The sequence below is a fragment of the Microbispora catharanthi genome, from assembly GCF_006334915.2.
Taxonomy (GTDB): Bacteria; Actinomycetota; Actinomycetes; order Streptosporangiales; family Streptosporangiaceae; genus Microbispora; species Microbispora catharanthi.
In genome coordinates this window covers 168,204-213,586 of sequence record NZ_VDMA02000017.1, presented here as the reverse complement: position 1 = coordinate 213,586, position 45,383 = coordinate 168,204, and the positions used below count along the sequence as shown (strand labels likewise).

At 72.3% G+C, this 45,383-nt stretch carries 43 protein-coding genes, 1 pseudogene and 1 riboswitch (1 of these 45 only partly in view); of the genes and pseudogenes, 18 read left to right on the top strand and 26 right to left on the bottom strand.

What is annotated here, in order from left to right:
* Positions 1–246: 246 nt before the first annotated feature.
* The 3 genes and pseudogenes from FH610_RS29250 to FH610_RS44720 all read right to left on the bottom strand — a co-directional run.
* Positions 247–1,329, bottom strand: coding sequence for an alkaline phosphatase PhoX (locus FH610_RS29250; protein WP_240809262.1), 1,083 nt, complete (start codon positions 1,327–1,329; stop codon positions 247–249).
* 335 nt (positions 1,330–1,664) lie between these two features.
* Positions 1,665–2,381, bottom strand: coding sequence for an RNA-guided endonuclease InsQ/TnpB family protein (locus FH610_RS44725; RefSeq protein ID WP_240809261.1), 717 nt, complete (start codon positions 2,379–2,381; stop codon positions 1,665–1,667).
* A 400-nt stretch (positions 2,382–2,781) separates the two neighbouring features.
* A pseudogene (locus tag FH610_RS44720) lies at positions 2,782–2,850 on the bottom strand (hypothetical protein); the annotation flags it as partial.
* A 367-nt stretch (positions 2,851–3,217) separates the two neighbouring features.
* Between FH610_RS44720 and FH610_RS44715 the strand changes: the two are divergent.
* The 4 genes from FH610_RS44715 to mmuM all read left to right on the top strand — a co-directional run bounded on the left by FH610_RS44715 (position 3,218) and on the right by mmuM (position 9,089).
* Positions 3,218–4,165 carry a MerR family transcriptional regulator gene (locus FH610_RS44715; protein ID WP_240809260.1) on the top strand — a complete coding sequence of 316 codons (948 nt, stop codon included), beginning with the start codon at positions 3,218–3,220 and terminating at the stop codon, positions 4,163–4,165.
* A gap of 4 nt (positions 4,166–4,169) precedes the next feature.
* Entirely contained in the window at positions 4,170–6,809 is a 2,640-nt protein-coding gene (locus FH610_RS29230) for a VIT domain-containing protein (RefSeq protein ID WP_139578231.1), read from the top strand.
* 804 nt (positions 6,810–7,613) lie between these two features.
* Positions 7,614–8,081 (top strand): MerR family transcriptional regulator, encoded by a 468-nt coding sequence (locus FH610_RS29225; RefSeq protein WP_139578230.1) that lies wholly within the window; start codon positions 7,614–7,616, stop codon positions 8,079–8,081.
* A gap of 153 nt (positions 8,082–8,234) precedes the next feature.
* A complete protein-coding gene (mmuM, locus tag FH610_RS29220; RefSeq protein WP_139578229.1) occupies positions 8,235–9,089 on the top strand; it encodes a homocysteine S-methyltransferase in 855 nt (284 codons plus the stop codon).
* Positions 9,090–9,241: 152 nt separating this feature from the next.
* Here mmuM and FH610_RS29215 read toward each other — a convergent pair whose 3' ends face one another.
* The gene (locus FH610_RS29215; RefSeq protein ID WP_205826150.1) at positions 9,242–10,780 is read right to left on the bottom strand and encodes an MDR family MFS transporter; all 1,539 of its coding nucleotides are present in this window, start codon (positions 10,778–10,780) and stop codon (positions 9,242–9,244) included.
* Positions 10,781–11,018: 238 nt separating this feature from the next.
* On the bottom strand, positions 11,019–11,717 hold the full coding sequence (locus FH610_RS29210; protein WP_139578227.1) for a lysophospholipid acyltransferase family protein: 699 nt from the start codon (positions 11,715–11,717) through the stop codon (positions 11,019–11,021).
* A gap of 118 nt (positions 11,718–11,835) precedes the next feature.
* On the opposite strand from FH610_RS29210, the gene FH610_RS29205 reads away from it, so the two are divergent.
* Together FH610_RS29205 and FH610_RS29200 are read left to right on the top strand one after the other, a co-directional pair.
* Entirely contained in the window at positions 11,836–12,600 is a 765-nt protein-coding gene (locus FH610_RS29205) for an alpha/beta hydrolase (RefSeq protein WP_139578226.1), read from the top strand.
* A 12-nt stretch (positions 12,601–12,612) separates the two neighbouring features.
* A complete protein-coding gene (locus tag FH610_RS29200; RefSeq protein ID WP_139578225.1) occupies positions 12,613–13,086 on the top strand; it encodes a hypothetical protein in 474 nt (157 codons plus the stop codon).
* 45 nt (positions 13,087–13,131) lie between these two features.
* Here the strand turns inward: FH610_RS29200 and FH610_RS29195 are convergent, their stop codons facing one another.
* From FH610_RS29195 to FH610_RS29165, 7 genes are all read right to left on the bottom strand, one after another.
* On the bottom strand, positions 13,132–14,331 hold the full coding sequence (locus FH610_RS29195; RefSeq protein ID WP_139578224.1) for a hypothetical protein: 1,200 nt from the start codon (positions 14,329–14,331) through the stop codon (positions 13,132–13,134).
* Positions 14,332–14,481: 150 nt separating this feature from the next.
* Positions 14,482–15,222: an endonuclease/exonuclease/phosphatase family protein gene (locus FH610_RS29190; RefSeq protein WP_139578223.1), complete on the bottom strand. Its 741-nt coding sequence runs from the start codon at positions 15,220–15,222 to the stop codon at positions 14,482–14,484.
* A gap of 4 nt (positions 15,223–15,226) precedes the next feature.
* On the bottom strand, positions 15,227–16,171 hold the full coding sequence (locus FH610_RS29185; RefSeq protein WP_139578222.1) for an ROK family glucokinase: 945 nt from the start codon (positions 16,169–16,171) through the stop codon (positions 15,227–15,229).
* 198 nt (positions 16,172–16,369) lie between these two features.
* The gene (locus FH610_RS29180) at positions 16,370–16,822 is read right to left on the bottom strand and encodes a hypothetical protein (protein ID WP_139578221.1); all 453 of its coding nucleotides are present in this window, start codon (positions 16,820–16,822) and stop codon (positions 16,370–16,372) included.
* Positions 16,819–17,979, bottom strand: a complete 1,161-nt coding sequence (locus FH610_RS29175; protein WP_139578220.1) for an ArsA family ATPase — start codon at positions 17,977–17,979, stop codon at positions 16,819–16,821. The genes FH610_RS29180 and FH610_RS29175 overlap by 4 nt, the downstream gene beginning before the upstream one ends.
* Positions 17,976–18,413, bottom strand: a complete 438-nt coding sequence (locus tag FH610_RS29170) for an SRPBCC family protein (RefSeq protein WP_139578219.1) — start codon at positions 18,411–18,413, stop codon at positions 17,976–17,978. Before FH610_RS29170 ends, FH610_RS29175 begins: the two co-directional genes overlap by 4 nt.
* Before the next feature lie 14 nt (positions 18,414–18,427).
* Entirely contained in the window at positions 18,428–19,195 is a 768-nt protein-coding gene (locus tag FH610_RS29165) for a metallophosphoesterase family protein (RefSeq protein ID WP_139578218.1), read from the bottom strand.
* A 238-nt stretch (positions 19,196–19,433) separates the two neighbouring features.
* Here FH610_RS29165 and FH610_RS29160 point away from each other — a divergent pair, with 238 nt between their 5' ends.
* Entirely contained in the window at positions 19,434–21,233 is a 1,800-nt protein-coding gene (locus tag FH610_RS29160) for an AMP-dependent synthetase/ligase (RefSeq protein WP_139578217.1), read from the top strand.
* A 123-nt stretch (positions 21,234–21,356) separates the two neighbouring features.
* On the opposite strand, the gene FH610_RS29155 is transcribed toward FH610_RS29160, so the two are convergent.
* Positions 21,357–21,566 (bottom strand): hypothetical protein, encoded by a 210-nt coding sequence (locus FH610_RS29155; RefSeq protein WP_139578216.1) that lies wholly within the window; start codon positions 21,564–21,566, stop codon positions 21,357–21,359.
* 149 nt (positions 21,567–21,715) lie between these two features.
* Between FH610_RS29155 and FH610_RS29150 the strand changes: the two genes are divergently transcribed.
* Together FH610_RS29150 and FH610_RS29145 are read left to right on the top strand one after the other, a co-directional pair.
* Entirely contained in the window at positions 21,716–22,012 is a 297-nt protein-coding gene (locus FH610_RS29150; protein ID WP_139578215.1) for a manganese catalase family protein, read from the top strand.
* 7 nt (positions 22,013–22,019) lie between these two features.
* On the top strand, positions 22,020–23,276 hold the full coding sequence (locus FH610_RS29145) for an Nramp family divalent metal transporter (protein WP_240809259.1): 1,257 nt from the start codon (positions 22,020–22,022) through the stop codon (positions 23,274–23,276).
* Positions 23,277–23,288: 12 nt separating this feature from the next.
* Here FH610_RS29145 and FH610_RS29140 read toward each other — a convergent pair whose 3' ends face one another.
* The 5 genes from FH610_RS29140 to FH610_RS29120 all read right to left on the bottom strand — a co-directional run bounded on the left by FH610_RS29140 (position 23,289) and on the right by FH610_RS29120 (position 29,068).
* Positions 23,289–24,398, bottom strand: coding sequence for a glycosyltransferase family 4 protein (locus tag FH610_RS29140; protein ID WP_139578214.1), 1,110 nt, complete (start codon positions 24,396–24,398; stop codon positions 23,289–23,291).
* An 84-nt stretch (positions 24,399–24,482) separates the two neighbouring features.
* Positions 24,483–25,424 (bottom strand): gluzincin family metallopeptidase, encoded by a 942-nt coding sequence (locus FH610_RS29135; RefSeq protein ID WP_139578213.1) that lies wholly within the window; start codon positions 25,422–25,424, stop codon positions 24,483–24,485.
* A gap of 102 nt (positions 25,425–25,526) precedes the next feature.
* Positions 25,527–26,096, bottom strand: coding sequence for a C40 family peptidase (locus FH610_RS29130; protein ID WP_240809258.1), 570 nt, complete (start codon positions 26,094–26,096; stop codon positions 25,527–25,529).
* A 74-nt stretch (positions 26,097–26,170) separates the two neighbouring features.
* Positions 26,171–26,325: riboswitch (cyclic di-AMP (ydaO/yuaA leader) on the bottom strand.
* A gap of 314 nt (positions 26,326–26,639) precedes the next feature.
* Positions 26,640–27,602, bottom strand: a complete 963-nt coding sequence (locus tag FH610_RS29125) for a C40 family peptidase (protein ID WP_139578212.1) — start codon at positions 27,600–27,602, stop codon at positions 26,640–26,642.
* A gap of 149 nt (positions 27,603–27,751) precedes the next feature.
* Complete coding sequence (locus tag FH610_RS29120; protein ID WP_139578211.1) at positions 27,752–29,068, bottom strand: NYN domain-containing protein; 1,317 nt, start codon at positions 29,066–29,068, stop codon at positions 27,752–27,754.
* 322 nt (positions 29,069–29,390) lie between these two features.
* Between FH610_RS29120 and FH610_RS29115 the strand changes: the two genes are divergently transcribed.
* From FH610_RS29115 to FH610_RS29105, 3 genes are all read left to right on the top strand, one after another.
* Entirely contained in the window at positions 29,391–29,972 is a 582-nt protein-coding gene (locus FH610_RS29115; RefSeq protein ID WP_139578210.1) for a GNAT family N-acetyltransferase, read from the top strand.
* A 66-nt stretch (positions 29,973–30,038) separates the two neighbouring features.
* A complete protein-coding gene (locus FH610_RS29110; protein WP_139578209.1) occupies positions 30,039–31,760 on the top strand; it encodes a DEDD exonuclease domain-containing protein in 1,722 nt (573 codons plus the stop codon).
* 67 nt (positions 31,761–31,827) lie between these two features.
* Positions 31,828–32,115 carry an Lrp/AsnC family transcriptional regulator gene (locus FH610_RS29105; protein WP_079313341.1) on the top strand — a complete coding sequence of 96 codons (288 nt, stop codon included), beginning with the start codon at positions 31,828–31,830 and terminating at the stop codon, positions 32,113–32,115.
* A 112-nt stretch (positions 32,116–32,227) separates the two neighbouring features.
* On the opposite strand, the gene FH610_RS29100 is transcribed toward FH610_RS29105, so the two are convergent.
* The 3 genes from FH610_RS29100 to FH610_RS29090 all read right to left on the bottom strand — a co-directional run bounded on the left by FH610_RS29100 (position 32,228) and on the right by FH610_RS29090 (position 34,860).
* Positions 32,228–33,031 carry a sensor histidine kinase gene (locus tag FH610_RS29100; protein WP_139578208.1) on the bottom strand — a complete coding sequence of 268 codons (804 nt, stop codon included), beginning with the start codon at positions 33,029–33,031 and terminating at the stop codon, positions 32,228–32,230.
* Between the two features lie 98 nt (positions 33,032–33,129).
* The gene (trpD, locus tag FH610_RS29095; RefSeq protein WP_139578207.1) at positions 33,130–34,179 is read right to left on the bottom strand and encodes an anthranilate phosphoribosyltransferase; all 1,050 of its coding nucleotides are present in this window, start codon (positions 34,177–34,179) and stop codon (positions 33,130–33,132) included.
* A 285-nt stretch (positions 34,180–34,464) separates the two neighbouring features.
* The gene (locus FH610_RS29090; RefSeq protein ID WP_030508905.1) at positions 34,465–34,860 is read right to left on the bottom strand and encodes a response regulator transcription factor; all 396 of its coding nucleotides are present in this window, start codon (positions 34,858–34,860) and stop codon (positions 34,465–34,467) included.
* A 111-nt stretch (positions 34,861–34,971) separates the two neighbouring features.
* Between FH610_RS29090 and ctaE the strand changes: the two genes are divergently transcribed.
* Genes ctaE through qcrB form a run of 4 tightly spaced genes read left to right on the top strand, consistent with a single transcriptional unit; the run spans position 34,972 to position 39,171 of the window.
* Positions 34,972–35,640, top strand: coding sequence for an aa3-type cytochrome oxidase subunit III (gene ctaE, locus FH610_RS29085; protein ID WP_432871498.1), 669 nt, complete (start codon positions 34,972–34,974; stop codon positions 35,638–35,640).
* A gap of 17 nt (positions 35,641–35,657) precedes the next feature.
* Positions 35,658–36,467, top strand: coding sequence for a cytochrome bc1 complex diheme cytochrome c subunit (gene qcrC / locus FH610_RS29080; RefSeq protein WP_139578206.1), 810 nt, complete (start codon positions 35,658–35,660; stop codon positions 36,465–36,467).
* Complete coding sequence (gene qcrA / locus FH610_RS29075) at positions 36,464–37,543, top strand: cytochrome bc1 complex Rieske iron-sulfur subunit (RefSeq protein ID WP_139578205.1); 1,080 nt, start codon at positions 36,464–36,466, stop codon at positions 37,541–37,543. The genes qcrC and qcrA overlap by 4 nt, the downstream gene beginning before the upstream one ends.
* Positions 37,540–39,171: a cytochrome bc1 complex cytochrome b subunit gene (gene qcrB / locus FH610_RS29070; RefSeq protein WP_139578204.1), complete on the top strand. Its 1,632-nt coding sequence runs from the start codon at positions 37,540–37,542 to the stop codon at positions 39,169–39,171. The genes qcrA and qcrB overlap by 4 nt, the downstream gene beginning before the upstream one ends.
* Before the next feature lie 186 nt (positions 39,172–39,357).
* Here the strand turns inward: qcrB and FH610_RS29065 are convergent, their stop codons facing one another.
* Positions 39,358–40,011: a response regulator gene (locus tag FH610_RS29065; protein WP_139578203.1), complete on the bottom strand. Its 654-nt coding sequence runs from the start codon at positions 40,009–40,011 to the stop codon at positions 39,358–39,360.
* Positions 40,008–41,234 (bottom strand): sensor histidine kinase, encoded by a 1,227-nt coding sequence (locus FH610_RS29060; protein ID WP_139578202.1) that lies wholly within the window; start codon positions 41,232–41,234, stop codon positions 40,008–40,010. Before FH610_RS29060 ends, FH610_RS29065 begins: the two co-directional genes overlap by 4 nt.
* 134 nt (positions 41,235–41,368) lie before the next feature.
* Here FH610_RS29060 and FH610_RS29055 point away from each other — a divergent pair, with 134 nt between their 5' ends.
* A complete protein-coding gene (locus tag FH610_RS29055; protein ID WP_240809257.1) occupies positions 41,369–42,439 on the top strand; it encodes an alpha/beta hydrolase in 1,071 nt (356 codons plus the stop codon).
* Positions 42,429–43,622, top strand: a complete 1,194-nt coding sequence (locus FH610_RS29050) for an acyltransferase family protein (protein ID WP_205826148.1) — start codon at positions 42,429–42,431, stop codon at positions 43,620–43,622. Before FH610_RS29055 ends, FH610_RS29050 begins: the two co-directional genes overlap by 11 nt.
* On the opposite strand, the gene FH610_RS29045 is transcribed toward FH610_RS29050, so the two are convergent.
* The 3 genes from FH610_RS29045 to ctaD form a co-directional block, all read right to left on the bottom strand.
* Positions 43,576–44,748, bottom strand: coding sequence for a L,D-transpeptidase (locus FH610_RS29045; RefSeq protein ID WP_139578200.1), 1,173 nt, complete (start codon positions 44,746–44,748; stop codon positions 43,576–43,578). The genes FH610_RS29050 and FH610_RS29045 overlap by 47 nt on opposite strands.
* A gap of 142 nt (positions 44,749–44,890) precedes the next feature.
* Positions 44,891–45,286, bottom strand: a complete 396-nt coding sequence (locus FH610_RS29040) for a cytochrome c oxidase subunit 4 (protein WP_139578199.1) — start codon at positions 45,284–45,286, stop codon at positions 44,891–44,893.
* On the bottom strand, positions 45,283–45,383 hold the end of the coding sequence (gene ctaD / locus FH610_RS29035) for an aa3-type cytochrome oxidase subunit I (protein ID WP_240809256.1). Its footprint extends 1,564 nt past the window's final position; 101 of the gene's 1,665 nt are visible here — the last part of the coding sequence; its start codon lies off the right edge, out of view; its stop codon occupies positions 45,283–45,285. The genes FH610_RS29040 and ctaD overlap by 4 nt, the downstream gene beginning before the upstream one ends.

Here is a 45,383-nt window from a genome sequence, read left to right as displayed (position 1 = left end):
GGCTTGATGAACTCCCACTCTTCGTCCGTCAACTGGGCCCGCGTCACACACGAGGACCTACCGGATCAGACCCGGCCACAACGGCAAATCCCAAGGATTGATCACAACCCGATACGCGCCCTAGATCTGACATGCGCGCAAGCTAACAACCCTGCAGGACGACGTTCAACGTGGGCGTCAACGCGTGGCTCACCGGCCGAGCCATGGCTGCGGCCCATCGGCTCGCGGAGTCGCGTCCGCACCGGTTCAGTCGCGGACGAGATCGCGGAACGGCCCGTGGACCTCGACGGTCACGGGGGCTGGGGCGGGCCGGACATCCTGCGACGGACGGCAGGAGAAGTAGAGCCTGTCGCCGGCCGGGGACATCGAGGAGCCCGCGACGGTCCAGCCGCCCGTGAGGCGCAGGAACGGCGCCGACCGATCCCCGGCGACGAGGGTGATCTCGCCGTCCGCACCGCCGCCTGGCCGGCCGGCCGTTTCGTGCAGCACGGTCAGGCACTCGCGGGCGGCGTCGTACGCCCACACCCGGCCGTCGCCCTCGGTGACGAACCGCACCAGGCCGTCGAAATAGCGACAGTCACCGCCGCCCGCGAACCTCCTGGCGCCTTTCACCTGCTCACGCAGGGGCACATGGTCAGGGAGAGCCGGGATCGGCACCCGTTCCCAGGCCACGGACTCCTCGCCGGGGTCGCCGACCATCACCTCGAGCGCGCCCGTCGTGAGGTCGCCCCAGTCGTCCGGGCGGAACCGGTACAGGCACCCGTCCGGCTCCCCTTCGGTGAGGTAGACGACGCCCCGGTCGGGATCGCAGGCCACGCCGCCGTGGGTGAACAGGCCCATCGCGAGCCGGGGCATGGGGGCGCGCAGGCCGTACGGGTCGCATTCGAAGACCCGGCCGTACGGCGTCCGCTCGCCCGACACCCAGGTGTGCCACGGTGTCGCGGCACCGGCCCCGCTGCGGTCGGCGCCGGACAGGATGCGATATCCGCTGCGCAGAGTCCCGTCCGGGGCGAAACGCAGCGCCGTCACGCCGCCGAGCAGCGGCAGCGCGCAGTTGGACACGTATATCCAGCCGTCCCCGTCCGGGAAGCATCCGCCGCCGTCCGGGGCCGCGTGCCAGACGACGCCCCCGGCCCGCTCTCCCGACCGCGCCACGATCCGGCCGGCGAAGCCCGGCGGCAGGGCCCGCAGCACGTCCATCGGGAACGGGCCGTCCGGATCCCCCTGCCCGCGCGGCTCGCATCCGCCGTCAGGCCGTGCGAACGTCGCGCGCCACAACGCTCCCGGCAGCGCCGAGAGCGCCGCCGATCGGACGGAAGTACCCTGCACCGCTGACCGCCTCCTCCACCTGCCCCTGGTCATGCCGGTCCGCCCCTGACGGGCCGTTCGTGTTCGTTCCCGCGCGGCCGTCGGGCCCGGACCGGGCCGGGGCCGCCCCGCTCCCCTACCCACCCGGCGGGCACGCGACCGGGTGTTCCTGTCCCGCGTCTTTCTGTCCCGCGTCGTCCTGCCCGGCGTTTTTCGTGTCCCCCGGCGGCACGTCGCACACGTCGCGGCGCCCAGTCGACCCGTCTCGTGTGAACGGCGGGAGAAGCGGCGTCCCTCGCCGAGACGAACTCTTCGAAAACCGTGACTCCTCCGCTCCCGAAGGGAGCGGCTTCTCGCTAGGCCGCTTCCGCAGCGTCGCGAAGGGCAAGCCCTGCCCTGAGGATGTTGACCGCCGCATTCACGTCGGCGTGCGCGGAATGCCCGCACGCCTGGCATCGGAACCCGGCTTGGTTGAGGCGGTTCTCCTTCGCGCAGTGCCCGCACCGCGAGCAGGCGCGGGAGGTGTTGGCGGGGTTCACCGCGATCAGCTGTCGACCGGCGCTTTCAGCCTTGTGCGCGAGCACTCGCAGGAACACCCCCCAACCCGCGTCCAGGATGCTCCGGTTCAGCCCGGACTTCTGGGCGACGTTCCGGCCGGGCTTGTCGATTGTGCCGGACGCCGACCGGGTCATGTTCGCGATCCGCAGGTCCTCGTGCACGATCACGTCATACGCGCGGACCAGGGCCAGTGCGGCCTTGTGCGCGCCGTCGAGGCGCTGCCGCCGCACCCCGGCGTGCAGCGCGGCCACTCGCGCTACGGCCTTGCGGCGGCGCTTGGAGCCGCGTTTCTTGCGGGCCAGGTCCCGCTGAGCAGAGGCCAGACGCCCGGCGGACGCTTTAAGGTGGCGCGGGTTGGTCAGGGGATCGCCGTCGCTGGTCGTGACGAGCGAGGCGACGCCCATGTCGATTCCGGCCGCCGCGCCGGCCACGGGCAGCGGCTCGGCGGGGACGTCGTCGCACGACAGCACCGCATACCAGCGGGAGCCCTCCCGCTTGATACCGATCGTCTTCACCCGGCCCTGGACTGGGCGGTGCTGAATGTACCCGCACGTGGCCGACGCCCTGCAAGCGGACGTGGGTCGCACGTGGGTGCTCGGGCTGGGAATCCCACCGGCAGCCGTCGCCGTCCTTGGGCCACTCGACCGCGTCGAACCACCCGCGCCCCTTAAAACGCGGGAAGCCGGGCTTCGCGCCTGCCTTGACCCGGCGGAAGAACGCCGCGAACGCCTTGTCCAGCCGTCGCAGGGTGGCCTGCTGGGAGGAGAACGACCACCGGCCCTGCCCGTCCGGGTCATCGGCGCGGATGTGCTTCAGCTCCCCGGACTGGTCGCCGTAGCGAACCGTCACCCCGGCCTTGCGGTAGGCCGTACGGCGGTGCTCCAACGCTGCGTTGTACAACCGCCGGTGATCCTCCAGGCATGCGGCGAGCGCCGTCTCCTGGTGGCGGGTCGGGCGCAGCAGGAACTTGAAGGACCTACGCACGGCCGCTCCCCTTCGGAGCGCGCTCGTACTGCGTCTCGGTGTAACGCTGCACCATCTCAGCCGACACCGCGCCGACCGTGGCCACGAAGTACGACAGAACCGGGCGGCGATACCTCGCACACCACGTGGTACCCGAGGTCACATGCCGCGCCGGGGATGTGCGCACCTGACGAGTCACCCGATCATCATCAGCACCGTCCATCTAACCGCGCAGGTGAAAGGCATCCGTGATGAGCCCGGGAGAAAACCAGTCAGGGACGGCACTCCCCCGTCGCCCGAAGGCGACGGTCCCCTGTCGAGGTTCTGATGGTGACGCATGACGAATGCGACGTTGACAGTGTCATTGTGACAGTGTCATCGTGGAGGCATGAGCGACACGTGGACGATCGGCGAACTGGCGGAGCGGGCGGCGGACCTGCTCGGCCCGGATCGGCACGCCCACGGTCAGGAGCCTCGCGACGACGGTCCGGAGTCACGCGTCAACGGCAGAATCCGCGAGGTGCCGAACGAACGTCTCATCCGCTGGTACACGACGATCGGGCTGCTCGACCCCCCGCTGGGCCGACGCGGCCGGGTGGCCCTCTACGGCCGCCGCCACCTGCTCCAGCTCGTGGCCGTGAAGCGCCGTCAGGCGGACGGCCTGTCCATCGCCGCGATCCAGGCGGAGCTGGCGGGCGCGACCGACGCCATGCTCCAGCGCGTGGCCGGGCTCACCGGGCCGCCGTCCGGACCGGCGCCCCGGCCGCTCGTCCCGCCTCCTCCCCGCAGCCCGGGGGCCCCGGCCACGGCGAACGCCGCGAACCACCTTCCGGACGCGCCCGACACCGCGACACCGCCGTCGCCCGGTTGGTGCGGGACGAGACCGGAGACCGGCACCGCACCCGCCATACCGGACGTCGCGCGGCCGGCGGCGCGTGACCGCTTCTGGGCACATCCGGCGTCATCCGCCGCCACGGCGGACTCCGGCCACTTCTCGACCGCGAACAGCGACACCGCGCACGGCGACATCACCCGCAGGGACACCATGCCCGCGAACACCATGCCCGCGAACGCCGTACCCGCGGACGCCGTACCCGTGAACGCCGTGGTCCCGGACGTCGTACACGGGGTACGGCTCGCACCCGGGGTGACGGTCCTGCTCGATCCGGCCCACCGGGTGCCTGACGGTCACGAGGTGGCCGCGCTGCGCCGGGCCGCGGCACCGCTCCTCACGGCCCTCGCCATGCTCGGTCTGGCCGGGCCGTTCGACGGCGCCCATGACACCCACGACGCCTCGGCACTCGATCCACACGCTTCCGACCCGCTGGAGAGATGACGCCATGACCGTTCCCATCACACCTCTACGGCCGGAGGAGTGCCGGCCCGTGCCGGACGCCGGGCTCGGAGCCTTGGAGACCGAGAAGGGCAACCTTCCGCTGGAGAGCGTGGACGTCGCCGCCCACGTCACCGGACTGGTGGCAGGCGTCGAGGTCGTCCAGACCTTCCGCAATGCCTTCGACGTGTCGCTGGAGGCGACGTATGTCTTCCCGCTGCCGCCGCGGGCCGCGGTCACCGCCTTCCGGATGAAGGCGGACGACCGGGTGGTCGACGGCGTGCTCAAGGAGCGCGGGCAGGCACGGGCCGACTACGACCGGGCGCTCGCCGAGGGCAGGCGCGCGGCGATCGCCGAGGAGGACCGGCCCGACGTGTTCACGATCAGGGTCGGCAACATCGTCCCCGGGGAGCGGGTGGTCGTCCGCCTCACGCTGAGCCAGCCGCTCCCCTACGAGGACGGCGCGGCCGAGTTCCGCTTCCCGCTGGTCGTGGCGCCCCGCTACATCCCCGGGGCTCCGCTGCCCGGGCCTCCGGCCGGTGGCGGCGTGGCGCCCGACACCGACGCCGCGCCCGACGCCTCCCGGATCACGCCGCCCGTCCTGCTTCCCGGCTTCCCCTATCCCGTACGGCTGTCGCTCGCGGCGACGATCGACCCCGCCGGGCTCGGTCTGCGGGAGGTCCGCTCCAGCCTGCACGAGGTCGACCGGGAGGGCGACACGATCAGGCTGCGGCCCGGCGAGCGGCTCGACCGTGACTTCATCCTGCGTCTGGCGTTCGACGCCTCCTCGTCGCTCGCGCTCGTCCCGGACGACGCCGCGGACGCCGGTTCACCCGGCGAAGGCACGGCCGACAGCAGCGGCAGCGGCAGCGGCCCTGCGGAGGGCACGGCGCAGGGCACGGTGAAGGACGTGGCGGGCGCCGAGGGAACCTTCGTGCTGACCCTGCTGCCGCCGCAGGAGGACGCCACCCGGACCGCGCCCCGCGACGTCGTCCTGCTGCTCGACCGCTCGGGCAGCATGACGGGCTGGAAGATGGTCGCCGCACGGCGCGCCGCCGCCCGGATCGTCGACACGCTGACCCGGCATGACCGGTTCGCCGTGCTCTCGTTCGATTCGGTGGTGGAGCGGGCCTTCTCCGGCGGCCTGGTGGACGCGGGCGACCGCAACCGATATCGCGCCGTCGAGCACCTGTCCCGGCTCGACGCCCGCGGGGGGACGGAGATGCTCGCTCCCCTGCAGGAGGCCCTGCGACTGCTCGACGGCCACGACGTGCCAGCCCCGGGGGCGGCCACCGGCACGGTCTCCGGCCGGTGGCGTGAGGACGACCGGCCCGGCGAGTCCGGTCTGTCCCGCGAGCAGGCACGCGATCGGGTGCTCGTCCTGGTGACCGACGGCCAGGTGGGCAACGAGGATGAGATCCTCGAACGCATCGGCGCCCGGTTGCACGGCGTCCGGGTGCACACCGTGGGCATCGACAGAGCGGTGAACGCCGGCTTCCTCGGACGGCTGGCCCTGCTCGGCTCGGGCCGGTGCGAACTGGTCGAGTCGGAGGACCGGCTCGACGCGGCGATGGAGCACATTCACCGTCGCATCGGCTCGCCGCTGGTCACGGACGTCGCGCTGAAGGCGGAAGGCATGGACCTCGTGGCGGACACCGTCACGCATGCCGGTTCGCTCTACCCGGGCGTCCCTCTGGTCGTGAGCGGGCGTTACCGGGGACGGCGCCCCGCCGTAGCCCTCACCGTGCAGGGCCGCACGGCCGACGGCCGCCCCTGGGAGGAGCGGATCGAGGGCCGTCCCGCCCACGGCCCGGCCGCCCGGGCCGTGTGGGCGCGGGCGCATCTGCGCGGTCTGGAAGACCGGTACGCCATGGGCGACCACTCCCTCGAACAGCGGATCGTCGACACCTCGCTGCGTTTCGGCGTGCTGTGCCGGTTCACCGCCTTCGTGGCCGTCGACACCCGCGTGACGGGCGAGGGCGGCCCGGAGCATCGGGTGATCCAGCCGGTCGAGCCACCGAGCGGCTGGGAGATGCCGACCGCGATGCCGATGATGGCGGCGGGCGCTCCGATGATGGCGAAGATGGCCGCCTTCACCACGACCGGACCGGAGGCACCTTCCGGTTCCGCGGCGGACCGGCCCATCGCAGCGGCCCCGCCACCCGGCGCACCCCCTGCCATGCCTCCTGCTCCGCCTTACGCCGCCGCGCCCGCACCGGCTCCGAGACGGGCCTCCCGCGGGTTCTCCATCGGTCGCTTCCTTCCACATCCCGGCGCGGGGACCGCACCGGCCACGGGCTTCGAGGGCGTCAAGCCCCTGCTGGCCGAGGAGCTCATGAAACTGGTCCAGGCGGAGTCGCTGCCCGAGCGGGAGCGGCGGCGCTATCTGGCGGATCTCGCCAGTCGCCTGCGCGTCGTCGCCCAGATGGTGGGCGGTCACCCGGACCTCGCCGCGCTCGCGGCCGACCTGGAGAGGGCAGAGTGGGCCGAGGTCTCACTCGACGACCTCTGGCGGCGGACGGCCGACCTGCTGACCGCCCTGACCGGCTCCTCCGGCTCCGCATCCGCGGGCTCCACGTCCCCGGGTTCCCCGGGCTCCGCGCCCGGTGCGGAGGAAGGCCGGCGTCCCTTCTGGAAGCGATCGTGACCCGGCACGCGAGAGGTCGGCACGCGGCGGGGCCGGAGCAGGGCTGAGGCCGGGCGGCGGGGTATCGGCGAGGAGAGCCTGCCCCGCCGGGCGGCACCACCCACGTCCACGACCGCGACCAGTCGGCCGCCCACTCGTCAGGCGGCGCCGGGCGAGGTGACAGTCTGCCGAGAGAAAACCAGCGCGGCCGGGACACCGGCGGGGATGACGGGCCCGGCCGCGCCGGTTCGGGTTCCGCTGTGGGCGAAGCCCCTACGAGGGTTCGGGTAGGCGAATGACATCGGACGGCGGGGTGGGTGCGGGACGCCGCGGCTCCCTCACCCCTCCCGTGTCGGGCCGATCGTCGCGTCCACCTGCGGGGACGGGAGACCGGCGGCGCAGCAACCGATTGATGAGCCCTTTAAGCCCCATGTGCCGCCAACGCGTGGGACCGCCGATCGGTTCCTCGCCCGGGGAGGGCCGAGGCCTCTCCCCCGGGAGAGCCACGGTCTCACCGCCGGGAAGAGCCGCGGCCTCGCCGCCGGGAAGAGCCACGGTCTCACCGCTTCGGAAGAGCTGTCGCCTCGCCGCCGGGCCGAGGCCGTTCCCGGGGTCGCTCCGGCGATCGCGACTCGAGGTGCTGCCGGTCCGCCGGGCGGCGGTGGCCGGCGAGGCCGCCACACCGGCCGTCGAGCGGACCATTCCGGTGACCGCCGTCTTGGTGATCGGCGGACTGCCGGTTCGGGAATGAGGTCCAATCCGCAGGCGCTGCCGGTGACCGGCAGTGCCGGCTTTGGCAGCGGCCACGAGACTAGGATTTCGAGCATGCTCGAAGTCGATTCGCGGGCAGTGCCCGAACCCGCTCCCCCGGATCCGCAGGAGGGCCTGAGCATCGCCGAGGCCGCCCGCCGCACCGGGGTCAGCGTGCACACGTTGCGCTACTACGAGCGCGCCGGCCTGGTCGTCACCCCTGTCGGCCGCACCGCCGGCGGACGGCGGCGTTACCGCCTGCTCGACCTCAAATGGATCGTCATCTGCACGAAGATGCGAGCCACCGGCATGCCCATCAAGGCCATCCGGCGCTACGCCCAGCTCGTCGCCGCCGGGGCCGGCAACGAACAGGAACGGCTTGCCCTCCTCGAAGCCCACCGCGCCGAGGTGGCCGCCAAGCTCGCCGAAGTGCAGGAGAACCTCAGGCTCATCGACCACAAGATCGACGTTTACCGAGGCCGGCTCGCCGCCGGCGACGCCGACCGGCTGTGGGCGCCCAGCCGACCGGCGGGTGCCCACTGAGCGACGGGTGCCCACTGAGCGGTTCCCCCGCATATGGCGGCCCCCGCCTCCATCAGCTCGGCCGCGAGCCGGCCAGAGGCGCCCGGGCACTGGTCCCGCCGAGGACGATGCCACCACGCCCGCACTGCGCGTGAGCACGTAGTGTTGCCCGGTATGAACCCAATCGTCCTCGACGGCGGCCTCGCCACGCACCTGGAGACACTCGGCTGCGACCTGAGCGACGACCTGTGGTCGGCGCGGCTGCTCGCCGACGATCCCGGCGTCATCCGTCAGGCGCACCTCGACTACTTCAGGGCCGGGGCCGACGTCGCCACCACGGCGAGCTATCAGGCGAGCGTCCCCGGGTTCGTACGGCACGGCCTCACCTCTCAGAAGGCCCGCGACCTCATCCGGCTGTCGGTGACGCTTGCCGTACAGGCGAGGGACGAGGCCGGGCACGGGCTCGTCGCCGCGAGCGTGGGGCCGTACGGCGCCTACCTGGCCAACGGCGCGGAGTACACCGGTGACTACGACCTCGACGAGGACGGCCTGACCGAGTGGCATCGGGAGCGGTTCGAGATCCTCGCCGACGCAGGGGCCGACCTGCTGGCGTGCGAGACGATCCCCTCGCAGGCCGAGGCGCGGGCGCTCGCGAGGCTCCTGCGCGAGACGCCGCCCGTACGGGCGTGGGTAACCTTCTCCTGCCGCGACGGCGAGCACGTCAGCGATGGGACGCCGTTCGAGGAGTGCGCGGCGATCTTCGCGGACCTCCCCCAGGTGGTCGCCGTGGGCGTCAACTGCACCGCGCCGCGGTTCATACCCGAGCTGATCAAGCACGGAGCCTCGATCGTCTACCCGAACTCGGGCGAGACCTGGGACGCCGCGAACCGGCGCTGGCTGGGTCTCGCCGATCCCGTCGAGTTCGGCAGGGCGGCGGCCGGGTGGGCCTCGCTCGGCGCCCGTTACGTGGGCGGCTGCTGCCGCACCACCCCGGCCCACATCCGCGAGATCCGCTCCCACCTCGGCTGAGCCCGCTTCGGGAGAGCGGCAAGGCCGGCGCCGCCGGGCTCGTCACCACCGGTCGCGAGAGCCGGGCCGCGCGCAGGACACTGCCGCGACTCCGCCCGCCGGGCCGGCGGCGAACCGCCCCCCGGGCCCTACGCGGCCGACTACGCGCGGGGTCAGCCCATGGCGGCCGGGCCCTCGGTGCTCCGCGCGGCGAGCGGGATCTCCTTGAGGAAGAAAGCCACGACCAGGGCGAGGGCGACGAAGGGCAGGCTGGCGAGGAACACGTCGTCGATCGCACTGGTGAACGCGACCAGCACGTGATTCTTGAACGGCTGCGGCAGTTGCTGGATCGCCTGCACGTTGTTGGCGTCCACACGCCCCGGCGGCATCCTGCCGCCGAACTCGGCGGTCAGGTGGTGGGCGAGCCGGTTGGTGAGGACCGCACCCATGATCGCCGTGCCGATGGCGGCGCCCATCATCCGGAAGAACGTCGCCGAGCTCGTCGCCACGCCCATGTCGGCGCGCTCCACCGCGTTCTGGATCGCCGTGACGATCGTCTGCATGGTGAACCCGAGCCCTGCGCCGAAGAGGTAGGCGTAGACCGCCACCTGCCAGTACGGCGTGTCCACCTTGATCGTGGACAGCAGCCACATGGCCACCAGGAGGACCGCCCCGCCCAGGATCGGGAAGATCTTGTATCGGCCGGTCCGGCTCATGATCTGGCCGGAGGTGATCGACGTGGAGAAGATGCCGAAGACCGCCGGCAGCAGCGCCAGGCCCGACACGGTCGGCGACATGCCCTGGACCGCCTGGAGATAGACCGGCAGGAAGATCATGCCGCCGAACATCGCCAGGCCCGCGAGGAAGCTGAAGCCGTTGCCCACGCTGAAGATCTTGTTGCGGAACAACCGCATCGGCAGGATCGGCTCGGCCGCCCGCAGTTCGACGAACACGAACAGGGCCGCGAGCGCCACGAATCCGGTCAGCAGGGCCAGCGAGCCGGGAGCGGTCCAGCCGATGTCGCCGCCCGCCCAGTCGAGGTAGAGAAGGAAGCACGACACCCCGGCCACGATCAGCGTCGCGCCCAGGTAGTCGATGCGGTGACTGCGGCGGGTGAAGGGGATCCGCAGCGCCACCGAGGTCACAACGAGCGAGATCAGCCCGATCGGCAGGTTGATCCAGAAGATCCACCGCCAGCCGGGCCCGTCGGTGAAGAAGCCGCCGAGCAGCGGCCCGGCGACGCTGGAGGTGCCCCAGACGGCGCCGAAGTATCCCTGGTATCGGCCGCGCTCGCGCGGCGGGATGACGTCGCCGATGATGCTGAACGCCAGCGCCATCAGGCCGCCGCCGCCCAGGCCCTGGATCGCTCTGAACCCGATGAGCTGGCCGATGTTCTGGCTCAGCCCGGCCAGCACCGAGCCGAGCAGGAAGATGCCGATGGCGGTCTGGAAGATCGCCCGCCTGCCGTACAGGTCGGAGATCTTGCCCCACAGCGGGGTCGCCGCGGTCGAGGTGAGCAGGTAGGCGGTGACCACCCACGACAGCTTGTCGAGGCCGCCGAGTTCGCTGACGATGCGCGGCAGGGCCGTGCCGACGATGCTCTGGTCGAGGGCTGCCAGCAGCATTCCGGCCGCCACTCCGGAGAGCACGACCAGGATCTGGCGGTGCGGGAGATATCCGGTGTCGGCCTGCTGTTCCTCCCGGACGCTCATGCGGGGCATCCACGAGCGGCGTCTCGGGCGGCGGCCCCGCCGGACGCGGCGGACCTGCTCGCCGGGGTCGTGGGCGGGCCGTCCGGTCCGTCGTCCGCTCCGTGCCTCGTGGCGCCGGGCTGGGCCCATGTGCGGTGCCTGCGTGCTGGCATGCTCCTACGCCTTCCGATCCGAACGTGTCTGAACGTCCCAACGTGCGCGGCGGACACCGCCACGTTACCCGTCCGGTCCGGAAGTATTAGGAATTCTCGCGAGCTGCCCTGGTCGTTTCCGTCTTGGCCGCCGCGGCGTACTTGTCGACGTACTCCTGACCCGACAGCTCCATCAGCGCGTACATGATCTCGTCGGTCACCGCGCGCAGCACGAGGCGGTCGTTTTCCATGCCGTAATAGCGGGAGAAGTCGAGCGGCTTGCCATACCGGACGCCGGGGCGGATGCCGAACTTGGGGAGCGGCCGGCCGGGGGGCATCATCTCGAACGTGTTGACCATGGCCCACGGGATCACCGGCGCCCGGGACTCCAGCGCGAGCCGGGCCACGCCCGTCTTGCCCTTGTAGAGGCGGCCGTCGGGCGAGCGGGTTCCCTCGGGGTAGATGCCGAGGACCTGGTTCTCCCTGAGGATGCGCAGGCCGGTGCGGAGCGCCGCCTCGCTCGCCTTGCCGCCGGAACGGTCGATCGGGACGGTGCCGACGCCGGAGAAGAAAGCGCGGCTCACCACTCCTTTGAGCCCGCGGCCGGTGAAATACTCGGCCTTGCCCAGGGAAATCACCTTGCGCGGCAGGAATCCGGCCCCGAAGAAGTGGTCGGCGAACGACAGGTGGTTGCCGGCCAGGATGGCCGGGCCCTCCTTCGGCACGTTCTCCACCCCCTCGGCCCAGGGGCGGAACACGAAGCGGAGGATCGGCCAGAGGATGGCCTTCACCACCCAATAAAACACGCGGGCACCCCCTCGGCTCGGATGTGCAGTCATCTTCGCACGCCCAGCCCTCTCGCACTAACGCTGACCAACGTGCGAGTATCGGGCGGAACACGCCGCCGTTTCACGGAGGTCACCCATGCCAGTGCTGCCCGGCGCGGAGCCGTACCACCACGAGGGCGGCGACATCGGCGTCCTGCTCTGTCACGGATTCACCGGCTCGCCGCAGTCCCTGCGGCCCTGGGGTGAACACCTGGCCGGGGCGGGGATGACGGTGTCCCTGCCGCGCCTGCCCGGACACGGAACGACGTGGCAGGAGATGAGCCGCACGCGCTGGGAGGACTGGTACGCCGAGCTGGACAAGGCGTTCGCCGACCTGCGCGGACGGTGCGCGGAGGCGTTCGTGATGGGCCTGTCGCTCGGCGGCTGCATGGCGCTGCGCCTGGCCGAGGTCCACGGTGACGCCGTCGCGGGCGTCGTGGTGGTCAACCCGTCCGTGATCAACGACGTGCCGCTGCTGGCGCTGGCCCCGGCGCTCAAGTACGTCGTACGCTCGATCCCAGGGGTGGCGGGCGACATCAAGAAGGAGGGCGTGAGCGAGCTCGGCTATCCGCGCACACCCGTCCGGGCCGCCGCCACGCTGCCCCGGCTGTGGAGGCTCGTCCAGTCCGACATCGCCAAGGTGACCCAGCCGGTGCTGGTGTTCCACAGCAGGAACGACCACGTGGTAAAGCCGGGGAGCGTCGCGTTCCTGCAGGCGAGAATGGGAAACAATCTGGAGGTCAGAGAGCTGGCGGACAGCTACCACGTCGCCACCCTCGACAACGACGCGCCTGTGATCTTCGAAGGGAGTCTGGATTTCATCCGCTCCCACGCCTCGGTACCCTTGACGAAGGACTTGTGACCCGGGATCGACGTGACGCCGCAAAGTGACGAGGACGAGGTCTGGCGCCAGATCGTCGCCTCGTTCAACGAGACAGCCGAGGACGCCTCGGCCGAACAGCCATGGCCTGACCGGGAGAACGTCACCGAGGAGACCGGCGCGGGCGACGGTGACGACGCCCCCGGCGACGCGGCTCCCGGCGACGCGGCCCGGGACGACGACCGCACCGGCGAGGAGCAGGCTCCCGCCCCGGCCGACGACGACCACTACATCCCACCGGCCCCTCCGCCGCTTCCGCACGGCGACGCCCTCAGCAGGCTCTCCTGGCTGGCGCTGTTCGGCGGCCCCGCCTACCTGCTCCTGGCCGCCTTGCTGCAATGGCCCATGGACGGCTGGATCGTGTTCGCCGCGGTGTCGGCGTTCATCGCGGGATTCGTGATCCTCGTCGTGCGTATGGGCGACGGGCCGCCTGCCGACTCCGGCTGGGACGACGGCGCGGTCGTCTGACTCCGGCGCGCGGCCCGGCCGGTCCGGGCCACGCCGCGCCGGTGTTCATTCGGCTTCGGAGGCCGCCTTCACCGTGCCGCCGTCGGCGGGAGGCGGGCCGAACCGCTCCACGAGGTCGGTGTAGCGGCCCTTGTCGTCCAGCGTGTGACCGACCGCCATGGTGAGGTCGCCTACGTGCGCGACCGCCTGGAGCCGCACCGTGCGCTCCTCGGCCGGCGCCGGGCCCCGCAGCGTGGTCCAGCGCGATCCGTCGTACCGGAGCAGGAAGCCCTCGGCCTCGTGCCTCGGGTCGTACCCGGAGATCCAGAACACGCCGTCGCCGTCCCCCGTGACGCCGTACAGTTCGGCGCGCCGCTCCGGCGGCGTCACCCGCTTCCAGTGCCTGCCGTCCCAGTCGAGGACCAGCGGGGCGATGCCGCCGTCACTCTGGTAGACGCCGCCGACCGCGACCGCGCGCTTGCGGCCGTCGGCGTACACGTCCCGCAGGAAGCCGCCCTTGATCTCCGGCAGGTCGGCCTGTTTCCACCCGCTGCCGGTCAGGCGCATGGCCAGGGGCCCGGAGCCGGAGTCGCCCACCGCCCAGCCGTCCGACCGGCCCGCGAGCGCCACGCCGTAGAGCGCGCCCGCGGGGCCCTGGCCGGTCTTCCAGGTCGTGCCCTTGGCGGAGCCGCCGCTGCTCAGCAGGAACGCCTTGCCGTCCCGGCTGCCGATCGCGACCACCCGCCCGGACGAGGCGGCGACCCCGCCGAGCCAGTCCCCGGAGCGCAGCTGCGGCACGCCGACGCGGTCGAAGCCGTCGCGCGAGCCCTTCGCGACGTACGGCAGGCCGTCGTGGCCGTCGCCGACGGCCCAGATCTCGGTGGCGGAGGCGGCGGCGACCGACCGCAAGTGGCCGGCGCCGGTGGCGTCGCCCCGGATCGGCACCTCGCTCCAGGAGGAGCCGTTCCAGTGGGTGATGATCCCCTGGTTCCGCCAGAAGTCCCAGGCGTTCTGCTGACCCACCGCCCAGATGTCCTTGGCCGACAGGCCGGCCACGTCGGACAGCGAGCCGTCGGGCTGGAGCCGTCCGGTGGAGGAGCCCGCGTCCTGGGCGACCTCGTCCTCCGACGGGCTGTGCTCCGCCTGGGCGCGGACGATCCCTGTGTGCGCGTGCGCGACCGATGTGGCGCGCGGGAGGAGTCCGGTCAGCAGGCCGGCGGACAGCACACACAACGGCACCGCACGCCGTATGAGGCGGCGGGTCATGAAACGATCGTACGGGGGACCGGGCACTCCCCGTCACACAGGCCGCGAATCCGATTACCTAGAGACGCGGGGACGCGAGCGTGCCGGCCGTCTCCGGCTGTCTCCGGCCGAGCGGAATCCACGGCCGTCCCCCGGCCCGTCAGCGGCCTGTCAGGCCCGGGCGGACGGCGTGAAGGCGATCTCGGCGACGACCGGCCGGTGGTCGCTCGCGGCGGGCAGGTCCTCGGCCGGGACGTCCGCGCCGCCGTACGACACGACGGTCAGGCCCGGGCCCGCGAAGATCGCGTCGATCCGCACCCGGGGATCGCGGGCCGGGAACGTCGCACCGGCCCGGCCGTCGTCCCCGTCCGCCCCGATCCGTGGCGCGGGGCCCCGCACGGCGGTGAAGCAGTCCGTGTAGCGGCCCCCGAGAAGCCGCCAGACCGGGGCACCGGGGACCTCGTTGAGATCCCCGGCGAGCACCGGCGCGGCGCCGAACTCCCGGGCCGCGCGCTCCAGGAGCGGGACGATCTGGGCGGCGTGGCTCAGGCGCGCCCCCGCCAGGAGGTCGAGGTGGGCCGAGCACACGGCGTACCTCTCGCGGTCCTTCTCCACCACGGCGAGCGCGATGGAGCGCCATTCGAGCCCGGGGAACCACCGCAGGCGGTGCCCGCGCCCGCGCAGGAGCCGTACGTCCGGGGCGGTGAGCACGGCGGTCCCGCCGACGCGGCCTCCGGCGGCCACGGACAGACCGGCCGTGCGGGCCAGCGCCCGCCGCTTCCGGCGCCAGCCGGGCAGGCGGGGCGCCTCCTGCAGGCACAGCACGTCGGGCCGCAGGGCCCGGATCACCCGGACCAGTGCCCTCCGGTCGTCCTTCAGTCCACGGACGTTGTAGGTCGCGACCCGCAGCACGCCGTCAGCGGAGCCGGGCGAGGTCGCCGGCTCCCACCAGCCCCGCCGCCGGGCCCATCTCGGCCACCCTGATCTCGGCGAGCGGGCGGTGGCCCCGGCCGGTCAGCCGCGCGGCGAACTCCTCGCGCACCCGGTCGACGAACAGGTCCGCCGCGCCGGAGACGCCGCCGCCGATGATGAAGCACCCGGGGTCGAGGACCGCGGCCATGTCGGCCAGCCCCTGGGCGAGCCATTGGGCGAGCGACTCGAAGGCGGCCAGCGCCGCCCGGTCGCCCTGGCGCGCCGCCTCGGTCACGTGCTCGCCCTGGATGCCCTCGGCCGAGCCGCCGCCGAGCCGCAGTAGGTGCGCGGCGCCCTCCGGGTCGGCCTGCGCGTTGTCCCTGGCGTCCATCAGCAGCGCGCTGCCGCTGGCGTACCGCTCCCAGCAGCCGCTGTTGCCGCAGCCGCAGGGACGGCCGCCCGGCACCGCCTGCATGTGCCCGAGCTCGGCGCCCATCCCCCACCGTCCGCGGTAGAGCTCGCCGCCGAGCACGATGCCGCCGCCGATGCCCGTGCCCACGGTCACGCACACGACGTGGCTCTCGCCCCGGCCCGCGCCGAAGCGGTACTCGCCCCAGGCCATGGCGTTGGCGTCGTTCTCGACCACGACCGGCAGGCCGACCAGCTCGCCCACCTTCTCGCGCAGCGGCTCCTCGCGCCAGGCCAGGTTGGGGGCGAAGCGGATGATCGAGCGGGTCTCGTCGACGAAGCCAGCCGCGCCGATGCCGACGGCCTCGACCGAGTGCCGTGCCGCGAGCTCGGTCACCGCGTCGGCGATCGTGAGCGCCATCTTCTCCGGGCTGCCCGCCGGGCTGTGCCGCAGGCCGCGCTCGATGATGGCGCCGTGTTCGTCGACGACACCATACGCGATCTTGGTACCGCCCACGTCCACGCCGATGGTCAGCGCCATGCCGTCTTCCTTCCGCCCGATCCGCTTCCGCCCGATCCGCTTCCGCCCCGGCCGTCACCCGCCCGAGGCATCACGCCGCGCCGATTGAAGCCGATCGAGCCGGGTTGTGGCAATCCCGCCGTCGCCCGCCCTTAACCGGCCCGTCAACCCTTGGCCGTGCCCGACAAATCAAGCCCTGCCGCGCGTGGGCAGACTTTGTCAGGCACTCCCCAGGTCGATGTGCTCGACCTTCGGCTCGCCGGATCGGCGCTCCCCGGCCGGTCGCGCCCTGCCGCTCGCCGGGGGGCGCTGCAGGGCGTCGACCGCCTCCCTGAACGCCGCGAACAGCTCTCCGCCCGCCGCGATCAGATGGCCGGTGACGTCGCCGCCGGACTCGCGGCGTGCCGCGATGACCCGGCACACCGGGCAGGCCCGGCAGACGTACTCGTCGTGGTCCTCCGCGACGGCCTCGCTCCACACGTCGCCGCCCCGGCCGCTCGCGCCGGCGCCGCCGAAGGCGGATCCGAAGCCGCTCACGCCGCCCTTCACGAGCCCCTTGCCGAACTCCCGGCCCATCCGCCGCTGTACGGCGTCCAGCAGCTTCATCGCCTCCTCCGCCGCCGACCCGAGCGGGTCCTGGCTGCGCGGAGTGGTGTCATTGGAATCCGTCATTTCGCCCCTCCTGCCTCGAACCGTACCCGGAGCCGGCCGTCCCGGAGCGCGGCCGAGGAGATCTCACGCCGGGCGAGGGCGGCGGGCAGGGCGATGACGCGCCGATAGGACCCCGCGGTGACGATGATGTCGTCCCCCTTGCGGGCGAGGTCGAGATCGTCGCGGTCCGCGAGCGGCAGGGACAGCGCCAGCTCGTCGGTGGTGAATCTCAGCGGCGGCTCGACGTCGGGGCGCGCGAAGGGATCCCGGTCTCCGTACATCCGCGCGGCGAGGCCCGAGAGGGCGGCGGTCCCGACCGGCTCCGCCGGAAGGTAGGGGACGGTGAGGACGGGCAGCGGCGCGAACGACTCGTGCACCGTGGCGAGCTGCCTGGCCTGGGCCTCCACCCAGCCCAGCCGCCACTCGTCGGCGCCCTCCGCCGGGAAGACCCGGTTGGCGATCACCGCGTCGACGCGGTAGCCGTACAGGCTGAGCGAGGTGAGGGTGCGGCGGGCCTCGGCGACGACCACGGCCTCGGGGGTCAGCACGAGCCGCACGGACGCGTCGTCGCCGGTCAGCAGCGCACGCACCTCCAGCAGGCCGCGGTGCAGCCGCTCCCCCGCCGAGACGACCTCGCCCTCGGGCACGCTCACCTTGGCGACGTGCCGGATGACCGGCGACAGGGCCCTGAGCATCCGCCTGCCGGTGGGAAGCAGCCGGTTGACGTGCCAGTCGAGCGCCTCCGGCAGGGCGAGCAGGCGAAGCGTCTCCGCGGTCGGCGCGCAGTCGACGACGATCACGTCCCAGCGGCCGGTGCGGGCCTGCTCGCGCAGTTCGAGCAGCGCGAGGATCTCCTCGGCGCCCGGCAGTACGGTGATCTCCTCGGCGGTGACCTCGTCGAGACCGAGCTCCGCCAGCACGTTGCCGGCGTAGTCGCGTAACTCGCCCCAGTGCCGCTCCAGCGACTTCTGGGTGTCCACCTGCTGCAGGTGCAGGCCGGGCGCGGCCTCGACCGGCTCGGACGAGGGCGGCACGCCGAGCGCGTCGGCGAGCGAGTGCGCGGTGTCGGTGGAGACGACCAGCGTCTTGTTGCCCCGCTCGGCGGCGAGCGTGGCGGTCGCGGCGGCCGCCGTGGTCTTGCCGACGCCGCCCTTCCCCGTGAAGAGGAGGACCCTCATCGGCTCTCGACGCGCCGCTTGAGCCCCTTCAGCGCGGTGTCGACGATGACCTTCTCGGCCTTGCGCTTGATCATGCCGATCATCGGGACCTTCAGGTCCACGGCGAGGTCGTAGGTGACCTCGGTGCCGCCGCCGTTCTCGGTCAGGCGGTAGCTGCCGGTCAGGCCCGAGAGCATCTTCCCGGCCTCGACCATCCGCCAGCTCACGCCCGCGTCGTCGTCCCAGTCGTACCCGAGGACGTACTCGTCGCTGATCACGCCCGCGTCGAGGACGAAGCGGACCCGGGAGGCACGGCCGTCCGCGCCCGTCTCCAGGACCTCGGTCTTCTTCACCTGGCCGGCCCACTCCGGATAGGCAGGGAAGTCGGCGATGACAGCCATGATTGTCGACCGGCCGGCGCCGATCGTGATGCTCGACGAAGTGCGATCAGCCATGCGCCAACCGTACTTCACCATTCCAGGGCGAAAGGCGTGCCACGGCCGCGGAAGTGGCCGACGTTGACGCATTCCGTGCGCCCGACGCGGGTGCGGCTGACCAGCGGCTGGTGGACGTGGCCGAACAACGCGAAGCGCGGCTGGGTCCTCCTGATCGCCTCCAGCGTGGCCTCGCTCCCCCGTTCGAACCGCCGGGCCACCACGTCGTACAGCAGGTCGGGGATGGCGGGCGGGATGTGGCAGCACAACACGTCCACCTCGCCGATCGCCTCGACCTTGCGCGCGTACTCCTCGTCGTCGATCTCGTACGGCGTGCGGTACTTGGTGCGCAGGCCGCCGCCGACGAACCCGAAGGTCAGCCCGCCGATCTCGACCACATCGCCGTCCAGGACCCGCTGCCCGGGCCTCAGGTGGTCGGCCCACAGGCGTGGCATGTCCACGTTGCCGTACGTGAGGTAGGCCGGGGTCGGCATGGCGGAGAAGATCTGCTCGTACTGGCGGCGGACCGCCGCCTCCATGAGGTCGCGGGGGTCGCCGTCGAGGGAGGCCCACAGACCGGCCGACAGCCGCCGCGCCTCGTCGAAGCGGCCCGCCGCGCGCAGTTCCACGTACTCGCTCGCCTTCTCCGCGCCGAACAGGTCGGGGAAGATGCCCTGCGAGTGGTCGGCGTAGTCGATGAACAGGAGCAGGTCTCCGAGGCAGATCAGGGCGTCGGCCCCGTCGCCCGCGCGGGCGAGCGCGTCGGCCCGGCCATGGACGTCGCTGACGACGTGGATGCGCATGGGGGACATGGTAACGGCCGCTTTACCTAGCATCCGCTTGGGTAACGGAAAGGTGTCGGGCTCGCCGCGCGGGGGACACTGATAGCGTCGATTTGTCCCTGGATAACGCCTGGGTGACGGACCTACCCATGCGTAACATCGCACGGTAGCGTCCGGTGAGACACGAAGAGTTATGCCCGCAACGCGGTTCCCGCCCTGCGCTCCGGGGACCGCGAGGCCGTGCGCGAAGGAGTGACCCGTGCGCGAGTTCAGCGTTCCCGTGCTGGTGGACGTACCCCCGTCCGCGAACTGCACCGACGTGGTGTTCCAGCGCGGCGTGGACGAGCCGGAGGCCGTCGTCGTCCGCCGCAAGGAGGGCGAGGACCCGGCCGCGCCGTGGACACCGGTCACCGCCGCGCAGTTCAGGGACAGGGTGGCGGCCGTCGCCAAGGGGCTGATCGCCGCCGGGATCGAACCCGGCGACCGGGTCGGGCTGATGTCGCGCACCCGCTACGAGTGGACCGTCGCCGACTACGCGATCTGGGCCGCGGGCGCGGTCGGGGTGCCGATCTACGAGACCTCCTCCGCCGACCAGGTGAAGTGGATCCTGACCGACAGCGGCGCCAAGGCCGCGTTCGTGGAGACGGCCGCGCACGAGGAGACCGTCCGCGAGGCCGTGCCCGAGCTGCCGCTGCTGTGGCGCGTCGACGACGGCGGGTTCGCCGAGCTGGAGCGCCTCGGCGCGGACGTGACCAACGACACGCTCGCCGAGCGCAGGGCGAGCCAGGGCGGTCGCGACCTCGCCACGATCATCTACACCTCCGGCACCACCGGCATGCCGAAGGGCTGCCGCCTGACCCACGACAACCTGCTGTTCACCGCGCGCAACGTCTCTCACGGGCCGCTGGAGACGCTGTTCGACGTGGAGGGCCGGGCCGCGCTGCTCTTCCTCCCCCTGGCGCACAGCTTCGCCCGGCTCATCCAGATCGTCCTGATCGAGACCGGCACCGTGCTTGCGCACAGCCCGAACATGAAGAACGTGGCCCCCGACCTGCGGGAGTTCAAGCCCACGTTCCTGCTGGGCGTGCCGCGCGTGTTCGAGAAGGTCTACAACGCCGCCGAGCAGAAGGCCAACGCGGAGGGCAAGGGCAAGATCTTCCACGCCGCCGTACGGGCCGCGATCGAGTGGAGCAAGGCCGAGAGCTCCGGCGGGGCCGGCCTCGGCGCCCGGCTCAAGCACGCGGCCTTCGACAAGCTCGTGTACGGCAAGCTGCGGGCGGCCACGGGCGGCGCGCTGACGGCGGCGGTCTCGGGCGGTTCGGCCCTCGGCGAGCGGCTCGGCCACTTCTTCCGCGGCGTGGGGATCGAGGTGTTCGAGGGCTGGGGACTGACCGAGACCAGCGCGCCCTCGACCGTCAACATCCCGGGCGCCAACAAGATCGGCACGGTCGGCAAGCCGTTCCCCGGCGTGAGCATCCGCATCGCCGACGACGGCGAGATCCTGGTGAAGGGCCGCCACGTCTTCGACGGCTACTGGAACAACGAGCGCGCCACCAAGGAGGCGATCGACCCGGAGGGCTGGTTCCACACCGGGGATGTCGGCCGCCTCGACGAACACGGCTACCTGAGCATCACCGGCCGTAAGAAGGAGATCCTCGTCACCGCCGGCGGCAAGAACGTCGCGCCCGCGCCGCTTGAGGACGCCATCCGGGCGCACCGCCTGATCAGCCAGGTGATGGTCGTCGGCGACGGCAAACCGTTCATCGGGGCGATCGTCACTCTCGACCACGAGGCGATGGAGCAGTGGAAGCAGGCCAACGGCCGCTCCGGCGCCTCCATGGCCGAGCTCTGCTCCGACCCGGGCGTCGTCGCCGAGGTGCAGCAGGCCGTGGACGACGCCAACCGGATGGTCTCCAAGGCCGAGCAGATCAAGAAGTTCAGCATCCTCGACATCGAGCTGAGCGAGGAGACCGGCCACGTCACGCCGAAGCAGTCGATCAAGCGGCACGTCGTGGCCCGCGACTTCGCCAAGCAGATCGACGAGCTGTACGGCGACTGACCGAGCAGGTGCGCCGAAACGTGTCGGACGGTTTTTGACAAGTTTCGGCCGTTTCGGCGCACCGTTCGAGCGGAGCGGGACACGGTCACGAAGACCCGCCGTACAGCCGGGGACGTGGGGTGATCAGGGTGATCGGATCGCATTGATTGGTGCGGATCTTCCGTGTCGCCGGCCGAAGACGACCTGCGGCGATGCCTGATCGACCTCGTGGGCTGCCGAAAATCCGGCCTCCGCTCCTTTCCCGGCCCGCTCGCGCACGCCGATGTGTCGCATATGCGCGAACAGCTGGCTCTTCGCGCTAATCACGGCGTAGGGCGGCACCTGTCCATCCATTGGATCCTTCGTTAGGTGTCGCTCCTGTGGTCCCGTTGCGCCACGTGTTGGGATTTATGCGTGACCCCCCACCAGATGCATCAGCGGGGTCGCGCCCTTCGCCCGCGTAAGGCCTGCGGCTCCCTGTGGCTTCCTACGCGAGGAGTCCCATGTTCCGGCACAACCGCCGATCGCAGTTCGAGGCCAAGCCAGAAAAGCCCGGCCCGGTGTACGCGCGCGAACTCCAGGAGCTCATCGGCGGTGCCTTCGGCGAGATCGTCGTCGTGCCCGACGCGCTGTTCGACGAGGAGCACGCCGAGACGATCTGGGACCTGTCCGACGGCGCCGAGGCCCAGTCGGGCGGCTGGGCGAGCGGGCCGCAGCCCGACGGCCGCCACCGGTTCGCCGCGCCCAGGCCGGCGTGGTGGGGCACCCGCCGTGCCGCACGCCAGATCTCCCGCCTGTGAGGCTTTCGTGCTCGACTCCCGCCGCCCCCTGAACGGGCCCGCGCCCGCCGTACCCGCCGAGGGGCGGGCGGCGCCGGGCCGCCTGGCGCGGCTGGCCGGCCTGTGCGGTCCCGCCTTCGTCGTCTCCGTGGCGTACATCGATCCGGGCGCCTTCGCGACCGACATGGCGGGCGGCGCCCAGTACGGGACGATGCTGCTGTGGGTGATGGCCCTCGCGAACGTGCCGGCCATGTTCGTGCAGGCGCTTTCCGCCAAGCTCGGCATCGCCACCGGCCGCAACCTGCCCGAGCTGTGCCGCGACCACCTGCCGCGCCGGGTGAGCCTGCCGCTGTGGGTGCAGGCCGAGCTGGTCGCCGCCGCCACCGACCTGGCCGAGTTCATCGGCGGGGCGATCGCCCTGAACCTGCTGTTCGGCGTGCCGCTGCTGCCGGCCGCCGCCGTCACGGCCGTCGTCTCCTCGCTGCTGCTCATGCTCGCGCCGCGCGGACGCCGCCGGTTCGAGGCGACCGTCGCCGCGATGCTCGGTGTGGTCCTGGCCGGCTTCGCCTACCAGGTGCTGCCGTCGGGGTCCCTCGCGGGTGTGGCGGGCGGCTTCGTGCCCCGCCTGGCCGGGACCGACAGCCTGCTGCCGGCCGCCGGGATCATCGGGGCGGCCGTCATGCCCCACGTCGTCTACCTGCACTCGGCCCTCACCCAGCACCAGGGCGCGGACGGCGATCGCCGGGAGGCCGTGCGCGCCAGCAGGATGGACATCGCCGTCGCCCTCGGCACCGCCGGGCTGGTGAACATGGCGATGCTGACCGTGGCCGCCGCCACGTTCGGCGGCGGCGATCCCGGCGGCCTGCAGGCCGTCCACGCCGGTCTCGGGCAGGTCCTCGGTCCCGGGGCGGCCGTCGCGTTCGCGCTCGCCCTGCTCGCCTCAGGCCTGGCCTCCTCCAGCGTGGGGACCTACGCCGGGCAGGTGATCACGGCGGGGTTCCTGCGCCGCCGCGTGCCGCTCCTGGCGCGGCGGCTGGTCACGATCATCCCGGCCATGGCGGTCCTGGCCGCCGGGGTGGATCCGACGCGGGCGCTCGTGCTGAGCCAGGTCGCGCTGTCCTTCGGCATCCCGTTCGCCCTGGTCCCGCTCGTGGCGTTCACCGGCAGCAGGAAGCTGATGGGCGATCTCGTCAACCGCCGCCTCACCACCGTCGCCGGCGTCGTCGTCGCCGGTGTGATCTGCGCGGTGAACGGTTTCCTCCTCGTGGAGGTGTTCACCGGCTGAGGCGGCCTTCCGTCACAGCAGTGCGGCGAACCGGGCCGCGACGAGGTCCCAGCGCCACTCCTCCTCGATCCAGGCCCGGCCCCGCTCGCCCATCTCACGGGCGCGGGCCGGGTCGCCCAGCAGGGCGCACAGCGCGCCGGCCACCGCCGTGTGCGACGTGCCGTCGACCACCAGGCCCGTCTCGCCGTGCCGTACGGCGTCGGGGGCGCCTCCGGAGGAGCCCGCGACCACCGGCAGCCCGGTGGCCGACGCCTCCAGGTAGACGATGCCGAGGCCCTCGACGTCGAGCCCCCCGAACCTGCTGCGGCACGGCATGGCGAACACGTCGCCCGCGTCGAAGTAGGCCGGGAGGGACGCCCAGGGGACGGACCCGGTGACGACCACCGAGCCGCGCAGGCCGGCTCGGGCGGCCGTCCGCTCCAGCGACCGCCGTAAGGGGCCACCGCCGACCAGGAGCAGGACCGCGCCGGGAATCCGCCGCAGGACGAGCGGCCAGGCCCGCAGCAGCACGTCCTGGCCCTTGCGCGGCACCAGCCGGGAGACGCACACGACCACCGGCCGGTCGCCCAGGCCGAGGGACGCGCGGACCCGGTCGCCGCCTGCCCCCGGGTGGAAGGCGGCGGTGTCCACGCCGGGCGCGAGCCGTACGAGCCTGGAGGCGGGGACGACCCGGGCGATCCGGCGGCGGGTGTACTCGCCGAGGTAGGTCACGACGTCGGCCCCCGCGCCGATGCGGCGCAGCAGGGCGCGCGCGCCCGGCAGGCGGGCCCACGACGCCTCGTGCCCGTGGGTGAGCATGACGATCCGGCCCGCGCCCGCGGCGCGCAGGACGGGAGCGAGCAGCCCCAGCGGCGCCGCCGCCCCGAAGACGACGGTGGCGCCGTCCTCGACCAGCGCCGCCGCCCTCCTCGCCACCGAGCGCGTCGGCAGCATCAGCGAGGAGGGATGACGGACCACCTCGTACGGCTGGCGGGCGTCGAACTCCTCACACCCCTTCCAGCGCGGGGCGTACACGACCACGGAGCCGGGCGGCCTGCGCGAGGCGAGGCCGTGCACGAACGCCTGGATGCCGCCCGGTCTGGGCGGGAAGTCGTTCGTGACGATCAGCGTCCGCTTCGTCATCCTCACCCCCGCTGCCGGCGTGGTCGCGCGGTCCGCCCGCGCCGCCCGAGAACGCATTGTCGCAGCCGCGGTCGCACCCGCACCTCATGGAGATCGGGCGCCCTGTGGAGATCGGGACCGGGCGAGCTGCTCGCGCGCGTACGACCGCCATTCGCGGGTCAGGCCGTCGGCGGACAGCCCGAGAACCTCCCGCAGCGCGGCGCCGATCCCCTCGCGCAGCGCGGCGCGGTAGAGGGCGACCAGCCTCCGCTCGCCGAACCGGGCCGCGACGTAGCGGCAGGCGAGCCACGCCTCCTCGTACGCCTGCGCGGGCCTGGCGGCGAAGTCGGCGGGACCGGGCAGGCCGGTCAGCGCCGGCCTCCCCGCGGCCACGTCGGCAGCCAGTTCGGCGGCGACCGTACGGACCGGCAGTCCACTGTCCAGGTAGCCCACATAGTCGGCGAAGCCTTCCATGAGCCACATCGGCACCGCGTGGGGACCGGCGGTCGCGACGTGCGTCAGCTCATGGGTCACGACGACCAGGCGGCCGGTCGCGGACAGGCGGGCGAACGCCGCCGGCTGCACGATCACGCGGCCGCCGATGGCGACGGCCGCCAGGCCGTCCACCTTCGCCGGCGCGGCCAGCACGGCGGCCTGCTCCTCGGCGCGCGGCACGAGCACCACGGCGCCGCCGTACCCGCCCCAGATCCTCGTGACCGTGCGGCCCGCGCGATCGGCCAGCACGGCGATCTCGGCGACCAGCGGCCGGGGCGACCCGACGACGACGGCGCGCTCGCCGCGGGCGACGGAGGCACCGGTCCACATGCCCGGGTGCTCCCGCACGGCGGCCCGGGCGTCCAGTCGCAGGGGAAGCAGCGGGTCGGGCGGGGCCGCGGCGGCGGGCCCGGCGAGCAGCGCGGCCAGCGCGGCGGCCACGGCCGCGATCCGGCGGGAACGGACCCCGTGGGGCGGAACCTCAGGCCGGCGCCGATCGGCCTCGGCGGGCGCGCCCGGCACGCCCCCGGGCACGGCGCTCGTGACAGTCACGCCGTGCATGCTAACCAGCACGTGCCACGGCCCCGTCCACCTCGCGAGGTGGACGGGGCCGTGAGGACGGCGCCGGTCGAGGGGGCTGGTGACCGGTACCCGTCAGACGCCGGGACGGACGGCACCCACGAAGGTGCTCCTCCGGTAGGCGTCCAGCTTGTCGATCCGGACCCGCGTGCCGGTGTGCGGAGCGTGGACCATCTTGCCGTGCCCGACGTACATGCCGACGTGGCCACCGCCGCTGGTGAAGATCAGGTCACCGGGCTCGAAGTGACCCCAGGACACCTTCTTCCTGACCGCGCCGCGGATGGACCACGTCGTGCGCGGCAGCCGTACGCCCGCCTTGCGCCAGGCGTACTGGACCAGGCCAGAGCAGTCGAACGCGCCCGGTCCCGTTGCTCCGTAGCGGTAGGGGTCGCCGATCTGCCTCTCCGCGGCCTTCACCGCGCGCTGGGCCTTGACCCGCTGGAGCGAGGCCCTGCTGATCTTCCGCTTGGCGGCGTGCTTCTTGGTCTGCTTCTTCGCGGCGGCCTTGCGGGCGGCGGTTTTCGCGCTCGTCGCGGTGCCCGTCTTCGTGGCCGTCTTCGTCGCTGTGGCCGTCTTGACGACCGTGACCGTCACCGTGTCGGCCGCCGCCGGATGTGCTCCGGCGACCCCTACGGATGCCGTCAAAGCGGCACCACCAAGGGCAATTCGGGCAAGACGGGACAGGCTAGCGGGGGTGGTAGACAGGATCTCTCCTCGGGTCTTCCGCTCACGCCTACCGGGTTAGCTGACGGGTTCGGGCGGGGAAGTCGCCCTACGGCGCGCGATGCGCCGATTCACCCCGGACCTTCGCGTGAAGGTCGATGGTTCCCCGGCTCCGTGCCTCCTGACTGCACGGACTCGGCAGGCCACCGGCGCCGGGGGATCCCGCGAAGGGGAGGGTGATGGAGGACGCCGATGACGGTGGATGACTGCGCGCCCCGGCCGGCCGACCGGGTGCGCCGCGGCGAGGTGTGCTCGCCGCGGCCCAGAAGCTACCGAGGTCCCGCCGCGTTCGGCAAAGCCCCACCACCGGATAAAGATCGGATAACGAAGGCCGCCGAGAAGAAAGCGCAGCTTACCCGCACCGCAAACGGCTAAATGTGACTCTGCTCACAATCTCGGCAACAACGGCTAAATCGGGTCACAGAAGCCACAAAAGGCACAGAGATCACAAACTTGGCCGGGCCCTCAGGGGCGCACAGCTCCGATCGCGTGATACTCGGCGAGTGTGACAATCTTCACAACATCGCCGGTCTGGGGGGCATGGACGACCTTCCCGTCGCCGGCGTAGATGCCGACGTGTCCGTACCCGGCGTGCCAGAGCAGGTCGCCCGGCTGGAGCTCGTCCAGCGAGACCCTGCGGCTCGCGCCCCAGGCCCACTGTTCGTAGCTGGTCCGGGGCAGCGTCACGCCCGCCGCCGCCCACGCGGCCTGCACGAGCCCCGAGCAGTCCCAGGAGTCCGGTCCTGTGCCCCCGTAACGGTAGGGCTTGCCGACCTGCTTGTAGGCGAACTGGAGGGCCGACAGCGCGTTGCCGGACGCCGGCCCGGCGTAGACGACGCCTGCGCTGTTGGGGTTGCCGGGGTTGTACGTCCCGAGCGAGCGCAGCAGCTTCATCTGCTCGCGGACGAGCTTGTCGACCTTGTCCTTCTCGTCGGCGAGCTCGCCCCGGACGTCGGTGGCCTCCTTGTACACCACCTTGCTCTGGTCACGGCGGTCCTTGAGGTCCTTGATGGCGCCCTCGTACTCCCTGAGCCGCCCGGCCCGCTCGGCCGACATGTGGTTGAGCGTGGCGAGGCCGCTGAGCATGGCATCGGGGTTGGAGCTGTAGAAGACGCCGCCCCACGACCCCATCTCGCCGACCTGGTAGCTGCTGACGGCCATCGAGACCAGCCCGGAGCGCAGCGCCTCGACCCGGACGTTCTGCTTCTTGTAGTCGCCGTTGATCGCGAGGTACTTCTCCCTCGCCTTCTTCCACTTCTCGTTGGCCGCGTTGTAGCGGTCCACGAGCTTGTCGGCCTGCTCGTTGAGCTTGCTCAGCTTCGCCTTGGCCTGCGCGACTGTGGGCTTCGGATCCGCCTGCGCGCCCGCCATCGGCGTCAGCAGGACCACGGCGGCCAGACCGGCGGCCACCGGCACACGCCCTCGCACTGAGCCCCCTTGAGGATCAACCTCTTAGATCAACGAAACCTGCGGCGCGACTCTATCTAGGCGATCTTGAGGCTTCAACCTATTCGCAGGTATTCGCGGCAGTCATCACTCACCGTGACGACGCCGGTCCGGAGCGCGCGTACGGCGCTTCAGCTCCGGCCGAGACGGCGCAGCAACAGGAGCGAGGGCACCGGCCGGGCACCCATGCGGCGCACCGACTCGGCCACCTCCCGGTCGGAGGAGACCACGGCGATGGCCCGGCCCGGCGGCTCCGCCCGCACCAGGGTGCGGATGAGGTCGTCGGCGATCTCCCCGGGCGCGCTGAACATCACCCGCACCCCGCGCGGCGCGGACACCTGGACGGGCCCGTTCAGCTCGGCGCCGTCGAACACGCACGTCACCTCCGCCCGCGTCTGCACGGCGAGCCCGCCGAGCCCGGTCAGCAACCGGGCCCGCTGGTCGGCGAGGGTCAGCGACGGGTAACCGGTCTTGGTCACGTTGTAGCCGTCGACGATCAGATGCAGATGAGGGATGGCCAGGAGCTGGTCGAGGAGCTGGGGGTCGTCGTTGGCCAGCGCCCGCGCGGGCACGGCCGTCACGCCCGGCTCGCCCGGCAGCACCGCGTTCACGTAGTCGGCCGGCCTGCTGATCGTCGTGGGCAGGCCGAGCTCCTTGCGCAGCCCGGCGGCGGCGTCCTGGAGCGCGTCCAGCAGCACCCGCACCCGGGCGTCCTCGATGCTGCGGCCCTCGCGGGCGGCCCTGCGGCTGGCCTCCAGCTGGCGCTCGGCGTCCGCCAGGCGCTCCCTGAGCCGGCGCAGCTCGGTCTCGGCCGCGCCGTTGGCGTTCGCGGCCCTGGCCCGCGCCTCGGCCGTCTCCGCCTCCAGCTCGGCCGCCCTGGCCTCGGCGGCCCTGACCCGCTCGCGGGCGTCGTGCAGCTTGCGCCGCAGGTCGGAGTTCTCCGCCCGGGCCGCCTTGAGCTGCTCGCGCACCCGGTCGATCTCCTCCTTGGCGGAGGCACGCTGCGCCGCGAGCTGCTCGCGCAGCCGCGTCTCCGCCTGTTCCCGCTGGGTGCCCGCGGCGGCGGCCTGCTCCAGATCGGTCCGCGCCTGCTCGACCAGGTCCGGCCAGCCGGGCGGGCGGGTCAGGTACGCCGCCGCCGCGACCAGCACCGGCTCGGCCGCGGGGGGCACGGTGCCCTCGGCCAGGCTCGCCACCAGCTCGGGCCAGGCGGTCTCCACCGTCTCGGCCACCCGCTCGCGGAACTCCTTGTCGTTCTCCAGCTGGGCCGCGATCGGCGCGCTGCCCAGGCGGGCGCGCTTGCGCGGGTCGAACCTGGCGATGTTGCGCAAGGGCGGCGGCACGGCCGCGGCGGGCATCGAGCCCAGCACCTGCGCCGCGACCTCCACCACGTGTAAACGGACCTGCTCGGGCAACGGACGAGACAGGCCTTCTCCGGCTGAACTCATCTCGTCGCTCCTCGGTCGTGTCCTACAGATCTTCTGCCCACTGCGGTCGCCCCGGCGGCGCCTCGCGGTGCTGTCGCCCCCGAGTGCGAGAACGTCCCCGATGCCCGCCGTCCGCGAGGCCCTGGCCTCGCGGCGCGCCCACCGGACCGCCCTCACACGGCAAGATCTGCGAGACACTCCCTTGTTCTTGTCTTCTTTCAAGGGTACGGCCGTCGCACCGTGTCCATGTCGCGTTCAAGATCTGTCACCGCGCCCGCACCGGCGGAGCGGGGAGGCACAACTCCTTGGCGCGCGCCCGGTCCCTGTCCTTACGCTTGGCGACGTGTTCACCCCGCCGTACCCGATCGCAACCCCCCGGCTGGTCCTGCGCCCCTTCACCGAGGCCGACCTCGACGACCTGCACGCCTTCCACTCCCTGCCGGAGGTCGCCAGATACCTCTACTGGGACGCCCGTACGCGGGAGGAGACGAAGGCCGCGCTCGACCGGAAGATCGCCTGCGCGTCGCTCGAGGAGGACGGCGACGTGCTCAGCGTGGCCGCCGCGCCGGCCGGCGGTGGGCCCGTGATCGGGGACCTCACGCTGTTCCTGCGCAGCCGCGAGCACCGCCAGGGCGAGATCGGCTTCGTCTTCAACCCGGCCTATCAGGGCCGTGGCCTGGCCACCGAGGCGGCCCGCGAGATCCTGCGCATCGGGTTCGAGGGTCTCGGGCTCCACCGGATCCACGGCAACTGCGACGCGCGCAACACCTCCTCCGCCCGCCTCATGGAGCGGCTCGGCATGCGCCTGGAGGCCCGCCTGGTGGAGAACGAGTTCTTCGCCGGCGCGTGGAGCGACGAGCTGGTCTTCGCGATGCTGGCTCGCGAGTGGCGCGCCGGAGCGGCCTCCGTGCAGCCGCCCGCCTGACCGTCGCTTTACCTCCGCCTGGGGCGGGGGCGGCAATTGTCGGTCGGGACTTCTATGGTCATGGGCGTGGATGCGGTACAGGGCACGCTGGACGAGCTCGGCACTCCCCTGCGGGAGGTGACGTTCGTCGTCTTCGACCTGGAGACCACCGGCGGGTCGGCCGCGGAGCACGCCATCACGGAGATCGGCGCGGTGAAGGTGCGCGGCGGCGAAGTGATCGGCGAGTTCGCCACGCTGGTCGACCCCGGCGGCCCGATCCCGCCGTTCATCTCCGTGCTGACCGGCATCACCGACGCGATGGTCGTGGCCGCGCCGAAGTTCTCCGAGGTGCTGCCGAGCTTCCTGGAGTTCATCGCCGGGACGGCGCTCGTGGCGCACAACGCGCCGTTCGACATGTCGTTCCTGAAGGCGGCGTGCCAGGTCAACGGCTACCCGCCCCCGGCCAACCCGGTGGTGGACACGGCCGACCTCGCGCGCCGCGTGCTGACCCGCGACGAGACCCCCAACTGCAAGCTGGCCACCCTCGCCCGGGTCTTCCGCAGTTCCACCGAGCCCTGCCACCGGGCGCTGGCCGACGCGAAGGCCACGGTCGACGTGCTGCACGGCCTCATCGCGCGGGTCGGGTCGCTCGGCGTGCACACGCTGGAAGACCTGCGCGGCTTCGTGCGCGCCCCCACTCCGGAGCAGCAGCGCAAACGCCACCTCGCCGACGGGGTGCCCGGCGCGCCCGGCGTCTACATCTTCGAGGACGCCAAGGGCGAGGCGCTCTACATCGGGAAGAGCTCCAACCTGCGCAACCGCGTGCGCAGCTACTTCACCGCGAGCGAGACCCGCTCGCGCATCCGCGAGATGGTCGGCATCGCCGAGCGGGTCAGGACGATCGTCTGCGCCACCGCGCTGGAGGCGGAGATCCGCGAACTGCGGATGATCGGGGCGACCAAGCCGCGCTACAACAGACGGTCCCGCTTCCCCGAGCGGGTGGTCTGGCTCAAGCTGACCGACGAGGCGTTCCCCCGGCTCAGCGTCGTGCGCGAGGTGAAGGACGACGGCGCGGCTTACCTCGGCCCGTTCGGCAGCAGCCGCACCGCCGACGACGCGCGGACCGCCATGCACGAGGCGCTGCCGCTGCGGCAGTGCACCGAACGGCTGTCGGCCCGCGTGCGGCGCCCCGCCTGCGCGCTCGCCGAGATCGGCCGCTGCGGCGCGCCCTGCGAGGGCCGCGAGAGCGAGGAGAGCTACGCCCGCCACGTCCGCCACGCCCGGCACGCGATGGAACTCGACGCGGAGGCGGTCTTCTCGGCGATGGAGGCGCGCATGAGCCGCCTGTCGGCCGAGCAGCGATACGAGGAGGCGGCCGTCGACCGGGACCGGCTCGCGGCCTACGTCAGGACCGCCGCGCGCATGCAGCGCCTGCGTTCGCTGACCGGCATCCCGCAGATGGTCGCGGCCAGCCCGGCCTTCGACGGGGGCTGGGACATCCACGTCATCCGGCACGGCAGGCTCGCCGCGGCCGGCGTGATGCCCCGGGGCGCCCACCCCACGCCGTACGTGGACGCGCTGGTCGCCACGGCGGAGACGGTCGTCCCGGGTCCCGGCCCCACCCCGGCCGCCAGCGCCGAGGAGACCGAGTGCGTGCTGCGCTGGCTCGACTCCCCCGGCGTGCGCCTCGTCCAGGTCGACGGCACCTGGAGCCTTCCCGCGTACGGCGCGGGGCGGCTGGTCGAGCGCATCGAGCGCGCCTATCGGCACCAGCGCGGCGACCGCCGTGAGGGACGGCCCCTGAGGTGACGCGGCGGGCGTGGCACTAAGGTCGGGGGCGACAGACCCGAGCCGCGAGACAGCAGGAGAGACGCGAATGGTCACCGCGATCGTCCACATCAAGGCGGACGTCGACAGGATCCCCGAGGTCGCCGAGGCCATCGCCGAGATCGAGGGCGTCAGCGAGGTGTACTCGATCACCGGCGAGTTCGACCTGCTGGCCATGGTCAGGGTCGGCCGCTACGACGAGGTGGCCGAGGTCGTGCCCGGCCGCGTCAACAAGGTGCCCGGCGTGCGCCACACCGAGACGCACATCGCCTTCCGCACCTACTCCCGCCACGACCTGGAGGCGGCCTTCTCCATCGGCCTCGCCGACGCGGACTGACCCCGCCCGGCCAGGCGCACCGGTCGGCCGGGCAGCCGCGGCCGGGCAGGCAGAGCACGGTCCGGCAGGCGCGGCCGGGCAGGACGGAGCAGGGCAGGCAGAGCGCGGCGGATCAGGCCGGACGTAGCAGCCGCACGCGGACCTCGAACCCGCCCGGAAGCGGGTGCGCGGCGACCGAGCCGCCGAACAGCGCCGCGCGCTCCCAGGTGCTGACGAGCCGGTCGCGGGGCAGCCCGTCGTCGTGGACGACGACCTCGACGACGGCGGGCAGCCACCGCAGCGTGACCGTCGCCGCGCGGGCCATGCCGTACCACAGGGCGTTGCCCAGCGCCTCCTCCACGATGCGGTATGCCGACAGCTCCAGCGTGGGGCCGCTCCCCCGGGGGCCGACCTCGGTGAACGAGACGGCGAGCCCGCTCGCGCGGAAGTCGTCGATCAGCCCGGGCAGGTCTCCCAGGCCCGGCTGGGGGCCGCGGCGCTGCCCGTCCATGCGCAGCAGACCCATCATCCGGCGCAGGTCGGACAGCACCCGGCGGCCCGACTCCTCGGCCTCGCGGAAGGTCTGCCGGGCCCGCTCCGGGTCCTTGTCCATGATCACCCGGCCCGCTCCCACGCCCAGCGTCATCACGCTCAGGTCGTGGGCCACCAGGTCGTGCAGTTCCGAGGCGATCCGCAGGCGTTCCCAGACGGCGTCGTCCTCGGCGTCGGGGTGAGCGGGACGTCCAGGCCGCGCGCCGTCCCCGCCCTCCGCCGTGACCCGCCGGCCGCCCCTGCCGCGGTCCCGTCCCGGCAAGACCGCCCCGGGGCGAGAACCGGCCGAGGGCGCGCCGCGCAGACCGGCGGTGAGCGTGGCCATCCCGCCGCGGGCCAACGCGGCCCATCGGTGGATGACGCGAAGGGCGAACAGGCGCATCATGGCGGGAACGGTACGGCTAAGGCCGAACCCGGTACGTCCCCATCAAGGCGGACGCCTGATCCCTCCAGCGATGGAGGCGATCCGGACCAGGAGCGCGATCAGGCCTTACCGCCGAGCGTGCGGCTGATCTCGACCCAGCGCTCCAGGGTCTGCGCGGCCCTGCCCGAGTCGACCGCCTCGGCCGCGCGGGCGTACGCCGTGCGCAGGTCGCCCGTCAGGTCGTCGCCCGGGCCGTCGTAGGCGACCAGGCCGGCCGCCGCGTTCAGCAGCACCGCGTCGCGCACCGGCCCCGTCTCGCCGCGCAGCAGGTCGCGCACCGCCGCCGCGTTGAACTCGACGTCGCCGCCGCGCAGGTCGCCCGGCTGGGAGCGGGGAATGCCGAGGTCGGCCGGGTCGATCGTCGTCTGGGTCGCGGTGCCGTCCCTGACGACGAAGACCGTCGACGGGGCCGCGGTGGACAGTTCGTCCAGGCCGTCGTCGCCCCGGAAGACCAGCGCCGACACGCCGCGCTCGGCGAAGACCCCGGCCATTACCGGCAGCATGCGCGCGTCGAACACGCCGATGGCCTGGGCGGCGGGGCGTGCCGGGTTGGCCAGCGGCCCGAGGAAGTTGAACACCGTCGGCACGCCGATCTCCTTGCGCGGCGGGCCGGTGAAGCGCAGGGCGGGGTGGTAGACGGGCGCGAAGCAGAAGGCGATGCCCGCCTCCACCGCGACCCTGGCGGTGGTCTCCGGCGACAGGTCGAGGGCGACGCCCAGATGCTCGAGCACGTCGGCCGCGCCGCACAGCGAGGAGGCGGCCCGGTTGCCGTGCTTGACGACCCGGGCCCCGGCCGCCGCCGCGACGATCGCGGCCATCGTCGAGACGTTGACGGTGTGCGCCCGGTCACCGCCGGTGCCGACGATGTCGACCACCGGCCCCTCGACCGTGAGCGGGGTGGCGCGCTCGAACATGGTGCGCACGAGGCCCGTCACCTCGGCGATGGTCTCGCCCTTGGCCCGCAGGGCGACGGCGAAGGCGGCGATCTGCGCCGGGGTGGCCGACCCCGACATGATCTCCCCCATCACCCAGGCCGTCTCGTCGGCCGTCAGGTTCTCACCCGCCAGCAGGGCGTTCAGCGTGGAGGGCCAGGTGGTGCGCGTGTCCATGGTGGGCTCCGCGGGATTCGATGTGGGGTCGGGTCGGCGGTTCGGTGCGACTGGGCGGCGTCGGCGTGCCCGGGTGAAGCGACGGCCCGGCGACGCCCGGGCCCGGGTGAGTCAGGTGACACGTGTGCCCCCGCCTCGGCCGGGTGGGCCGGTGCGGTGACACGTGGGCCCCGGACCGGGCGCCATGGCGCCCGGCGTCGGTACGCCCGGCGTCAGTGCGCGCCCGGTGCCGGCGCCCAGAATTCCAGAGCCCGGAGCTGATGCGCCCGGATCAGTGCGCCCGGATCAGTGCGCCCGGGTGAGGCTGAGGCGGCGCCGCATGAGGTCGGCCACGGCCTCGGCCAGGACGACGGGGTCGATGGGCTGCGCGACGACGGCGTCGGCGCGGGACCAGTTGGCGAGCCACCGGTCGTCCCTGCGGGCGATGAGCAGCAGGATCGGCGGGCAGTTGTGCACCTCGTCCTTCGCCTGCCGGCTGACCCCCATGCCGCCGGCCGGCTGCGCCTCGCCGTCGAGGACGGCCACGTCGATGTCGCCGGAGTCGAGGTGCTTGATCACGGCCGGCTGGGTCGCGCACTCGACGATCTCGACGAGGGGCACGTCCGCGGCGGGGCGCCGCCCGATGGCCAGGCGCACCTTCTCCCGGGTGCTTGCGTCGTCGCTGTAGACGAGAACCCTCATTTCACGCTCACTGTCGAATCGCGGGGTATGGTCATCGTGATGCTACCGGCGCGGCTGCAGGGCTCGCAGCCCCGGGGCGATTGCTATGACATGCCCGTTTCGTAGGCGCGTATGGACCCTAGCGGGGGGTCGTGGGGCGACCCGACCTGGGGAGCCGCAATAATGCTGGGCGTGGCGACAGCATCCGCAATTACTACGACGACGAGACCGCACGGGTCCAGCCGGCCGAACCTGGTTCAGGTCGGGACCATCGTGTGGTTGTCCTCTGAGCTCATGTTCTTCGCGGCGCTGTTCGCGATGTACTTCACCATCCGGTCGGTCAGCCTGGGGCAGGGCACGCACTGGCCCGAGGCGGACCTCAACGTCCCGTTCGCGACCTTCAACACGACCGTCCTGGTCCTTTCGAGCGTCACGTGCCAGCTGGGCGTGTGGGCCGTCGAGAAAGGCCAGGTCAAGAAGCTGCGATTCTGGTATGTCGTAAGCTTCCTGATGGGTGCGTTCTTCGTGGGCGGACAGCTCTGGGAGTACGGGCACCTGGCGGAGGAGGGTCACATCCTCTCGCACTCTCCGTACGACTCGGTGTTCTACCTGACCACGGGCTTCCATGGCTTGCACGTGACGGGTGGTCTGATCGCGTTCCTGTTCATCCTGGGACGTACGTACGCCGCGAAGCGCTTGACGTATGAGCAGCAGACCAGCGCGATCGTCGTGTCCTACTACTGGCACTTCGTCGACGTGGTCTGGATCGGCCTTTTCGCGACCATCTACATCATCAAATGATCGGAACGGGGATTTCGGTGAACTCCATCACCGCCCGACGGCGCCATCCCCTCGCGCGAGTCGCCGTCCTGGCGCTCGCGCTGGGCCTGCTCGGCGGCGGCTACGCGCTCGCGGCGCCGAACGGCAGCACCGCGGACGCCGCGATCGCGTCCGGCAAGGCCGACGACGTGGCGCAGGGCAAGAGCCTCTTCGTGGCGCACTGCGCGAGCTGCCACGGCATGAACGCCGAGGGCACCAAGAAGGCTCCGACGCTCATCGGCGTCGGAGCCGCCGCCGTGAACTTCCAGGTGAGCAGCGGCCGCATGCCCGCCGCCGACGCGGGTCCCCAGGCCCCGCGCAAGCCGCGCGCGGAGTGGGCGACCGACCAGGCCGTCGACCAGCTCGCGGCGTACGTCCAGTCGCTGGGCGGCGGCCCGACGGTGCCCAGCGCCGAGCAGGTCGACCCGGCCAAGGGTGACCCGGCCAAGGGTGGCGAGCTCTTCCGCGCCAACTGCATCCAGTGCCACAACTTCGTGGGCGCCGGCGGCGCGCTGACCTATGGCAAGTACGCGCCGCCGCTGAACCCGGCGACGCCGACGCAGATCTACGAGGCGATGGCCACCGGCCCGCAGGCGATGCCGGTGTTCAACGACTCGACGATCACGCCGGAGCAGAAGCGCGACATGATCGCGTACATCACCCACGTGCGGTCGCAGGTCGACCCGGGCGGTTCGGGTCTGGGCCGAATCGGTCCCGTCACCGAGGGCCTTGTAGCGTGGGTCGTGGGTCTCAGCCTCCTGATCCTGGCCTCCATCTGGATCACAGCGAAGAAGCGACGGGCGGCATGACAGAGCAGAACGAGTACCCCGAGAGCGGGCGCGTGCGGACGCGTGTCCTCGGCACGCCGCCCGCAGACGCGCCGATCGTCGACAGCGACCCGATCCACGCGCCCGAGGGCGTTCCCGGCGTGATCCCGCAGGACCCCGTCAAGGCCCGCAAGGCCGAGCGCCTCGTCGCACTGCTGTTCCTGATCACCTTCCTGGCCGGGGCGGGCTTCATCGCCTCGTACGTGATCTTCCAGGTCGGTTCGATCAGCAAGACGGCCACGTCGAACCTCGCACTCGGCGGCACCCTGGCCCTGGCCCTGCTCGCGCTGGCCGCGGGCCTCACGGTCTGGGTGCGGCAGATCATGCCGAAGTACAACCTCGTCCAGGAGCGCCACGAGATGCGCTCCGACGACGACACGCGCGAATACGTCCAGGAGACCTTCCTCCAGGGCGCCGACGAGAGCGGGTTCGTCAAGCACAGGCTGCTGCGCCGCACGCTGCTGCTGGCCGCCGCTCCGCTGGGCCTGGCCCCGCTGGTGCTGCTGAAGGACCTCGGCCCGCTTCCCGGGACCTCGCTCAGGCACACCGTCTGGGGCGAGCCCACCAAGGACGGCAAGCCGCGCCGCCTCGTGGTCGAGGGCTCCGGCCAGCCGATCCGCGCGGCCGACTTCAACTCGCCCGGCGGCATCCTCTCCGTGGTCCCCGAGGGCTACGAGGAGGACCTGAACGCGCTGGCCAAGGCGACGCTGATCCTGCTGAAGTTCCGTCCGGAGGAGCTCAAGTCCGGCACGAACCTCAACTGGACGCACGACGGCATCGTCGCCTACTCCAAGATCTGCACCCACGTGGGCTGCCCGGCGGCTCTCTACGAGCAGACGACGCACCACATCCTCTGCCCGTGCCACCAGTCGACCTTCGACGCGGCGGACGGAGCGAGGGTCGTCTTCGGCCCCGCCGCCCGGCCGCTGCCGCAGCTCCCCATCGGAATCGACGGGGAGGGCTACCTCGTCGCGAAGTCGGACTTCAAGGTCCCCGTCGGTCCCAGCTTCTGGGAGCGTGGCGACGCCGAAGCCGAAGCTAGGGAGAACGCATCATGAATGCTCCCCCGAAGGCCATCGCAGGCCCGTCGACGTTCCTCGACGACCGCATCGGCGCGGGGAACTTCCTCAAGCGCAACCTGAGGAAGATCTTCCCCGACCACTGGTCGTTCCTCCTGGGGGAGATCGCGCTCTACTCGTTCATCATCCTGCTGCTGACCGGTACGTTCCTGACGTTCTGGTTCAAGCCGGGTATGGGCGAGGTCACGTACACGGGCAACTACGCCCCGCTGTACGGCGTGAGGATGTCGGAGGCCTACGCCTCGGCGCTGCACATCAGCTTCGACGTCCGTGGCGGTCTGCTGATGCGGCAGATCCACCACTGGTCGGCGCTGCTGTTCGTGGGCGGCATGACGGTGCACATGCTCCGGATCTTCTTCACCGGGGCGTACCGCAAGCCGCGCGAGCTCAACTGGATCATCGGCATCCTCCTGCTCTCGCTGGCGCTCCTCGAGGGCCTCACCGGCTACTCCCTCCCCGACGACCTGCTCTCCGGCGCGGGTCTGCGGATCACCCAGGGCGTCGCCCAGTCGATCCCGATCGTGGGCACCTACGTCTCGTTCTTCCTGTTCGGCGGCGAATACCCGGGCCACGACGTCATCTCGCGGTTCTACTCGATCCACATCCTGCTGATCCCGGGCATCCTGCTCGCGCTCGTCTCGGCGCACATGATCCTCATGTGGGTGCAGAAGCACACGCAGATGCCGGGCAAGAACAGGACCGACAAGAACGTGGTGGGCGCGCCGTTCTACCCGGCCTTCATGATCAAGTCGGGCGCGTTCTTCCTGTTCACGTTCGGCGTCATCGCGCTGCTCGGCACGTTCGCCCAGATCAACCCGATCTGGTTGTTCGGGCCGTACACACCGGCGGACATCTCGGCCGGCTCCCAGCCCGACTGGTACATGGGCTTCCTGGAGGGCGCGCTCCGCCTCATGCCGTCGTGGGAGATCAATTTCCTCGGCCACACGGTGACGCTGAGCGTGCTGATCCCGGCGCTGGTGCCACTGGGCCTCGTCATGACGGGCCTGGCGCTGTATCCGTTCCTGGAGCAGTGGATCACGGGCGACCGCCGCGAGCACCACGTCGCCGACCGGCCGCGCAACAACCCGCACCGCACCGCGATCGGCATCTCGGGCATGACGTTCTACGGCATCCTGTGGCTGCTGGGTGCCAACGACGAACTCTCGGCGAACTTCCACCTCGACCTGTACACGACGACCTGGTTCGGGCGGATCGCCATTTTCGTCGGCCCGGCCATCGCCTACTGGGTTACCTACCGGATGTGCATCGGCCTCCAGCGCAAGGACGCCGAGGTGCTGTCCCACGGCGTGGAGTCCGGCGTCATCAAGCGACTGCCGAACGGCCAGTACATCGAGGTCCACACGCCGCCGGCGGAGGACATCGCCGAGCACATCCGCGGCAAGAAGGAGATCCCGGTTCTCGAGAGCGCCGAGGACGGCGAGGGCATCCCGCCCAAGGGCGCCCGCAGCGCGATCGGCCGGCTCCGCACCAAGATGAGCCAGGCGTACGGGACCGACCGGGTCCCACTGACCGACGGCCACCACGAGGAAGAGCACGCAGAGGAGCACGCGGGCGTCGGCGCCGGCGACCGCAAGGAGCTCCACTGACGGGCATCTGACCGACCGGCACGAAGCGGCCCGGCAGGGGGAACCACTCCCCCGCCGGGCCGCTGTGTTTCCCGCGTCGCCCATCGGGACGCTTGGATCCGCCGGTCATGCCGGAGGCGTGCATGGGCGCGCCCCTCCGGCTCGCTCGGTGTTTCCCGCTTCGCTCATCGGGGCGCTTTCCCGGGCTCAGCCGGTCGGTGACACGAGGCCCGTCTCGTAGGCGATGATGACCAGCCGCACGCGGTCGCGGGCGCCGAGCTTGGCGAGCAGCCGCGTCACGTACGTCTTGACGGTGGCGGCGCTGATGAACAGCTCGGCGGCGATCTCCGCGTTGGACAGGCCGCGCCCGACGAGGGTCAGCACCTCGGCCTCCCGCTCGGTGAGCCCTGTGGCCCGCCGAGGCCGCGGGCCGGGCGCCGGACGTCCCGCGAACTCCTCGATCAGCCGGCGGGTCACGCGCGGGGCGATCAGGGCCTCACCGGCGGCGACCACCCGGATGGCGGCGAGGATGTCGTCCAGAGCCATGTCCTTGACGAGGAACCCGGACGCCCCGGCGCGCAGCGCGCCGTAGACGTACTCGTCGTCGTCGAAGGTCGTCAGGACGAGAACCTGGGCGCCGCAGCCCGCGGTGATCAGCCGGGTGGCCTCGATGCCGTCCATGCCGGGCATGCGGATGTCCATCACCACGACGTCGGGCTCGGCGTCCTCCGCCATCCGCACCGCCTCCGCGCCGGTGCCCGCCTCCCCGGCCAGGTCGAGGTCGGGCGCGTCGGCGATCACCATCTGCAGGGCGGCGCGGACCAGAGGCTGGTCGTCGGCGAGCAGCACGCGGACGGTCATCGCACTCCCGCGGACACGGGCAGCCGGGCCTCGACCCGGAAGCCCCCCTCGGGACGCGGACCGGCGGCGAAGGTCCCGTGTAGGGCGCCGACCCGCTCGCGCATCCCGATCAGGCCGTAACCTCCTCCGGTGTCACCGCCGCGCCCGTCGTCGAGAACCTCGATGCGCACCTCGTCGTCCCGGTAGCCGATCGACACCCGGCACGACGCCGTGCCGGCGTGACGCACCACGTTGGTGACGGCCTCCTGGATGATGCGGTAGGCCGACACCTCGATCTCCGGCGGCAGTGGGCGAGGCTCGCCCGACCGCCGTACGTCGACCCATACGCCCGCCTCCGTGATCGTGGCGGCCAGCCGGTCGACGTCGGCGAGGCCGAAGGCCGGCTCCAGATGCCCCGATCCCAGAGGTGCCGCTCCCGGGGGCCCGGACGGCGCCGGGCGCCCCTGCTCGGGGCCCCGCAGCCCGCCGAGCATCCGGCGCAGCCCCGACAGCGTCCGGCGACCGGCCGTCTCGATCTCGCCGAGCGCCTCCCGTGCCCGCTCCGGTTGGGTGTCGATGACCCGCCGTGCCGCGCCTGCCTGGAGCGCGATGACGCCGATGCTGTGGGCGACCATGTCGTGCAGCTCACGGGCGATCCTGAGCCGCTCGTCGGTGACCGCCTGGGTCGCGGCGCGGGCGCGCAGTTCCTCCGCGTGCGTGCGGGACTCTCGCGCCGAACTGCCGAGCAGCCAGGCGATGACGGTCGTCAGGGCCACGGCCGTCTCGGACGACGCCCCGATCGGCCACCCGCACACCAACCGCACCGCCAGATAGCCGCCCAGCACGGCGAGGGCCATGACAACGGCGACGACGCCGGTCGCGCGCGGCCGCCCGGCGGCGATGAAGAACACCGCGACCTCGGCCGCGAGGAACTGGGGCAGCGGAATCTCCGCCACGCCCAGGGGCATCGTCCCGAGAACGGACGCGGCGAGCAGCAGGACCAGGGCCGGCAGCGGGCGGCGGCGCAGCAGGGCGCCCCCGGCCGGCGCGAGTGCGGTGGCCACCGCCATGGGGACCTGGCCCTCCCATTGGAAGAACTGCGCCCCCGGGCGCTCGGCGGGGTACCACTCGCCGGGTAGTCGCAGCCGCATCAGGAACGTGAACGCCATGCCGCCACACCAGGCGAGGACCACCCAGACCCCGGGCGGCAGCCGCTTCAGAAGGGAACTCGGGGGCGCCTGCATCGTCAGAGCGTAGCCGGGCGTCCCTTTTGCGGGCATCCGACCAGGGGTCTACATCCGCGGTCTGACCGGTGTAGCGGCGAATGTCCCTGGTGGTCGGATGCGGTGGAGACGCGCCGCACGGCACCGTGAACCGGGTGATCGACACCGCACAGCCAACGGGCGCCGACGACCGCCCACCGCCGCCGCTCCCCCTCCCCCGCGGCGGCACGGGCGCACGCCGCGGCCCGCTCGCACCCCCTCGCCCCGGCGCGGCCGGTGGCCGCCTGCGCCGGAGGCTGCTCGCCGCACTCGTCGCCGCCGCACTCGCCGTCCCGGTGGCCGGCGCGGCACGTCCCGAGGCGGTCCCCGCGCCCGTCCCGCCGCCCCTGCCCCCGCTGCGCGCCGTGACCGCCGCGAGCCTGGCCGAGCGGTTCGCCGCGACCCGCGGTGCGATCGAGGCGGCGATGCGGACCGCCAGGGCCGCCGGTCACCCTTGGCGGGCCGCGATGCTGCGGACGATGGCCGATCCCGCCCGGCACTTCCTGTCCTTCGACGGCCGCGACGGCGGCCGTGCCGCCGAAGTGTTCGGCGATCTGGCCACCGCCGACCGTATCGCGGTGGTCGTCCCCGGCTCCGGCACCGGCCTCGACACGTACGGGCTCCTGCGGGCCGGCTCGATGCGGCTGCAGCGGGCGACCGGCGGCCGGGGGGCCGTCGTCGCCTGGCTCGGATACCGGACCCCGAGCACCGTGAGCCTCCAGGCGCTGACTCCCGGCCGCGCGGACGAGGCCGTCCCCGCACTGCGTGCCTTCGTCCGCGACCTGGCCCGGCTCAAGCCCGCCGCCCGCATCAGCCTGCTGTGTCACTCGTACGGCGGCGTGCTGTGCGGCCGGGCCGCGCCCGGGCTGAACGTCGCGGACATCGTCCTGTACGGCAGCCCAGGCGCGGGCGTGGACGACGTTGCGGCGATGGGCACCCGGGCGGCCGTGTGGGCCGCCCGCGGCACCGGGGACTGGGTCGCCGATCTGCCGCACGCGGCGGTGCGCCTGCCCTTCGCCACCGTCGGGCTCGGGGAGGATCCCATGGATCCCCGGTTCGGCGCCCGGATCTTCGCCGCGGGCGACGGCGGTCACAGCGACTATCTGAAAGACGGATCGCCCGCGCTGGCGAACATCGCCCGGATCGTGTCGGGGCATGCTCCCGCCGAGGTGAGCCATGTTTCGTGACCTCGTCCGGCGTGCCGAGGAGGCGACACCGGCCCCGCGCGACCGCGCCGTGGAGACACCGCGCGACCGCGCCGTCGACGCGCTGCGTGCCCTCGCCATCGCCGGTGTGGTGCTCGGCCACTGGCTGGTGACCGCCCCGGTCGCCGACAGCGGCGTCCTTCGCGTGACCAGCCCGTTGAAGTACATGCCGCAGCTCGCGCCCGTCTCCTGGCTGTTCCAGACCATGGCCGTGTTCTTCTTCGTGGGCGGGCGGGTGGCCGTCGAGAGCCACGGCCGCGCGCGGGGCCGGGGCGTGGGTCCCGGGCGGTGGGCCGCCGCCCGGATGGCCCGCCTGTTCCGCCCCGTCGTGCCCGTGCTGGGGGTGTGGAGCGCGGCGGCGGTCGCGATGCTCGCCTGGGGAGCCGACCCCGGAACCGTGTACGCACTGGTCAAGCTGGTGTGGTCGCCGATGTGGTTCCTGCTGGTCTTCGCGGCGCTGACGGCGGCGACCCCGCTCGCCGCCCGGCTGCACCCGGTGTGGCCGCTCGCCGCCGTCGCGGTGGCCGACCTCGTCAGGTTCGGTCTGGGCGGGCCGTCCTGGGTCGGCTGGATCAACGTGGCGACCGGCTGGCTGGTGCCGTACTGCCTGGGCGCCCTCTGGGCGCGCGGGCGGCTGGACGGCCGGGTGACCGGATGGGCGCTGCTGCTCGGCGGGGCCGCCGCCACCGCCGGTCTCGTCCTGTGGGCCGGCTATCCGGCGTCCATGGTCGGGGTGCCGGGCGCGCCGGTCTCCAACCAGTCCCCGCCCACGCTGGCGGCCGTCGCGTTCGGGCTGGCCCAGTGCGGGGCGGCCCTGGTGCTGTCCGGGCCGCTGCGGCGGGTGCTGCGCCGTCCCGCCGCCTGGGCGCTCGTGGCGGCGGCCAACCTCTCCGCGATGACGATCTTCCTGTGGCACCAGACCGCGATGATCGCGGTCACGGCGGCGGCCCTGCGGCTCGCGGGCGGGGCGCTGCCCGGCCTGCACACCGTCCCCGGCGATCCCGGCTGGGTGGCCGCCCGTCTGGCGTGGTTGCCGGCGTTCGCGGCGGCCCTGGCGGTGTGCTGGGCGGCATTCCGCCGCCACGAGACGCGCGGCCCACGCGGTGGCGGAAAGCCGCTCAGAGGAGGGCCTCGGCGGGAGCGGCGCGCAGGCGGCTCCGCTTGAGCCAGGCCGGCCAGGAGTCCTGCCAGTAGCTCCAGCCGTTGGTCGCCTCCAGCCTGCGCGGCGTCCCGGTCACGATGATCGGGTCGCCGATCAGGGTGTTGTTCTTGAACCACTTGGCGTTCTCCGGGCTGACGTTCACGCAGCCGTGGCTGACGTTGGAGTTGCCCTGGTCGCCGACGGACCACGGAGCGCCGTGGACGTATTCGCCGGTGTTGGAGATGCGGACGCTGTTGTACACCGTCGTCTCGTAGTAACCGGCCTGCCCCGGCGAGGCGTCCGGCGAGGTCATGACCGTGACGTCCTCCCTGGACATCGCCACGTGGATCCCGCTGGTGGTGTGGTGGCGGAGCACGTCGCCCATGCCCGCGCTGATCGGCATGTTCTTGATCTGCTTGCCGTCCCGCTCGATCTTCATGTAGTGGGTCTGGGTGTTGGCGACGCTGATCTGCGAACGGCCGACCTCGAAGTCCCTGACGTAGTCCTGCTTGCCGTACATGCCCTCGCCGCCCCTGATGCCGGCCAGGCGCGCGGTGACACGGACCTTCGTGTACGTCGGCCAGTACTTCTCGGGGCGGAAGACCACGTTCTTGTCGTCGAGCCAGTGCCAGGCGCCGTCGATGGGCTTGGACGCCTGCACGATCAGGTTGCGCTCGACGGACACGCGGTCGGTGACCGGCTTGTCGAAGGTGATGATGATCGGCATGCCGACGCCGACCGTCAGGCCGGTGTCCTGCTTGTTGGGCAGCAGGGTGGAGATGCCGAAGGTCTTGGCGGCCTGTTTCGTGGCGAAGCGGACGGTCCTGGTGGCCGAGCCGCCGGGGCCCGCGGCCGTCGCCTCGACGCTGTAGGCCGTCCCCGGGGCCATGGGACGCTCGCTGCGCCACTGGGTGCGGTCGGGGCTGAAGACGCCCGCGACGGGCCGTCCCGCGGCCTGTACGGCCACGTGGGTGAGCTTGCCGCCCGCCGCGCCGATCAGGATCGGAAGCTCGGGCGGCAGGTCGGCGGCGCCGTCGAGCGGGCTGATGCTGATCGCCGTCCCGGAGCCTCGATCCTCGTCCCGCCCGCCCGAAGTGGAACACCCGGCAACCATCACGAGAAGGGCCAGCGCCCCCGCACCAGCACGCACGTCCGTCCCCCTAGCGTCGCTTTCCGGGGGTTATTCCCTGGTGACGTACCGTTCGGGCAGTCCGGGGGCCGCGTGCCGGCAAAGAACGCGAACGGCCGGTCGGCGAGATCGCCGACCGGCCGCCCAGCGGGGGTTCACGCACTCAGTGCGAGAAGTTGCCCCGGTAGTACTGGAACACGAACCCGATCATGCTCATGACCGTGCAGAACAGGCCGATGAAGAACAGCCACCAGCCGACCGCGAAGCCGAAGAACGTGAGCGCGGCCGACAGGCACACGAACAGCGGCCACCAGCTGTGCGGGCTGTAGAAGCCGATCTCGCCCGCGCCGTCGCTGATCTCGGCTTCCTTGTTGTCCTCCGGCTGGTCGCCGATGCGGCGCGCGGTGAACAGCAGGTAGTAGCCGATCATGAGGGCCAGGCCGACGGAGATCGCCATGGCGGTGGTGCCGGTCGGCTCCTTGGACCAGAACCAGTAGACCACGTCCGCGGCGGCGAAGAAGATGCCGCAGAGCAGGAACATCCATCCCTGGATCTTCATCGGGACTCCTCCACCAGCTCCGGCTTGGCGGTGATGTGCGGGTACTTGAGGTCGAACGCCGGGCGCTCGGACCGGATCCGCGGCAGCGACAGGAAGT

Coding starts and splice junctions, on each gene's coding strand:
- FH610_RS44715 (WP_240809260.1), top strand. CDS start 3,218: ATGAGCGACACGTGGACGATCGGCGAACTGGCGGAGCGGGCGGCGGAC.
- FH610_RS29230 (WP_139578231.1), top strand. CDS start 4,170: ATGACCGTTCCCATCACACCTCTACGGCCGGAGGAGTGCCGGCCCGTG.
- FH610_RS29225 (WP_139578230.1), top strand. CDS start 7,614: ATGCTCGAAGTCGATTCGCGGGCAGTGCCCGAACCCGCTCCCCCGGAT.
- mmuM (WP_139578229.1), top strand. CDS start 8,235: ATGAACCCAATCGTCCTCGACGGCGGCCTCGCCACGCACCTGGAGACA.
- FH610_RS29215 (WP_205826150.1), bottom strand. CDS start 10,780: ATGAGCGTCCGGGAGGAACAGCAGGCCGACACCGGATATCTCCCGCAC.
- FH610_RS29205 (WP_139578226.1), top strand. CDS start 11,836: ATGCCAGTGCTGCCCGGCGCGGAGCCGTACCACCACGAGGGCGGCGAC.
- FH610_RS29195 (WP_139578224.1), bottom strand. CDS start 14,331: ATGACCCGCCGCCTCATACGGCGTGCGGTGCCGTTGTGTGTGCTGTCC.
- FH610_RS29185 (WP_139578222.1), bottom strand. CDS start 16,171: ATGGCGCTGACCATCGGCGTGGACGTGGGCGGTACCAAGATCGCGTAT.
- FH610_RS29180 (WP_139578221.1), bottom strand. CDS start 16,822: ATGACGGATTCCAATGACACCACTCCGCGCAGCCAGGACCCGCTCGGG.
- FH610_RS29175 (WP_139578220.1), bottom strand. CDS start 17,979: ATGAGGGTCCTCCTCTTCACGGGGAAGGGCGGCGTCGGCAAGACCACG.
- FH610_RS29170 (WP_139578219.1), bottom strand. CDS start 18,413: ATGGCTGATCGCACTTCGTCGAGCATCACGATCGGCGCCGGCCGGTCG.
- FH610_RS29165 (WP_139578218.1), bottom strand. CDS start 19,195: ATGCGCATCCACGTCGTCAGCGACGTCCATGGCCGGGCCGACGCGCTC.
- FH610_RS29155 (WP_139578216.1), bottom strand. CDS start 21,566: ATGGATGGACAGGTGCCGCCCTACGCCGTGATTAGCGCGAAGAGCCAG.
- FH610_RS29150 (WP_139578215.1), top strand. CDS start 21,716: ATGTTCCGGCACAACCGCCGATCGCAGTTCGAGGCCAAGCCAGAAAAG.
- FH610_RS29140 (WP_139578214.1), bottom strand. CDS start 24,398: ATGACGAAGCGGACGCTGATCGTCACGAACGACTTCCCGCCCAGACCG.
- FH610_RS29120 (WP_139578211.1), bottom strand. CDS start 29,068: ATGAGTTCAGCCGGAGAAGGCCTGTCTCGTCCGTTGCCCGAGCAGGTC.
- FH610_RS29105 (WP_079313341.1), top strand. CDS start 31,828: ATGGTCACCGCGATCGTCCACATCAAGGCGGACGTCGACAGGATCCCC.
- FH610_RS29100 (WP_139578208.1), bottom strand. CDS start 33,031: ATGATGCGCCTGTTCGCCCTTCGCGTCATCCACCGATGGGCCGCGTTG.
- trpD (WP_139578207.1), bottom strand. CDS start 34,179: ATGGACACGCGCACCACCTGGCCCTCCACGCTGAACGCCCTGCTGGCG.
- FH610_RS29090 (WP_030508905.1), bottom strand. CDS start 34,860: ATGAGGGTTCTCGTCTACAGCGACGACGCAAGCACCCGGGAGAAGGTG.
- ctaE (WP_432871498.1), top strand. CDS start 34,972: ATGGACCCTAGCGGGGGGTCGTGGGGCGACCCGACCTGGGGAGCCGCA.
- qcrA (WP_139578205.1), top strand. CDS start 36,464: ATGACAGAGCAGAACGAGTACCCCGAGAGCGGGCGCGTGCGGACGCGT.
- qcrB (WP_139578204.1), top strand. CDS start 37,540: ATGAATGCTCCCCCGAAGGCCATCGCAGGCCCGTCGACGTTCCTCGAC.
- FH610_RS29065 (WP_139578203.1), bottom strand. CDS start 40,011: ATGACCGTCCGCGTGCTGCTCGCCGACGACCAGCCTCTGGTCCGCGCC.
- FH610_RS29060 (WP_139578202.1), bottom strand. CDS start 41,234: ATGCAGGCGCCCCCGAGTTCCCTTCTGAAGCGGCTGCCGCCCGGGGTC.
- FH610_RS29050 (WP_205826148.1), top strand. CDS start 42,429: ATGTTTCGTGACCTCGTCCGGCGTGCCGAGGAGGCGACACCGGCCCCG.
- FH610_RS29040 (WP_139578199.1), bottom strand. CDS start 45,286: ATGAAGATCCAGGGATGGATGTTCCTGCTCTGCGGCATCTTCTTCGCC.